The sequence below is a fragment of the Halomonas qinghailakensis genome, assembly GCF_025820815.1.
Lineage (GTDB): Bacteria > Pseudomonadota > Gammaproteobacteria > Pseudomonadales > Halomonadaceae > Vreelandella > Vreelandella qaidamensis.
Genome location: NZ_CP096973.1, coordinates 1,780,661 through 1,838,331, shown reverse-complemented (window position 1 = coordinate 1,838,331; position 57,671 = coordinate 1,780,661). Strand labels below are relative to the sequence as shown.

The 57,671-nt window shown below is 51.8% G+C and carries 53 protein-coding genes (2 of these 53 running past the window's edge); 20 read left to right on the top strand and 33 right to left on the bottom strand.

What is annotated here, in order from left to right; genetic code table 11:
• The 8 genes in view from M0220_RS08685 to M0220_RS08650 are tightly spaced (at most 54 nt apart) and all read left to right on the top strand, a layout consistent with a single transcriptional unit that may run on beyond the window.
• Positions 1-1,650: the 3' portion of a methyl-accepting chemotaxis protein gene (locus tag M0220_RS08685; RefSeq protein ID WP_264019155.1), read on the top strand. Its footprint begins 378 nt before the window's first position; only the last 1,650 of its 2,028 coding nucleotides appear in the window; the start codon falls outside the window, past its left edge; the stop codon is at positions 1,648-1,650.
• Positions 1,651-1,660: 10 nt separating this feature from the next.
• Complete coding sequence (cheB, locus tag M0220_RS08680; RefSeq protein WP_264019154.1) at positions 1,661-2,728, top strand: chemotaxis-specific protein-glutamate methyltransferase CheB; 1,068 nt, start codon at positions 1,661-1,663, stop codon at positions 2,726-2,728.
• 5 nt (positions 2,729-2,733) lie between these two features.
• Entirely contained in the window at positions 2,734-4,080 is a 1,347-nt protein-coding gene (locus M0220_RS08675; protein WP_264019208.1) for a CheR family methyltransferase, read from the top strand.
• Positions 4,080-6,206: a hybrid sensor histidine kinase/response regulator gene (locus tag M0220_RS08670; RefSeq protein ID WP_264019153.1), complete on the top strand. Its 2,127-nt coding sequence runs from the start codon at positions 4,080-4,082 to the stop codon at positions 6,204-6,206. Before M0220_RS08675 ends, M0220_RS08670 begins: the two co-directional genes overlap by 1 nt.
• 27 nt (positions 6,207-6,233) lie before the next feature.
• Positions 6,234-6,590, top strand: a complete 357-nt coding sequence (locus tag M0220_RS08665; protein ID WP_264019152.1) for a response regulator — start codon at positions 6,234-6,236, stop codon at positions 6,588-6,590.
• A gap of 54 nt (positions 6,591-6,644) precedes the next feature.
• On the top strand, positions 6,645-8,357 hold the full coding sequence (locus M0220_RS08660; RefSeq protein ID WP_051690138.1) for a diguanylate cyclase: 1,713 nt from the start codon (positions 6,645-6,647) through the stop codon (positions 8,355-8,357).
• The gene (locus tag M0220_RS08655; RefSeq protein WP_264019151.1) at positions 8,354-8,941 is read left to right on the top strand and encodes a chemotaxis protein CheW; all 588 of its coding nucleotides are present in this window, start codon (positions 8,354-8,356) and stop codon (positions 8,939-8,941) included. The genes M0220_RS08660 and M0220_RS08655 overlap by 4 nt, the downstream gene beginning before the upstream one ends.
• Positions 8,942-8,944: 3 nt before the next feature.
• Positions 8,945-9,355 carry a hypothetical protein gene (locus M0220_RS08650; protein ID WP_264019150.1) on the top strand — a complete coding sequence of 137 codons (411 nt, stop codon included), beginning with the start codon at positions 8,945-8,947 and terminating at the stop codon, positions 9,353-9,355.
• On the opposite strand, the gene M0220_RS08645 is transcribed toward M0220_RS08650, so the two are convergent.
• Positions 9,344-10,549 (bottom strand): molybdopterin molybdotransferase MoeA, encoded by a 1,206-nt coding sequence (locus M0220_RS08645; RefSeq protein WP_264019149.1) that lies wholly within the window; start codon positions 10,547-10,549, stop codon positions 9,344-9,346. The genes M0220_RS08650 and M0220_RS08645 overlap by 12 nt on opposite strands.
• 255 nt (positions 10,550-10,804) lie before the next feature.
• On the opposite strand from M0220_RS08645, the gene M0220_RS08640 reads away from it, so the two are divergent.
• Entirely contained in the window at positions 10,805-12,259 is a 1,455-nt protein-coding gene (locus M0220_RS08640; RefSeq protein WP_030071312.1) for an ATP-binding protein, read from the top strand.
• 227 nt (positions 12,260-12,486) lie between these two features.
• Here M0220_RS08640 and moaB read toward each other — a convergent pair whose 3' ends face one another.
• From moaB to M0220_RS08590, 10 genes are all read right to left on the bottom strand, one after another.
• Positions 12,487-13,005, bottom strand: coding sequence for a molybdenum cofactor biosynthesis protein B (moaB, locus tag M0220_RS08635; protein WP_030071315.1), 519 nt, complete (start codon positions 13,003-13,005; stop codon positions 12,487-12,489).
• A gap of 4 nt (positions 13,006-13,009) precedes the next feature.
• Positions 13,010-13,336, bottom strand: coding sequence for a DUF1244 domain-containing protein (locus M0220_RS08630; RefSeq protein WP_030071317.1), 327 nt, complete (start codon positions 13,334-13,336; stop codon positions 13,010-13,012).
• 87 nt (positions 13,337-13,423) lie between these two features.
• Positions 13,424-14,413, bottom strand: coding sequence for a formate dehydrogenase subunit gamma (locus tag M0220_RS08625; protein ID WP_404813856.1), 990 nt, complete (start codon positions 14,411-14,413; stop codon positions 13,424-13,426).
• Between the two features lie 137 nt (positions 14,414-14,550).
• Positions 14,551-15,165, bottom strand: coding sequence for a formate dehydrogenase FDH3 subunit beta (gene fdh3B, locus M0220_RS08620; protein WP_009722867.1), 615 nt, complete (start codon positions 15,163-15,165; stop codon positions 14,551-14,553).
• 72 nt (positions 15,166-15,237) lie between these two features.
• The gene (locus M0220_RS08615; protein ID WP_264019147.1) at positions 15,238-18,090 is read right to left on the bottom strand and encodes a molybdopterin-dependent oxidoreductase; all 2,853 of its coding nucleotides are present in this window, start codon (positions 18,088-18,090) and stop codon (positions 15,238-15,240) included.
• Between the two features lie 24 nt (positions 18,091-18,114).
• Positions 18,115-18,315, bottom strand: coding sequence for a twin-arginine translocation signal domain-containing protein (locus M0220_RS08610; RefSeq protein WP_030071324.1), 201 nt, complete (start codon positions 18,313-18,315; stop codon positions 18,115-18,117).
• A gap of 79 nt (positions 18,316-18,394) precedes the next feature.
• The gene (locus tag M0220_RS08605; RefSeq protein WP_264019146.1) at positions 18,395-19,048 is read right to left on the bottom strand and encodes a TorD/DmsD family molecular chaperone; all 654 of its coding nucleotides are present in this window, start codon (positions 19,046-19,048) and stop codon (positions 18,395-18,397) included.
• A 4-nt stretch (positions 19,049-19,052) separates the two neighbouring features.
• Positions 19,053-20,771: a 4Fe-4S binding protein gene (locus M0220_RS08600; RefSeq protein ID WP_264019145.1), complete on the bottom strand. Its 1,719-nt coding sequence runs from the start codon at positions 20,769-20,771 to the stop codon at positions 19,053-19,055.
• A 190-nt stretch (positions 20,772-20,961) separates the two neighbouring features.
• Positions 20,962-21,606 carry a DUF3306 domain-containing protein gene (locus tag M0220_RS08595; protein ID WP_264019144.1) on the bottom strand — a complete coding sequence of 215 codons (645 nt, stop codon included), beginning with the start codon at positions 21,604-21,606 and terminating at the stop codon, positions 20,962-20,964.
• Positions 21,603-22,043: a DUF3305 domain-containing protein gene (locus tag M0220_RS08590; RefSeq protein WP_030071330.1), complete on the bottom strand. Its 441-nt coding sequence runs from the start codon at positions 22,041-22,043 to the stop codon at positions 21,603-21,605. Before M0220_RS08590 ends, M0220_RS08595 begins: the two co-directional genes overlap by 4 nt.
• A 134-nt stretch (positions 22,044-22,177) precedes the next feature.
• Here M0220_RS08590 and M0220_RS08585 point away from each other — a divergent pair, with 134 nt between their 5' ends.
• Genes M0220_RS08585 through M0220_RS08565 form a run of 5 tightly spaced genes read left to right on the top strand, consistent with a single transcriptional unit; the run spans position 22,178 to position 26,941 of the window.
• A complete protein-coding gene (locus tag M0220_RS08585; protein WP_030071332.1) occupies positions 22,178-23,035 on the top strand; it encodes a formate dehydrogenase accessory sulfurtransferase FdhD in 858 nt (285 codons plus the stop codon).
• Positions 23,032-23,667: a molybdenum cofactor guanylyltransferase MobA gene (gene mobA / locus M0220_RS08580; protein ID WP_264019143.1), complete on the top strand. Its 636-nt coding sequence runs from the start codon at positions 23,032-23,034 to the stop codon at positions 23,665-23,667. The genes M0220_RS08585 and mobA overlap by 4 nt, the downstream gene beginning before the upstream one ends.
• Complete coding sequence (gene moeA, locus M0220_RS08575; RefSeq protein ID WP_264019142.1) at positions 23,664-24,917, top strand: molybdopterin molybdotransferase MoeA; 1,254 nt, start codon at positions 23,664-23,666, stop codon at positions 24,915-24,917. The genes mobA and moeA overlap by 4 nt, the downstream gene beginning before the upstream one ends.
• Positions 24,914-25,921, top strand: a complete 1,008-nt coding sequence (gene moaA, locus M0220_RS08570) for a GTP 3',8-cyclase MoaA (protein WP_030071339.1) — start codon at positions 24,914-24,916, stop codon at positions 25,919-25,921. The genes moeA and moaA overlap by 4 nt, the downstream gene beginning before the upstream one ends.
• A 3-nt stretch (positions 25,922-25,924) precedes the next feature.
• Entirely contained in the window at positions 25,925-26,941 is a 1,017-nt protein-coding gene (locus tag M0220_RS08565) for a CobW family GTP-binding protein (RefSeq protein ID WP_264019141.1), read from the top strand.
• 50 nt (positions 26,942-26,991) lie between these two features.
• Here the strand turns inward: M0220_RS08565 and M0220_RS08560 are convergent, their stop codons facing one another.
• Positions 26,992-30,102: a bifunctional diguanylate cyclase/phosphodiesterase gene (locus M0220_RS08560; protein ID WP_030071343.1), complete on the bottom strand. Its 3,111-nt coding sequence runs from the start codon at positions 30,100-30,102 to the stop codon at positions 26,992-26,994.
• A gap of 185 nt (positions 30,103-30,287) precedes the next feature.
• On the opposite strand from M0220_RS08560, the gene M0220_RS08555 reads away from it, so the two are divergent.
• Entirely contained in the window at positions 30,288-31,214 is a 927-nt protein-coding gene (locus M0220_RS08555) for a LysR family transcriptional regulator (protein ID WP_264019140.1), read from the top strand.
• A gap of 38 nt (positions 31,215-31,252) precedes the next feature.
• Here the strand turns inward: M0220_RS08555 and M0220_RS08550 are convergent, their stop codons facing one another.
• The 3 genes from M0220_RS08550 to M0220_RS08540 all read right to left on the bottom strand — a co-directional run bounded on the left by M0220_RS08550 (position 31,253) and on the right by M0220_RS08540 (position 34,582).
• Positions 31,253-31,420, bottom strand: a complete 168-nt coding sequence (locus M0220_RS08550) for an FAD-dependent oxidoreductase (RefSeq protein WP_264019139.1) — start codon at positions 31,418-31,420, stop codon at positions 31,253-31,255.
• A gap of 112 nt (positions 31,421-31,532) precedes the next feature.
• A complete protein-coding gene (gene nhaC, locus M0220_RS08545; protein WP_030071347.1) occupies positions 31,533-33,068 on the bottom strand; it encodes a Na+/H+ antiporter NhaC in 1,536 nt (511 codons plus the stop codon).
• Positions 33,069-33,640: 572 nt separating this feature from the next.
• Positions 33,641-34,582 (bottom strand): sodium-dependent bicarbonate transport family permease, encoded by a 942-nt coding sequence (locus tag M0220_RS08540; protein WP_264019138.1) that lies wholly within the window; start codon positions 34,580-34,582, stop codon positions 33,641-33,643.
• A 137-nt stretch (positions 34,583-34,719) separates the two neighbouring features.
• Here M0220_RS08540 and M0220_RS08535 point away from each other — a divergent pair, with 137 nt between their 5' ends.
• Positions 34,720-35,694 carry a LysR family transcriptional regulator gene (locus M0220_RS08535; protein WP_030071351.1) on the top strand — a complete coding sequence of 325 codons (975 nt, stop codon included), beginning with the start codon at positions 34,720-34,722 and terminating at the stop codon, positions 35,692-35,694.
• 295 nt (positions 35,695-35,989) lie between these two features.
• Positions 35,990-37,468, top strand: a complete 1,479-nt coding sequence (gene nhaD, locus M0220_RS08530; RefSeq protein WP_030071354.1) for a sodium:proton antiporter NhaD — start codon at positions 35,990-35,992, stop codon at positions 37,466-37,468.
• A gap of 58 nt (positions 37,469-37,526) precedes the next feature.
• Here the strand turns inward: nhaD and M0220_RS08525 are convergent, their stop codons facing one another.
• From M0220_RS08525 to M0220_RS08505, 5 genes are all read right to left on the bottom strand, one after another.
• The gene (locus M0220_RS08525) at positions 37,527-40,004 is read right to left on the bottom strand and encodes an EAL domain-containing protein (RefSeq protein ID WP_404813855.1); all 2,478 of its coding nucleotides are present in this window, start codon (positions 40,002-40,004) and stop codon (positions 37,527-37,529) included.
• Between the two features lie 134 nt (positions 40,005-40,138).
• Entirely contained in the window at positions 40,139-40,810 is a 672-nt protein-coding gene (locus M0220_RS08520; protein ID WP_030071358.1) for a glutathione S-transferase, read from the bottom strand.
• Between the two features lie 237 nt (positions 40,811-41,047).
• On the bottom strand, positions 41,048-41,626 hold the full coding sequence (locus M0220_RS08515; protein WP_030071360.1) for an antibiotic biosynthesis monooxygenase: 579 nt from the start codon (positions 41,624-41,626) through the stop codon (positions 41,048-41,050).
• 130 nt (positions 41,627-41,756) lie between these two features.
• Positions 41,757-42,140, bottom strand: coding sequence for a hypothetical protein (locus tag M0220_RS08510; RefSeq protein WP_264019137.1), 384 nt, complete (start codon positions 42,138-42,140; stop codon positions 41,757-41,759).
• A gap of 8 nt (positions 42,141-42,148) precedes the next feature.
• Complete coding sequence (locus M0220_RS08505; RefSeq protein WP_030071362.1) at positions 42,149-42,376, bottom strand: DUF2835 family protein; 228 nt, start codon at positions 42,374-42,376, stop codon at positions 42,149-42,151.
• Positions 42,377-42,493: 117 nt separating this feature from the next.
• On the opposite strand from M0220_RS08505, the gene M0220_RS08500 reads away from it, so the two are divergent.
• Positions 42,494-43,108 (top strand): putative metalloprotease CJM1_0395 family protein, encoded by a 615-nt coding sequence (locus M0220_RS08500; protein WP_030071363.1) that lies wholly within the window; start codon positions 42,494-42,496, stop codon positions 43,106-43,108.
• Positions 43,109-43,159: 51 nt separating this feature from the next.
• Here the strand turns inward: M0220_RS08500 and M0220_RS08495 are convergent, their stop codons facing one another.
• The 11 genes from M0220_RS08495 to M0220_RS08445 all read right to left on the bottom strand — a co-directional run bounded on the left by M0220_RS08495 (position 43,160) and on the right by M0220_RS08445 (position 54,425).
• Positions 43,160-43,639, bottom strand: a complete 480-nt coding sequence (locus M0220_RS08495; RefSeq protein ID WP_030071364.1) for a C40 family peptidase — start codon at positions 43,637-43,639, stop codon at positions 43,160-43,162.
• A 99-nt stretch (positions 43,640-43,738) separates the two neighbouring features.
• Complete coding sequence (locus M0220_RS08490; protein ID WP_030071366.1) at positions 43,739-44,368, bottom strand: histidine phosphatase family protein; 630 nt, start codon at positions 44,366-44,368, stop codon at positions 43,739-43,741.
• Between the two features lie 24 nt (positions 44,369-44,392).
• The gene (gene phnE / locus M0220_RS08485; RefSeq protein ID WP_030071368.1) at positions 44,393-45,208 is read right to left on the bottom strand and encodes a phosphonate ABC transporter, permease protein PhnE; all 816 of its coding nucleotides are present in this window, start codon (positions 45,206-45,208) and stop codon (positions 44,393-44,395) included.
• A 31-nt stretch (positions 45,209-45,239) separates the two neighbouring features.
• Complete coding sequence (gene phnE, locus M0220_RS08480) at positions 45,240-46,067, bottom strand: phosphonate ABC transporter, permease protein PhnE (RefSeq protein ID WP_030071370.1); 828 nt, start codon at positions 46,065-46,067, stop codon at positions 45,240-45,242.
• On the bottom strand, positions 46,064-46,945 hold the full coding sequence (phnC, locus tag M0220_RS08475) for a phosphonate ABC transporter ATP-binding protein (RefSeq protein WP_030071372.1): 882 nt from the start codon (positions 46,943-46,945) through the stop codon (positions 46,064-46,066). Before phnC ends, phnE (M0220_RS08480) begins: the two co-directional genes overlap by 4 nt.
• 91 nt (positions 46,946-47,036) lie before the next feature.
• Positions 47,037-48,014: a phosphate/phosphite/phosphonate ABC transporter substrate-binding protein gene (gene phnD, locus M0220_RS08470; protein WP_030071374.1), complete on the bottom strand. Its 978-nt coding sequence runs from the start codon at positions 48,012-48,014 to the stop codon at positions 47,037-47,039.
• Positions 48,015-48,146: 132 nt separating this feature from the next.
• A complete protein-coding gene (locus M0220_RS08465) occupies positions 48,147-49,901 on the bottom strand; it encodes a bifunctional diguanylate cyclase/phosphodiesterase (protein WP_264019136.1) in 1,755 nt (584 codons plus the stop codon).
• Between the two features lie 146 nt (positions 49,902-50,047).
• Positions 50,048-51,967 (bottom strand): alkaline phosphatase D family protein, encoded by a 1,920-nt coding sequence (locus M0220_RS08460; protein WP_264019135.1) that lies wholly within the window; start codon positions 51,965-51,967, stop codon positions 50,048-50,050.
• A 33-nt stretch (positions 51,968-52,000) separates the two neighbouring features.
• Complete coding sequence (locus M0220_RS08455) at positions 52,001-53,365, bottom strand: sensor histidine kinase (RefSeq protein ID WP_264019134.1); 1,365 nt, start codon at positions 53,363-53,365, stop codon at positions 52,001-52,003.
• The gene (locus tag M0220_RS08450) at positions 53,362-54,036 is read right to left on the bottom strand and encodes a winged helix-turn-helix domain-containing protein (protein ID WP_264019133.1); all 675 of its coding nucleotides are present in this window, start codon (positions 54,034-54,036) and stop codon (positions 53,362-53,364) included. Before M0220_RS08450 ends, M0220_RS08455 begins: the two co-directional genes overlap by 4 nt.
• Before the next feature lie 11 nt (positions 54,037-54,047).
• A complete protein-coding gene (locus M0220_RS08445; protein WP_030071385.1) occupies positions 54,048-54,425 on the bottom strand; it encodes a PepSY domain-containing protein in 378 nt (125 codons plus the stop codon).
• A gap of 203 nt (positions 54,426-54,628) precedes the next feature.
• Here M0220_RS08445 and M0220_RS08440 point away from each other — a divergent pair, with 203 nt between their 5' ends.
• A complete protein-coding gene (locus tag M0220_RS08440) occupies positions 54,629-55,105 on the top strand; it encodes a PepSY domain-containing protein (protein WP_030071387.1) in 477 nt (158 codons plus the stop codon).
• 193 nt (positions 55,106-55,298) lie between these two features.
• On the top strand, positions 55,299-56,288 hold the full coding sequence (locus tag M0220_RS08435; protein WP_264019132.1) for a DUF1853 family protein: 990 nt from the start codon (positions 55,299-55,301) through the stop codon (positions 56,286-56,288).
• 28 nt (positions 56,289-56,316) lie between these two features.
• On the opposite strand, the gene proB is transcribed toward M0220_RS08435, so the two are convergent.
• Both proB and cgtA read right to left on the bottom strand, forming a co-directional pair.
• On the bottom strand, positions 56,317-57,477 hold the full coding sequence (gene proB / locus M0220_RS08430) for a glutamate 5-kinase (protein WP_264019207.1): 1,161 nt from the start codon (positions 57,475-57,477) through the stop codon (positions 56,317-56,319).
• Positions 57,478-57,538: 61 nt separating this feature from the next.
• Positions 57,539-57,671, bottom strand: the end of a protein-coding gene (gene cgtA / locus M0220_RS08425; RefSeq protein ID WP_264019131.1) for an Obg family GTPase CgtA. 1,061 nt of this gene lie beyond the right edge of the window; only the last 133 of its 1,194 coding nucleotides appear in the window; the start codon falls outside the window, past its right edge; its stop codon occupies positions 57,539-57,541.

Sequence of the window (57,671 nt, the reverse complement as noted above, 5' to 3'; positions counted from 1 at the left end):
CAGTACCGCGATGGGGAGTTTTTAGAGCGAACATTACAAGCGCCTGGCGGCGATGATGATTGGTACTATCAATTTACCGACAGCGGCTCCGCTTATAACTTAAACCTAGATAGCGATACATTTTCACCTGAAGAAGCGTTTGTCTTTTTAAATTTCCGCAGCCGTGAGGAAGCGCTCAATGGTCGCCCACTGGTAGTTGCCGGTGCAGGGTTAGATCTTTCTCGGTTGGCGCAGTTAATTAACGACTTCCGATTAGGCGAAACGGGCCGCGCTGCATTACTAAACGCGGAAGGCGAACTGCTTATTCGTAGCGACGAAACATCACTCGCAGCGCTTCAAAGCCAAGACGCAGACAGCCTATTACAAGATGAACACGAACTTCGTGTGCATGAGCTGCAACGGGATGGACAAACCTTTTTAGTCACTACACGCTGGCTGCCCGAGCTGCAGCGTTATTTAATGATTGAAGTCTCCAAAGAGGAGTATTTAAGCTCCATTAGAGAGCGCTTCTTGGCGTCTACCGGTATCGGGTTGCTGATCCTCTTAGTTGGTCTAATCATTTTATACCCACTTACCGGCAGCTTAATTCGCCCTTTAATCCGCTTTCAGCGCCAGCTAAAAGAGATCACTCTTAGTTTAGATTTATCCCGCCGGGTAGAAACCGATGATCGAGCTGAACTCGGTGTCTTGGCTGACCAAACCAACGAACTGTTAGCCCGACTATCGCGAACTATCATGGCTGTTTCCAATAACGCGTTAGCCCTTACCCAGGTAGCAGATCGCTTGGCGCAAACGGCAGGGCTATCAGGCATCCAGGGCGGCGATATTCGTCATGAAGCGAATCAGACCATGGCCGCCGCCGTGGAAGAGATGGCGTCGTCAGTGGCTGAAATTACCTCGACTATGGAAGAACTTTCCACCTCATCAACGCAAATCGCTGACCACTCCCAATCCGTGGTAGAGGTGGCGAATCAAACGCTGGAACGCAGCCGTAAGGGCAGCACTGCCATGCAGCTGCTACAGTCTAAAATGCAGGATATTCGTAGCGATAGCGAACAGAGTCTGGCAGAAATCATGGCGCTGGGTGCTAAGTCGAAACAAATCAGTAAGGTGATGGAACTGATTAACACCCTTGCTGCGCAAACCAAACTAATTGCTTTCAATGCGGCATTAGAAGCCTCAAGTGCAGGCGAATCCGGCCGTCGTTTTTCCGTGGTCGCTAATGAAATACGTCGCCTGGCAGACAGCGTAACTGACTCAACCCAAGAGATTGAAGGCCACACCGAAGATATTCAAAACGCCATTAACCGGCTGGTCGTTGCCTCTGAAAAGGGTGCATCGTCGATTGAGAAAGGCGTTGAGGTCAGCATTAGTACCGCCCAGGACTTGGGTGCCCTGCTCAAAGCGGCCAGCCAAACCAGTAGTGCGGCGCAGCAGATATCGCTGTCAACACAACAGCAGAAAACCGCCAGCAGCCAGGTGGTGATTGCACTGCGGGATATTGATACCGCCAGCTCACGTAATGCGCAGTCAGTACGCAGCATAACCGACATCAGCCAGGAGATGATTAACATGTCAGCAGAGCTAAACGCTCTGGTGCAGGAGTTTACTCTGGCTCAACAGGATGCAAACCACCAACGCCCTTCGTGAGGATGCCGTGATGAGTGCAATCCGGGTAGTGATCACGGACGACAGTCAACTAGCGCGCGATGTGCTGCGTAACATCCTCACCCGCGATGGCGATATTGAGATTGTTGGTGAAGCCACTAACGGGCGTGAAGCGGTGGAACTTGCCCGTCGCTTAGCGCCGCAGTTAATCACCATGGATCTGAATATGCCGGTGATGGACGGTCTCAGCGCCATTGAAGAAATTATGCATACCAAAGGGGTGCCGATCCTGGTGGTAAGCGACCGCTCTGATGCCGAAACAGCTTATCGTGCGCTTGATGTTGGCGCGCTAGAGGTTATGCAGAAGCCGACCCTTGATGATGAAGACGCACAACGACTACTCGCGCGTGTTCGACTGCTGTCGGGAGTAGCCGTGATTACTCGCCTACGGCGCCGCCCCACCTCGGTTATGCCTGTTGTGGCGATAAACGCACCACCTGTCTGTCACCCCACTATGCCGAAAGCGTTTCAACGCATCGTCGCTATTGCTTGCTCTACCGGTGGGCCGCAGGCATTGGCCCATTTACTGAGTAAGCTGCCCGCCAACTTTCCTGCGCCAGTGGTGATTGCTCAACATATCAGCCATGGGTTTATTGAAGGCATGGCGCACTGGCTAGCATCACTATGTTCAATGCCAGTTCGCGTTGCTCAACATGGTGAACCGCTCAAACCAGGGTGTATTTATCTATCGCCGTCGGAAACTAACCTCCATGTAACGCCTAATCACCGCCTACAGTTACAACAAGGGCCTGACAATGCGCTCTACCACCCTAGCTGCGATGCGCTGTTAACGAGCGTTGCCAATGTATATGGTCCGGAGGCAATTGGTGTCATTTTAACGGGCATGGGACGCGACGGCGTTAATGGGGTGCGTGCCATACACCTAGCGGGCGGTAGCACCTTTGCTCAAAATGAAGCTAGCTCGGTCATCTATGGGATGAACCAAGAAGCGGTGAATGCCGGTGTTATTCAACACATTGTGGCGCTTGATGAGCTACCTGATAGGCTTATTCATGAATCAAGCGGTCAACGGGCATCTTCGTGGATGCAGCCGCTATGAGTTCCATACATTCGCTAACGCCGTTTAAGGATCTCGTACGCCGTCGCTGTGGTTTACACTTAGAAGGCCTTGCTGAAGCTCGTTTAGTGAAAGCCATTGATACTCTTCAAGCCGAAACCAACGTATCTGATACATCATCACTTATTGCGCAATTAGCGCAAAACGACGTGTTGTTTAATCATTTTATTAGCCAGTTAACGGTAAACGAAACCTACTTTTATCGAGAACCAGAGGCACTTGATTGGTTAGCCGATGTTCATCTTCCAAAGCGACTAGCTGAAAAAGGTAAGCCACTGGCCATTCTAAGCGCGGGCTGCTCATCGGGCGAAGAACCCTACAGTATCGCTATTGCGCTGTTTGAGCGTTACGGCGAACGTGCCAAACAACTCTTCCATATTACCGGCGGAGATGTTGATCAGCAGGTACTTAGCAAAGCCCAACAGGGCATTTACAGCGGCATGTCGTTTCGGGCACTGAGCCCTGCGCTTAAACACCGCTATTTTCGCCCAGAGGGTCGACGCTTCAAAATAGAGGAGACGCTTCGTCAGTGGATAACTTTTCGCTCGTTCAACGTGTTACAGCCAAATACTGACAAAATCGGCCTCTTCGACGTTATCTTATTTCGCAATGTATCGATCTATTTTGACGAATCGACCCGACGCGATATACAGCGCCATTTGCAACAGTTACTGGCGCCAAATGGCGTTTTGTTGTGTGGCGTCACGGAAACCTTAGGCAACGATCTGGGCGTTTTGGAACTACAGCAGGCCCAGGGGGTGTTTTTCTTCCAGGAGGCGCAGGCCAGCGCTCTACCGGCTAATGATGAGCCACACGATAACGATGATGAGTGGCTAGTCCCGCCGGTGCAGGTAGATAATTATTCACCCCCTGAGGATAACGCTGAGTTCGAGTCGCTGACGTCGTTTAACGAAGCCTTACTGCAGGCTCATCAGTTACTCAACCAGAACGCGTTTTCTGAAGCCGCCGCGCTACTTTCCAAACTGTTAGCCCAACAACCTTGGAGTGTTGATGCGCTGCTACTGGCAGGTTTAGTTGCTCGTTGGCAGCAGGGCTTTACGGATGCCTATGATTATTTCAAGCGCGCTATTTATGTGGCTCCGGAGTGCTGGCCAGCGCACTTTTTTCAAGCCGAACTTTTCCGTTTAGGCGAGCTTAACGATGCCCCAACGCAGCGTCAGCGTGGCTACGCAGCGGTTATTCGCCTATTGGATGCCTCAAAACAGGCCGATGGTGGGTTAACGATCATTGAGCCGCCTATCTCACCTGGGGATGCCTACTTTTTGGCAACTCGTCACCTTCGTGCACAAACGGCCACACAGGGAGTGGGTTAATGGCACTGGATATTAAACGCTTTATTCAGCGCTTTATTGAAGAAGCGTCGGATCACTTGCCCCGTTTAAGGGAAGGTATCGAAGCACTTGAACAAGGCGACACCCAGCAAGAGCGAATTAACGAGCTATTTCGCGCTGCTCATACGCTGAAAGGCTCTTCACGTATGCTGAAGCTGACGCCCATTACAGCGATCGCTCACAGCACTGAAGAGTTATTAAGCGCACTGCGTGACGGATCACAAACCGCCTCGCCGGATATCACATGTCTTTTAAATCAGGCGACGGATGCCCTGTCGGACCTGGTCAGTCAACTTGCCCAAAATGTGCCACCCGCAGAGCTACCCGAGGCTGATAGCCAGCTCTGCCAAGCGCTGGAAAACGCCGCTGCGGGAAAGCTAACCCCAACGTCTGAACGGCTCCCTGAAACAGCAGCACCCGTGAACAGCGAACCTAGCGTTACACCGCCTACCACAAAGAGCCCAGCACTTCCGGCTCAAGAACTGCGTTTAACAGATACGGTACGCGTGCGCCTTGACCGTTTGGATGACGTGATTCGCCTAATGGGCGAAGTATTATCAGGGCACCATCATCTGCACTCCCTGGTAGAACAAGCTCGCAGCCTCGGCGCGGCTCTTCCCAAAGATCAGCAGGCCCCCTTTAACGCCTTTAGCCGCGAGCTGAAAGACAGCGTGCTTTCCCACGACGGGCTAATGAGTGACCTTCATGATCGAGCACTGCAGATGCGTATGTTACCGTTGAGCGTGGTGTTTGACCCCTTATCCCAAATGGCCAGAGACCTTGCCCATTCGCTAGGCAAACAGGTTAATTGCCGTGTTCACGGCAGTGAAATTGAACTTGACCGACAAATGATAGATCGCCTGTCGGACCCGCTTATTCATCTGCTGCGGAATGCACTAGATCACGGTTTGGAAGCACCCGATGAACGCCAAGCAGCGGGTAAGCCTGCTCGGGGGCAGTTGTCGCTAGAGGCATGGCAAGACGGCAGCTGGGTAGTGATTGAAATGCGCGATGACGGCGCGGGTATTTCCCTAGAAGCGGTACGCCGCAAGGCGCTCTCCAAGCAGCTGCTCAGCGAAGAGCAGTTGCTTGCCCTAACCGAACAGGAAACCCTAGAGCTTATTTTCCTGCCCGGCTTTTCAACCAAACCGCTGATTACCGATTTTTCAGGCCGCGGCGTGGGCATGGATGTCGTCAAACGAACCGTTATTGATGAACTCAACGGTGATTTACATCTTTCCAGCCATTCCGGCAAAGGCACCTGCTTTACCCTGCGCCTGCCTTTATCGCTGGCCATGATGCGTGTTCTGTTGATAAAAGTGGGTGCCATCACGCTAGGTATCACGGCACCTTATGTATCAGAGCTTGTAGAGCATCTATCAACGAACTTTATCGATGCTGCTGGGCAAAAAACACTAATCTTACGTAACGAATTTGTGCCAGTCGTTTCTCTCGCAGAATTATTAGGCCTTTCCTACACGCCCTCTACTGCTGATAATTTGCTATTACTTGTCGTACATCAGCGTCATCAAAAACTCGCGTTAATTATCGATGCGTTAGTGGATGAACGCGATATGGTGATTAAGCCTTTACCCGCCCATTTACGCCATTTGCCGTTGGTATCGGGTATGGTCACTCTGGGGCGCAATACGCTGGTCAGCCTTTTACATGTACCAACATTACTGGAGCACTCACGTCGCTATGCACCACGGACGTTAGTGAAAACGGAACAACCGCTCCAGGCGCATCGTATACTGGTTGTCGATGACTCACTGAACACCCGTGAAATTGAAAAAGACGTTTTAGAGGCATGGGGCTATCAGGTCACACTGGCAGAAAATGGCCGTGATGGGCTTAATAAAGCCCTTGCTGATTCGTTTGATGCCGTGCTAACCGATGTCGAAATGCCGGTCATGGATGGTTTTGCACTGACTGCAAGTCTGCGAGAAAATGAGCTTTATCGTTATAAGCCTATTATCATTATTACATCACGAGAAAAAGAAGCGGATCGCCGACGTGGCATTGAAGTAGGCGCTGATGCCTATATTGTTAAAGGTAGTTTTGATCAAAATAATTTAGTGGACACGCTGAGAGCTTTACTCGGCTAAGCACACTTCATGGTGGGGGGGGTAATCATGCAAATTTTGGTCGTAGACGACGACCCATTAGCCTGTGAAATGACAGCAGCGTTACTTGAGTTTCAAGGCTATACAACGATCATGGCCAATGATGCCATGGAGGCTGTTCAACACTTGGACAACCTGGATACTATCGAGCTTATTGTCAGCGACATGCATATGCCGCTTATTAATGGCATCGAATTTTTGGAAATGTTGCGTGAACAAGACGTTTTTCTGCCTTTTATTTTACTCAGCGGCGACACCCCTGAGCCAGAGCTACTGCAAACACCAGGTTTGAACGCCTGCTTACAAAAAGATGCGCAGCTAACCTCTACACTCCAACATGCCGTGACCCAAGCGCTCAATGGTTAAACCTAAGCTATCTGCTTCACGACGCATCGTTTGCCCACATAAACAGGTAGTCTGATGTCATCCTCTGCTCCGACGCTGCACGAAAAGCTGAACCATTTGCGCCACCGTTTTATTGAACAGCTGCCAGCACGTTTACAGCAAACCGCCGACAAGTGGCAACAAAGCCACCTGTCGCTGGAGGCAGAGTCACGCTTAGCGCCTGAACTCCATCGCTTTTTCCACAGCTTAAAAGGTACAGGGCGCTCGTTAGGCTTTGAGCGCATCGCGATGTTAGCCAATCAAGGCGAAGAAGCGCTAAAAACAAGCCCTACTCCACCTACATTAAACAGCTTGATACCTCAGCTTTTTCAACAGCTTGCCGAGGAAATTAAGTATTTGCAGTCCCAGCAAGGCCAGCAGACGGTGCTGGCATCGCTTAACAGTATTGAGCTGTCATCGGCCATTGCACAGCCACGCAGTAAGCGTCAACGGCTAATCTATTTATGCGACGACGAACCCGACCAAGTTAGTCAGCTGCTGCATCATCTGCGCTGTTTCGGCCATGAAGTGGTTCATTTTGAAGACACCGAATCTTTCTTTAACGCGGTCATTACCCGTCGACCCGACGCTATCATCATGGATGTGCAGTTTCCTCAAGGTAACACCGCGGGTACTGAAACGCTGACCAGCCTGAACAAGCTCACCGGAGAACGGCTGCCTTCTATTGTATTGTCATCCTACGGCGATTTTTATTCACGGCTGAGCGCTGTTCGTGCTGGCTGCAATGGCTACTTTACTAAGCCCATTAAGCCACTGGATTTAATGTTAGCCATCGATGAACTCACCACTCCACTAGATGAAGAGCCTCTGCGCGTATTGGTCGTGGATGATGAGCCAGAAGCGGCGGCCTATCACTCATTGATTCTTGAAGAAGCAGGTATGATTGTTCAGCAGGTTAATCACCCTGCGGATGCGTTAGCGGCGCTGGACCGTTTTAGTCCTGACTTACTACTAATTGATGTCTATATGCCAGTGTGTTCTGGGGAAGAGCTGGCGACGATTATTCGCCAGCAATCCGCGCATATTGGCCTGCCGATTATTTATCTATCTAGCGAAACAGACAGCCAAAAGCAGCTTTCGGCCATGACCGCAGGCGTAGAGGCCTTTATTACTAAGCCTGTTACCCCCGATGAACTGGTCTCTGCGGTACAGCTGCGTGCCGAACGCTTGCATTTACTGCGCTCTCTGATGACCCAAGACAGCATGACGGGGCTTTATAACCATAGCACCACCACTGACATGATCGGTAAAGCCCTCGCCCATGCCTATCGCGAAGGCAGCCAGCACGCCATGGCCATGCTGGATATCGATCATTTTAAAACCGTCAATGATACCCATGGGCACTTAGCGGGTGATCAGGTCATTATCACACTGGCTCGGCTGCTAAAAACTCGCTTGCGCGTATCCGATATTATTGGACGCTATGGTGGGGAAGAGTTTGTTGTATTACTAAAAGGGATCACTGCAGAACGCGCAGCCGAACTTATTGATGAACTGCGCCACGATTTTGAACTAGTGGATTTTCATGCCGGTGGAGAGCGCTTTCGCTGCACCTTCAGTGCAGGCATTAGCAGTTTTCCTAACCAACCTTCCACTGAAGCGTTACGCCTTAGCGCAGACCAAGCGCTTTACCTTGCTAAGCGGCAAGGGCGTAATCAAGTAGTGATCAGTAAAGAGCATGACCCAAACCATCGTAGCGCAGCACAACGTGACACGGGAAAACAATGACCGATACTGCTCCACAACGTGATGCACAAGCTATCTCTCTTGAAGAAGCGCTAGCACGCCAGAGTAACGACGAGTCGATTATTGATGTGGACGAACCCTGCCAGCAGTTGGTGCTATTTCGTTTAGCAGGTCAACGCTTCGCCTTCCCTGGCAGTGCGGTCAATGAAATTTTGAACGGTGACCAACCCGTGTATTTTGTGCCTGGGCTGCCCGCCTCGATGGAAGGTGTGATTCACTTACGCGGCAACATTGAATCGGTGATGACGCTGCGGTCACTGCTTGAGCTTCCCCCTGCAGAACAAACGGGCATGCTGTTATTAGTTACCGCGGCAGGCATTCGTAGCGCCGTTCGTATCGACCATTTAGACGATGTTTGCGACATTCCGATAAGCACGCTGAAACCCGCCCCAGACACCCTTTCCAGCCAGTTAACGCCCTATGTAAGTGGGCTCTGGCAACCTGAAGCAACGCCGGAAGAGAGCGAGAGAGAAGCAGCTGAAGGTTATTCTGAAAAACGCAGCGCAGCCATTGTTCTACTCGACCCAGACGCGTTATTCAGTGCTTATCAGCAAGGCTTAGGGTAAGTCATGGTAAATGGTGCACCGAAGCACTCCTCAGACCCACCGTCCCATGTTGCCTTAGTGCTATTTAGTGCTGGCAAGACCCTGGCCGCCATTGAAGCACGTCATATCACTGGGTTAGCGAACATAGCCCGCTTACCACGATGCGCCAATGCTGAGCGCCTACTGCTTAATACTCAACTAATAAGCATAGCCCCTACTCACTGGCTCACCCTGCAAGATGCCGATGGCGCTTGGCAGTTAGGTGTCTCGGGAGAAGTTGTTTTAGCACATACGCCAATAGTGGAACTGTTTCCATTGCCCGCTCTAATTGCTGCACGCCACGCAAGCCCCGCTCTACGAGGCTTAGCGTTGGCCAACCAAACGGTACGCTTGTTATTTGATGGCGCAGCGCTTAAACCAGACCTAACGCTGTAACCATAAACAGCGAACCGGCGTGCCTTTCTCTATCTGCTGGTGCGGGTCAATCACCGCTAATGCGTCAGCACTAATACACGATGAAAGCACGCCTGAGTTTTGGTCTTCAAACGCATCAGCTATGACGCCCTCCTCGCTAAACCGCAGCGCAACACGCATATAGTGCTGGCGTGGGCCAGTACTCGTGTTGAAATTAGCCGTGGCCATTAGGGCAGGCAAGGCGCTCAACGCTGAGCAACCCAGTAGGCTTCCCATCAAAGGACGTAAAAACAACCACGCGCCCACAAACCCAGAAACAGGGTTACCCGGCAGCCCTACAAAACGCGCCTCGCTGCCATCTTCACGTGGCAGACGGCCTAGCGCCAACGGTTTTCCTGGGCGAATCGCCAGTTTCCACATATCTAATTGGCCTAGCGATTCCAGCGCAGCCTTAACATGATCTTCTTCTCCGACGCTAACCCCACCGGTGCTGACAACCACATCAGCGACGGAGGCGGCTTGCGTTAATAATTTGACCGTCTGGGCATAATCGTCAGGCACACTAACCCGCTGTACCACCTCCGCACCAAAGTTTTCTAGCAATCGTTTCAGCATCGGCCGATTAGAGTTATATAGCTGACCTGGCTTTAACGGCGTGCCAGGGTCAACTATTTCGTCACCCGTCGACAGTAGCGCTACTCTCGGCCGACGACGCACGCTCACCTGGGTAATTCCTTGCCCCGCCAAATGCCCCAGCGCTGCCGCCTCCAGGCGCTCGCCTGCCGCCAGCAGCAGCTCCCCCTGGTGTACATCACGCCCTTGGCGGCGCACGTTGTCGCCCACCGGCAGTGCATCCGGCATCAATACTTGGTCACCGTGCTGCGTTACCCGCTCTTGCATCACTACACAGTCGGCGCCATCAGGAATCTCACCGCCGGTAAAAATGCGCGCACAACTGCCTGGTGCCAAGGGTACAGCGGGGCTGCCCGCCGCAATACGCTGGCTGATCGGCAGCCACTTGCCCGCATCACTGGCACGAAGCGCGTAGCCATCCATTGCGCTGTTATCAAATGGCGGGACGTCTAGCTGTGCGTTAACAGCGTCGGTCAACACACGCCCAGCTGCCGCATCAAGCGGCACACGCTCAGCGCCAAGCGGAGTGACATCGGCTAGCAGCGCTTCAAGCGCGGCACTTATCGGCTGTAACTCAGCCATGCTGCCCCCGGCCTGGAATGACGAGGTTGTTAAACATAAGCTGGTTATTATGAAGTAGTGGCATAGTCGTCTCTAAAAACAGGAAAATTGAAGTAGTGAAACCCAAGAATTAGATGATCGGTATAGGTAGAATGCCACGATCAACGGATAGAAACAGCTAGCTAATGTCTTCACTAAGCGGCATTCCAAGCAGCCTAAGACAAAAAGAATCGCTGGTGCCGTTGGGCAGTCACCCAAAAAAGAGAGCCTAGCGCTATGTCCCAGCAACGCGATACTGATTTGATCAATGAGCTATTAGCTCAAGGTTCTGAAACCGATTGGTTAGAGTTCAAAAAAGATAATTTTGAACCTGAGATGATTGGGGTCCGCTGTTCAGCGTTGGCTAATGCGGCACGCCTGATTGGTAAGGATACCGCTTACATGCTTTGGGGAATTGACGATGCAACGCTTAGCGTGATCGGGTCTAAATTCAATCCACATACACAAAAGGCTAATGGGCAAGAACTGGCGTTTTGGCTGGCACGACAATTACAACCCAGCATTCCATTCCAATTTAGACGTATCGAACATCCGCATGGCAATGTGGTTATTCTAGAAATACCTGCAGCGACCGCTGCGCCCGTTGCTTTTAAAAACATCCCTTACATTCGAATTGGTAGCGCAACTCCTAAGCTAACAGACTATCCAGAGCGTTATCAGCAACTTATTGAGCGTCTGCGACCCTACACCTGGGAGCACGCAGTGGCACGGCAATACATCAGCGGTGATGATGTATTGGATCTGCTGGATTACAGTAGCTATTTCAAACTCACCAAACAACCATTGCCAGATAATCGACAGGGAATTTTCGATAAGCTAGCAGCCGAACGCCTGATTCACCAAGATGTGGGTGGACACTGGAACATCACCAACCTAGGTGCCATTCTTTTCGCTGCCGACCTCACTCAGTTTGATAGCGCTTTGGCGCGTAAAGCAGTCCGTTTCACTGCTTATCTAGGAAAAAATCGTGCAGCGCAGGTAAGCCACCGAGTAGAAGGTAAAAAAGGCTATGCCGTTGGTTTTGAAGGACTCATTGAGTTTATTAACAGCATTCTGCCGAAAAATGAACATATAGATGTAGCACTACGCACCGAAGAGCCGTTATTTCCGACCATCGCGGTTCGTGAAGTGATTGCCAATGCGCTGATCCATCAGAATATGACTATTTCTGGAGCTGGCCCGCAGATCGAAGTTTTTCAAGATCGCATAGAGATAACTAACCCTGGTAAGCCATTAGTGCCCGCAGACAGAATGATTGATCTCCCGCCCCGTTCGAGAAATGAAGCGCTAGCGTCGCTGATGCGGCGAATGGGGATGTGTGAAGAGCAAGGTAGCGGCCTGGATAAAGTGATTGCTTCCATTGAAATGTTCCAGTTGCCTCCACCGCTGTTTCGAGAAGAAGGTAACGCCATGCAGGTCGTGCTTTACGGGCCTCGCCACTTTGCCCAGATGACACCAGAAGAGCGTACCAGGGCATGCTACCAGCATGCTGTGCTTAAATTTTTAACAGGGGAGCGAATGAAGAACGCGACATTATGCGCGCGATTCGGAATTGAAAGCCGCAATGCTTCTCAAGCATCTGTGGTCATTAAAAAGGCAAAAGAAGCTGGATTAATACGCGAAGCAGATCCCGAGCACCCAAGAGCAGGTTACGTCCCGCAGTGGGCATGATTTCTTGATCGTGTTTTGATTCATTCTAGCTAACTTACGTTTTTCTTCTCTAAAAACTATGTTAATTAATGAGTTAGACTTTTAGTTTTCTTGATCCATTCTTGATCCTACGGCAGGCAGAGCGCCAAGAAAGAACACTGTCACATGGCCTTCAGGGGCAGGCCATGTGACATTAGAAAATTGTAGCCTTACTTTTCAGCTAGTAACAGCTATAAACACGAACGCTTTCAGCCATGCTGCCCCCGACCTGGAATGACGAGGTTGGCGAAGTTGCAGGGTTTGTGGCGGCTGTCGAGTTGTTCCGCCAAAATGCCGTCCCAACCAGTGCGGCAGGCGCCGGTTGAACCTGGCAGGCAAAACATGACTGTGGCATTAGCGAAGCCACCTAACGCGCGGCTTTGAATGGTTGAACTACCAATCTCATCACCACTCAGCTGGCGAAAACGTTCACCGAATCCCTCAATACGCTTATCCAGTAGCACGGACACCGCCTCAGGCGTCGAGTCACGCCCCGTAAAGCCAGTGCCGCCCGTGGTAATCACCACCTGAACGTTGGCATCGGCAATCCACTGGGCAACGACCGCGCGGATTTGGTAGACGTCATCTGGCACGATGCGCTTTTCGGCTAGGGTGTGACCTGCTTCGGTTAAACGTTGTACCAGCGCTTGTCCAGAGCGGTCGGTCTCTTCCGTGCGCGTATCCGATACCGTCAATACCGCTATTTTTAAGGGCTCCATGCTGTCCATGGGCTTACTCCTTGGCTTTTTTCTGGGCTTGGCGAGCCTCTAATGCGGCTAGCTGTTCAGGAGTTGCGGTACCTTGGTAGTGGGCTTTCCATTCGCTGTAGGGCATGCCGTAGACATACTCACGGGCAGCGTCATAGTCCAGTGCTTTACCTTGCTCATCTGCTGCCGTAACTAGCCATTTAGATAGGCAGTTACGACAGAAGTCAGCAAGAATCATTAGGTCGATATTTTGCACATCTTTATTATCGTCTAAATGTTGTAGCAAGCGGCGAAACGCGGCAGCTTCTAGTTCTGTACGCGTGGTTTGGTCTAGTTCATTGAACGATGACATTACCGATCCTCTTATCAAGTGACTGTGAAGCAGCATAACAAAAGACACCGCCCGAAGGCGGTGTCGAAAAGCGTTTCAGCAAACGGCTTAGCTAGGCTTAGTGGCGGAAACATCGCCACCACTACTGCTACCCGCTTTTTGTGCCGCGACTTCTTCTTCGCTTAGGGCTTGATCTTTGACCTCTTCGTACCACAAGTTGTGGTGCTCTTTGGCCCAGGTTTCATCGACATAGCCTGTGGTCATACCTTCCAGTGAACCTTCCGTTCCGACGGTGCCAATATAAATATGGCCTAGCGCAACCGCCGTTAAACCCAGCGCACCCACTGCGTGGATAATATTTGCCCACTGCATAGTGTCACGGCCTTGGCCATAGTTGGGGAAGTCGAGTACAAAGCCACTGGCTACCACTACCAACCCAGCAGTTGCTAACAGCCAGTACCACGCTTTCTCACCACCGTTGGCAAAGCCTGCATCTGGGTGGCCTTTACCCACCAGCCCACCACCCATTTTGAACCACTGCAAATCGTGCTTTTTCGGAATGTTGTCTTTCAGCAATTTGAGCAGCAGCACCACCAACAGGATGCCAAACACCGGGCCGAGGTAGTTATGCAGTACTTTGGAAGCGGAGATCATCCACGCCCAAACGGCATCGCCAAACAGCGTGCGAAACACAAATTTACCAAATAGCAGATTCAAACCGGTTAACGCTAAGGTGATAAACAGCGTAGCCACGGTCCAGTGAAGCGACCGCATAAGCAACGACCAGCGAAAAAGCTTTCGCCCTGTGCGCGGTTCATCGAGGTGTTTGCGCCCAACAATAAAGTAGAACAGCGCAATCACTGCAATCATCCCACCAACCGTAATCAACCCAAACGGTGACACCCAACGGTTGCGGATCTGCCGCCAAGTTTCACCACTTGAATTAATCAGGTTGTAGTTACTGTCAAAACGCGAGTCGCGATAGTTAGGCCCTGTTTCTCCACTGCGAACCTGCCGCCACTGGTCGGCACTAATACCAGGAGCAGCGGTTACCATTTCGCGGTCTGTATCAGCTTGGGCAACCGCTAGTTGAGACATGCCAAGACTTGCAACCACCAGCAGTAACAGGATGCCGACACGCCAACAGCGCTGGAAAAACGCCCTCAACCAAGGTGCCTGTGAAGGCACCTGAGAGGTCGTTGTTGTTATGGTCATTGATGTCATGACACGCCTCCTTACCCTTTACGGGCAGCATCGTAGGCAAGGTTGTCAGTACTGGCCTGGGGGTTATTCGACCAAGCACCATCTTTATGGCCACGATGGACGACACGCTGACGGAAAATATCGGCAACATCTTGAGCATCACCCGCTAGAAGGGCTTTGGTAGAGCACATTTCCGCGCATAGCGGCAGCTTGCCTTCCGCGATGCGGTTGGAGCCGTACTTCTCGTACTCTTCCTCTTTGCTCTCTGCTGGGCCGCCTGCACAGAAAGTGCACTTGTCCATTTTTCCGCGCTCACCAAATGCATTCTGCTGAGGGAACTGCGGTGCGCCAAAGGGGCACGCATAAAGACAGTAGCCACAGCCAATGCACAAGTCTTTATCGTGCAGCACGATGCCATCGTCGGTTTTATAGAAGCAGTCGGTCGGACAAACGGCCATACAGGGCGCGTCGTCACAGTGCATACAAGCAACTGAAATCGACATTTCATCCGCTTCGCCGTCATTAAGCGTCACCACGCGGCGTCGCTGAATGCCCCACTCTACATCATTGGCGTTTTTACAGGCGGTGACACAGCCGTTGCACTCGATGCAGCGCTCGGCGTCACACATAAATTTCATTTGAGCCATGGTGTTCTCCTCTCACCAGCGCGGCACTAGGCCACGCTGGGTTCTGTCAGGTCAGTCGAGACGTTTATTAGCTTAAGCGCGCTCAATTCGGCAGATGGTGCACTTGGTTTCTTGCATGAGTGTCACCGGGTCATAGCCATAGGTCGTGGCGGTGTTCGCCGCTTCACCAATAATGTACGGGTCAGACCCATCCGGATACCGATCACGCAGGCTCTCACCTTGGAACATGCCGCCAAAGTGGAACGGCATAAAGGCGACCTTACGATCCACTCGCTGCGTCACCAGCGCTTTCACTTTCACACGGCCACCTTCGGCACCTTCCACCCATACGTCGTCACCGTCGCGTACGCCAATATCGTTGGCATCGGCTGGGTTCATCTCGACAAACATCTCTTGCTGCAGCTCAGCTAGCCAAGACATGGAGCGTGTTTCTTCACCGCCCCCTTCATACTCGACCAAACGACCTGACGTGAGAATGATCGGATAATCGGCGCTGTTATCGCGATCCTGAATGGTTTTGTACAGCGTGGGCAGACGCATAATCGAGTCAAAGTCATCCCACGTGGGATAGCGTTCGACCAGATCACGACGGGTGGTGTAAAGCGGCTCACGGTGTTTTGGCACGGCATCTGGGAAAGTCCATACCACTGCGCGCGCTTTCGCGTTGCCATAAGGCGCACAGCCTCGTCCAATCGCCACCCGTTGGATACCGCCAGAAAGATCGGTTTTCCAGTTTTTGCCTTCAGCGGCCACTTTCTCAATATCGGTCAGATCATTCCACCAACCGAGGTCTTTAAGCAGCTGGTCGGTAAATTCGGGGTAGCCGTCATCAATCTCACCACCAACCGGCGCTGAGCCTTCAGCCAGCAAATTAACGCCGTCGCGCTCAATACCAAAACGGGCGCGGAAACCCATGCCGCCTTCCATGACAGGCACACTAGTGTCATACAGGTTGGGCGAGCCGGGGTGTTTAAACTCTGGTGTGCCCCAGCACGGCCATGGCAGTCCGTAGTAATCTCCGTCGGCGGGACCACCTTGGGCACGCAGGTTCTCGAAGCTAAAGGTATGCCAGTTTTTCTGGTGTTCTTTGAGACGCTCAGGGCTTTGGCCGGTATAGCCAACGGTCCACATGCCACGGTTAATTTCGCGCAGCACGTCTTCAATAAGAGGCTCGTTGCCGTTCATCTCAAAGTTCTTCACGAACTCATTACCGAAGCCAAGCTTGTTGGCAAACAGGTACATAATTTCGTGATCAGGCTTTGATTCAAATAGCGGCTCAATGACTTGGTCGCGCCACTGAATAGAGCGGTTGGTTGCCGTCACGCTGCCGGTGGTTTCAAACTGGGTCGCCGCAGGCAGTAGATAAACACCATCAGAACGGTCATGCATCACCGAGGCAACCGTGGGATAAGGGTCAACAATGACCATCATCTCAAGCTTCTGCATGGCTTTTTGCATTTCCACGCCGCGGGTTTGCGAGTTGACCGCGTGCCCCCAGTAGAACATTGCTTTTAGCGCGGTGCGCTGGGAGATATTTTCGTCTTCTTCCAGTACGCCATCTACCCAGCGGGATACGGTAATACCGCTAGAATACATCGGCTTACCATCAGCGTATTCGGTATCGTCAAAGCGGCCTTTTAGCCACTCATAATCGACATCCCACACCTGAGACCAGTGCTGCCATGCGCCTTCGGCCAAACCGTAATAACCTGGCAATGAGTCGCAGCCTAGGCCAAGGTCGGTGGCACCTTGTACGTTATCGTGGCCCCGCAAAATGTTGGCACCACCACCGGATTTACCAATATTGCCCAGCGCCAGCTCTAAAATGCAGTACGCACGAGTGTTGTTGTTACCGGTAGTGTGCTGGGTACCACCCATACACCACACCACACAGCCCGGACGATTGTCAGCAAGCCGTTTGGCCACATCAAACATCTCTGATTCCGGTACGCCAGTAATGTCTTCCACGACACTCGGCGTGAACTGTGCCACCTCTGCGCGCACTTCATCCATGCCGTAAACACGCTGGCTGATATATTCACTATCTTCCCAGCCGTTTTCAAAGATGTGCCACAGCAGACCCCAGATATAGGCAACATCCGAGCCTGGACGCAGACGTACATATTTATTGGCTTTTGCTGCGGTGCGCGTAAAGCGTGGATCCGCGACGATGATGTCGCAATTATTACGCTCTTTAGCAATCAGAATGTGCTGCATCGCTACCGGGTGAGCTTCACTCGGGTTAGAGCCGATGAACAGAATCGCCTTGCTGTTCTGCATATCATTGAGCGAATTGGTCATCGCGCCGTAACCCCAGGTGTTTGCAACACCTGCCACGGTGGTGGAGTGACAAATTCGCGCTTGGTGATCGGTGTTGTTGGTGCCCCACATGGAGGCCAGCTTGCGCATTAAGTACGCCTGCTCGTTATTGAATTTGGCTGAGCCAAGCCAGTAAACACTGTCGGGTCCGTGGGCTTCACGCAGTTCAAGCAGCTTGTCGCCAATTTCATTAACCGCGTCGTCCCAACTCAGCCGTTGCCATTCACCCGCCACTAACTTCATTGGGTACTTGAGACGACGAGTGGAGTGGCCGTGCTGGCGTAGTGAGGCCCCTTTGGCGCAATGAGCGCCACGATTAATCGGATGGTCGAAGGCAGGCTCTTGTTTTGTCCAGATACCTTCTTGAACTTCGGCATACACACCACAGCCCACCGAGCAGTGCGAGCAGATGGTGCGCTTAGTTTCGACGGGGGAATCTAATACGGGGGTTTTAGTCGCCGATTCAGCGCGCTGCATCATTGGCGCACCCATAAAGCCTGCAGCTGCTACACCACCGGTGGCGACACCACTACGCTTTAAGAATTGACGACGGGAGATTCCAAGCCCTGAAGCATTGGGAGTGTTGGTTTTGCGAGTTAGACGCATGGCAGTTCTCCTGGCAGTGTGCCGTCAATCACGCAGCGACGCATAGTAAGCGCGGATATGGTCGGTTTCGTGGTAATTCGTTGTTTTTTTAGGCTCAACCGAGGGGGTGTTATCGGCTTGAGCTAGCGTGACGTGACCTACTGCGGCGGCCGCACCAGCGGCGGCGGTACCTAGACCAACGGTTTTCATAAACCGGCGGCGCTCAGGGTTATGTGACGTGTGCATGGGTTTCTCCTCTATCATGCCCTTTTTCTTATACATGGCCCGCAGGCCTTGCTATTTGCTTACCACTGCGCACTGCCACTCACGGTGTGACGTCGCGCGCCGCGCCGGCTGCGTCTGTCGTTGGCTCCACAAACCGCACCGGTTGATAGGCCGCTCTTTCGCTCAACGTTGCCTGTTCGCTTTCCATAAACGCGCCGCCCAACTGGCCAAGCGATGCGTAAAAAACAGTGTCTACTTTAGTAAGGTCGTCAAAGCAGTGCTTCACCCAAGGAGCAATGTGCTGTTGGAAGAAGTAAGTTTGTTCGCCGCTTTGCGCCGTAATCAGCATCGCCATGACCTCGCAGACAGCCGCCAGGTGGTCTTCTGGCTCGCAGGTATGCTCGCTGCGCTCAAACCCCAGTGCCCGCAGATCCTGACGCAGGGCCACTAGTGCGGCTTCCATTAGTTCTCCGTTGCGGTACCAAGAGGCGTAAGGCACTACTTCGCCCTGAATAACGCCAACAAGAAGGCGAAAGTGCGCGCGCTGAAGACTCTCAGGACTGCTTTGGCCAGCGGCGTGAGAAAGTGCTGCCCAGCACTCAGCCAGACGGCTACCGTCTTGTTCAATGTCTAGGTTAGCGAGCCAGGTTAATAGCTCGCAGTCAGGTGCTTGGCGTAGCAGGCTGGCTAAAAGCTGATAAATATCGGCCCGCAGTGCATCGGTATCGCTTAGTGTGGGCATTGCATCACTCATTGCGTTACACCTTCAGTTGCGCATCAGGATCACGGATCATGGCTTTCCACACATCTTTGACCCGACAGTCCTCGCACATTTCTAGCCGTGCTAGCGCATCGCCCGCGAAATAGGGATGGTCAGCTAGCTTCGCTTTGATCGTCGCTACCGTACTGGCAGTAGCAAACGGCTTGCCGCAGCCAATGCACTCAAAGGCCGCCTCTTCGTGGCAAATGTGCCGAGTGTCGCGTTCCGGCGCAGCCAAAAAACCAGGCAGCAGCGTAATCGCGTTTTCAGGGCACGCCTGTTCGCACAGCCCGCACTGCACACAATCAGCTTCCAGAAAGCTCAACGCTGGTGTGTCACCCCCTGCTTTTAGCGCCGGTGTTGGGCAGTTGCTAACGCAGGCATGGCAAAGCGTGCAGGCTTCACGATCGACCTCAATGCCGCCATACGCAGCCCCTTCAGGCATGACATAACGCTCATTGCTAGGAGCCCCAAGTGCTGTGAGTGTGGCGAGCACCTGATTAAAGCGAGTGCGCTTGTGGGGTTCGGTAAAGCGTAACGCTTCGTCGGTTAGCGGCGTCAGGCTAGGTAGTGCATCGCGCTCTTCCGCCTGCTCCGGCTGCAATAACTTAACCCGCGTAGCATCATGCCCCAGTGCCTTCAGCAGCCCATGGGCTTGGGCGACTTGATGGGTGATGAACGTGGTTAAACGAGGCGGCATCTCATCGTGCAACTGAATACGCACTTCAGCCGCTCCGTTCGCGAGTGCGGTAAGCCACTGGTCGTGGCCAGCAGCACCCAGCTCTTCAAGCGGAGCATCTAGTACGTGGCCCGGCGTAACAACACCAGCTTTGCGCTCAGTATCGAGGAAGTCATGAGTGACAAAGCGCATAACAGGCGCTTGACCACCCGCTTCGCGGTAGGCAGCCAGCCACGTCGCTAACGTGTCTTGCTGACGACGGGTTTCGGGCAGGCGGAATTCAATTGCGCCGGTTGGGCAAGCGCTGGTACAGCTGCCCACCCCTTGACAAAGGAACGGGTCAATTTCAATGCGCGATTCAATGCGTCCCTGAACACTGGAAATAGCATCAGCTGGGCAAACATCCAAACAGCGCGTACAGCCAACGTTGCCACTCGATGAGTGCGCACAAAGATCGCTATTAACCTGAAAATAACGTGGCTTATCGAACTCACCAACCAGCTCGACAACGCTGTCCAGAATTTCGTTGCGTTGAGCTTCCTGGGTTAGCCAGTCTAGGCGAATGTAGCCTGGCGGGGGGATTTCCCAGGATTGATCACTGTTCGATATGTCCGCAGCCGTTACGTCGAGCACCACGTCAAACGATTCACGCTCAATCAGCGCTTGCGCCAAATTAAGTGTGTCGTTGTCAGCAACGGCTACTTCAGCGCGAAAGGCACCTAAATAGCCGGTGATGCGTAGCTGTGATCGCTGAAGGTCTGTCAGCGTGTGACAGATTAGCGGCTCGCTAGCAGCTGCTATGTCGGGGGCGATATCGGTTGTCAGAAGCGTCAATGAGGCGAGGCCACGGTTTTGTAGCACGCGGGCAGCATAGCTAACCTCGTGCGCCTTACCTAGCAACAGCGCATGGCCACGACTGTGATACGTCACGTTAGCGGGCGTTAAGTTAACCGGCCACGAGATACGCTGACGCACCGCCTCACGAGCGGTGACATTGATCTGGTCATCTATCGATGCCAGTTGAATTCGTTGGTTCATGCATTCTCACGGTCAGAAAATCGTTTTTTTTATAATTAAATGTCATCGTTTTTTACTTTGAGGGTATATCTTAGCGCTTTCTCTGCCTTGAGCGTATGGTGCCTAGGCTTTTTTTGCCACTTTAAAGCGCTTGAGCGTCTCAACGCTTCATTGCAGAACCTACGTTAAGCTATTGTTTATAAAAAAATTATTACTTCTTTATACATTCGTCTACCTCGCCATCAAATGAATCAGACTGGTCGTCTAGTCGCGAGTTTTGTACAACATTGGCGTCACTTGTACAGCTATTAACATCTTCTGCTGGGGTAGCAGCATCGTCCGCCATGCGGTTTTCATCATCGGCATCTGCTGGCCGCTCTAGCGCCTCTTCTGTTTTATTTGCCCAGCGTCGAAGCTTGCCTGCCAGTTCGCTGGCCATAGGCTTTAGCTGTTGACGGTAATCAGCATCGTAGTCATCTAACCCATCGCGTACGTTGTAGTTACCGGTGGCCCACAGCCGTTTCAGGGCACGACGGCGTAAGGCAGCGCTAACCCCAGGCGACATGAACGCGCTGAAGTCACTGCCTGCGGGCAAGTGATCGGGGTCAGGTAAGGTGTGATCCAAACTGCCAGGCGCAAGCGGCGCATCGTCAACAGGTGGCTCTGTCTGCAGCCCCCTCTCATGTAACGTCGCCTCATGTAACGACGCCTCATCCAACGTCTCATCATCGCGGGAAGTAGTAAGCGCATTGGCCTCTGACTCTGCATTGCCGATGGAACAGTTATTGAACTCGGTGTCTGCTTCGTCGCTTTCAACGCCGCGCTTTTTACGTGACCAGCGTTCAAATCTGCTCACTGGGGTTGCTCCTTGGTCGGCGTTTCTTTGCCCCGACCGGCTCCCTTATGCTTCTTTTTACGCCGTTCTGGCGGCGCTTCCCCATGGCGTGCCAAATAACTTTCCAGCCATATTTGAATCGCCATCGGCATCGGTGCTTCCAACACCTGCTGTTCGCCATCCAACCAGCCCGCCGCCACATCTTGGCTTGCGGTAATGGCATCAGGTTTGGGTGTTTGGCCGGTAAAACCAGCGCGCACAAATAACCTAGGCGTAGCCGAAGTGAGGTTAAAACGGTAGGCAGCGCGCTCGGTCATATAAAGTTGAAGGTTTAGCACATTGTCGCCTTCCCCTCCCAGGGCGAGATCAGCAATACGCCACTGCGTTAAATTAAACCCTCTGACCTGCTTGGGTTCGGCTACCAAGGTAATACTCAACGAACGCAGATTATCACTCATACGAAATAGACCACCTTAGACCTTGAACGGGTAGACAAGTAAGCCTTTTGAGCGCCATCATCGTCAACTCAGAGTGTTTTACTCAACTATTATTTCGTAGATGGTTTTTCATTAGGTTCCAACGAGGATTGCGGATGCCCGCCCTTCAGTTAAGCCAAGCCCGCTTACCGGCTACAACAACAATCAATGTGATGGATGCTTACGGCGACACTCGCCAACAAGCCATCGCGGCAGAGCGCGCACTAACGGTTTATCTTAATAAGCGCGAAATTGTCACACTCATGACCTTAGGCGATGATCCTGAAGCACTGGTGGTGGGCTACTTACGTAATCAAGGGTTATTACGCCGCGCGGAAGATCTGAAAGTTGTCCAGGTCGACTGGGAGGTTGAAGCCGCCGCGGTGGTCACCGACTATTTACCCGACGATTTAGAAAACCGGCTGAGCACTCGTACTGTTACAACCGGTTGCGGCCAAGGAACGGTATTCGGCAAATTGCTGGAACAAACATCGCTTTCTGAGTTGCCCAAGACACCGCTTAACCAATCGACGCTCTACCAGCTGCTAACCAATCTGAATACTTATAACGATACCTACCGCAGCGCTGGGGCAGTGCACGGCTGCGCGTTGTGTAATCAACATCAAGTGCTTGACTTCGTTGAAGATGTTGGGCGACACAACGCGGTAGACACGCTGGCAGGCCACCAGTGGCTCAATCAAGCGAAAAGCAGTAGTGCTGATATTTTTTATACCACCGGCCGCCTGACTTCCGAGATGGTATTAAAAGTAGCTCAGATGGGCATCAGCGTGTTGGTTTCGCGTTCAGGGGTTACCCAAAAAGGCGTCGAGCTAGCGGAGCGCTTCGGGGTGATGCTGATTGCTCGTGCTAAAGGCAAAAACTTCCAGGCTATTAATACGGCTAATCGCTTAACGCTAGATGCCATACCAGCCAAACCACCCAGCGCACGCACGTCTAAGGAGGCTGGCATATGATCACCCCGCAAACCCTCACCGGCATGATTCTCGCAGGTGGCGAAGGCCGTCGCATGGGCGGGCGCGATAAGGGGCTTGAACCCTTTGCCGGGCTACCACTTGTCGCTCATGTAGCTAAACGGTTTGATGGCCAAGTAGCCGAACTCATGATCAATGCCAATCGCAATACTGATGCCTATGCGCTGTTTGCAACACGGGTCATTGAAGATGCGGAAGGCGGCTTTAAAGGCCCGTTGATGGGCATTTACAGTGGACTGCGTGCGGCTGAAACGCCCTGGCTGCTGGTCGCTCCCTGCGATTCTCCCGCCCTACCCCATGACCTTGTGAATCGTATGGTGGCAGGCATCAGCTCAGAGAGTGGCGAGTACGATATCGCCGTTGCGTTTGACGGCGAACGCTTACACCCTGTCGTTGCGCTGCTGCGTACCTCGCTTGCCGATGACCTAGCAAACGCGCTAGCTGGGGGGGAGCGCAAAATCGATCGTTGGTACGCACGCCACTCCTGGTGCAAGGTAGATATGTCGGATTGCCCAGAAACGTTTGCCAACCTCAATACCGAGGAAGAAAAGTCGCGTTTGGAGCTAACCCTAACGACAACTTCCAAAGGTTTGCCATCGCAGGAAACACCATGAGCCTGTCGTGCTTTGAGCTTGGTGAGCAGATGCTCAGCGTTGATGACGCACGGGAAGCGCTGATGACCTTGGTGGAGCATCCCGTTGGGGTAGAGCCTATAGCACTTAGCCAAGCCTATGGCAGGCGGATAGCGAGCGACATCATCGCGCCTATCAATGTACCCCAACATACTAACGCAGCCATGGATGGCATTGCCATGGCTTGGCCGAGCGTGCAGCCTCATCAAACGCGCTGGCCAATTGTTGGCGATGCCTTTGCTGGTCAGGCATTTGAAGGTAATGTGCCTTCCGGCCAGTGTGTCCGTATTACCACTGGCGCTCCCTTACCGCCAGGTACCGACACGGTCATCATGCGCGAGCAGCTTATTGAGCAGGGTGTTAGTGTCATGATCGACGCCCCTGACCGAGTTAGCCAGGGCCAGCATGTGCGCCAAGCAGGGGAAGATATTGCAATTGGCGAGATAGCACTGGAAGCAGGCACGCGGTTAGATGCCGCCTGCTTGGGGTTAATCGCTTCATTGGGCTATGGTGAGGTTTGGGTGTTTCGGCGTCCCAAAGTGGCTATTTTTTCCACCGGAAATGAGGTCACGCCCCCAGGCGATGCGCTGCCCAGTGCCGGCATTTACGACACCAACCGTTTTACACTGATCGGCCTACTCAGCGAGCAGGGGGCCGAGGTGATGGATCTAGGCATTCTGCCCGACGACCCCACCACCATTCAAAACGCCCTGGCTAGCGCCGCCAAACAGTGCGATTTAGTGATTACCAGTGGGGGCGTTTCTGTCGGCCACGCTGATTACACAAGGGAAGCGTTGGAAGCATTAGGACAATTAGCTTTCTGGCGCGTAGCATTGCGACCCGGACGTCCTATGGCTTGTGGTTGGCTCGGTGAGGCTCGTAAACCGTTTGTCGGCTTACCCGGCAACCCCGTCGCGGTCATGGTAACCTTTAGCCAATTCGTAGTGCCGTTACTGCAACGATTACAAGGGCAAACGCCCTCTCCTCCTAGGCGCTTAACAGCCATCGCCCAAACACCGCTAAAAAGCCGTTTAAAACGCACCGACTTTATACGTGGCATTTATTCAAGCAATGCCCAAGGCGTGTTACAGGTACGTAGCACCGGAGCTCAGGGGTCAGGAATATTGACCTCGATGGTAGCTGCCAACTGCCTGATTGAACTGGGTGACCATCAAGAAAGCGCTCAACCAGGCGAGGCAGTCTGCATTCAACCACTGACGAGGTGGCAATGACTAAACAACCAATTGCCGAAAAACTCATTGATGATTTCGGCCGCCGTGTCAGTTATGTACGCATTTCCGTGACGGACCGTTGCGATTTTCGCTGCGTTTATTGCATGAGCGAAGAGATGACCTTTTTGCCACGGGCCCAAGTGCTTACGCTGGAAGAGCTTGCCATGGTGGCCCAGGCGTTTACCGAACTTGGCGTTGAGAAAATCCGCTTAACCGGGGGCGAGCCGCTAGTGCGTAAAGGTATTGAGCAGCTGGTGGATGACATTGGCGCGCTGCCAGGGCTTGACGACTTCACCATGACCACGAACGGCGCGAGCCTACGCAAACACGCTAACCGGCTCTATCAAGGCGGGCTGCGCAGGCTCAATATTAGCCTTGATTCTCTTGACCCTGAACGCTTCAAACAGCTAACCCGCACCGGTGATTTAGCCAAGGTCATTGACGGCATTCACGCCGCCCAGGAAGCTGGCTTTAAACGCATCAAACTTAACGCCGTCATCATGAAAGGCCGCAATGAAGACGAAGTGCTTAACCTCGTCACGTTTGCCCGCCATGAAGGGCTGGATATCAGCTTTATTGAAGAGATGCCGCTGGGCGACGTGTCTGATCACTCCCGAGCCGAGACATTTTACTCCAGCGACGACGTGCAAGCGCTGATCGAGACGCGTTACCCACTCACACCGACCACGGAAACTACGCCAGGGCCTTCGCGTTACTTTAAAATGGCCGACAGCAACAGTCGGGTCGGCTTTATTTCGCCCCATAGCCACAACTTTTGTGATAGCTGCAACCGCGTGCGGGTAACCGTTGAAGGCCGCCTATTGCTCTGCCTCGGCAATGAACATTCTGTCGATTTACGTGCCGTACTGCGCAGACATCCTGGCAATATGCAGGCATTGAAACTGGCCATTATTAACGCCTTACCGCTCAAGCCCGAGCGCCATCACTTCACCACCGATGGTGATGTCCAGGTGGTGCGCTTTATGAATATGACAGGGGGGTAATCGTTGTCAGCCAATCGTGTGCCAGTACATATTATTACTGGCTTTCTCGGCAGCGGTAAAACTACGCTTATCCACAGCCTGATCGAGCAAAAGCCTGTGGATGAAAAATGGGCCATTTTAGTCAATGAGTTTGGTCAGATCGGCATTGATCAAACAATGTTTGAGCAGCGCAATGATGTTGTCGTTAAAGGTCTGCCCGGTGGCTGCTTATGCTGCCAGCTGGCCTTTGTGCTGCAAGCTGCGCTGGTCAATTTACTCGCTCGCAATAAGCCCGATCGCGTCATTATTGAGCCTTCGGGGCTGGGCCATCCGGCCGGCTTATTAGATATACTGCGTGGTGAGGCTTTCCAGGACGTGGTGGTTGTGCACGATATTATTGCCACGCTGGACCCGCGTCGCTTAGATGAGCCACGGGTACGCCAACACGAGACCTTTCAAGATCAACTGGCGATGGCAGATGCTGTAGCGATCACAATGGGAGAGCAAGCCAGTGCCGAACAATACGAACAGGCGCAGCAGTTTGTGACTGAACTCTGGCCACCGCGCAAATGGGTGCATTGCATTGAGCATGGCATGTTACCACTAGCGCTGCTGCTGAACGGCGGCCAAACACGTACTCACGAGGGCTCAGCCATTCCTGATACACACCGCCAAGTGATAACTACCCCCACCGTGGAAGGCAGTTTTTTTGATATTCCCCCTCTACTTGGTCAACCTCAACAAAAAACCGCCAGCACCCTTGGGTACACCAGCACTAGCCTACGCTGGCATCCAAATGAACACTTTAACCTTGACCATTTAGCCGCTTACTTAAGCGGGCTCCCCTCTACTGCGCGCGTCAAAGGCGTATTTCATACCGAGCTGGGTTGGAAGCAACTCAATCGAGCTGACGGAACGCTAACCGTTGGGAGCAGCGCTTGGCGTCAGGATTCTCGGCTTGAAGTCATTACCCCTGACAATGACACCCATACCCACACTCGCTTACTAAGAGAACTATCATCTTCAGGAGCACTGAGCTAGGGTAAGCTCTAGAAGTACTGATCTAGAAGTACCGAACTAGAAGTACAGGGTTAGGAATGCTGAGCTAAGAGCGCTGCCTCAATATCTTCAGCGGGCATAGGGCGGCCAAACAAATAACCCTGGAAAGCACGACAGCCGTGAGCTAACAACCACGCTTGTTGAGCATCTGTTTCTACCCCTTCGGCAATCACATCTAAATTTAAGCTTTTCGCTAGGGCAATGGTGCTTTCAACAATCGCCGCATTGGCACTGCTATCCAATACTTGATGGACAAATGATTGATCAATTTTCAGCTGATCAAGCGGTAACTGAGCAAGATACGCCAGTGATGAGTAACCGGTTCCAAAATCATCCAGAGAAAAACGTACGCCCTGGGCTTTCAGACTAAGCATTTTATCGCGAGCATCATCTCGCGCTTCCACAAACAGTGACTCAGTGACCTCAAGCTTTAGGCGCTCAAGCGGCGCTTTTGTGCGAATAAAAACCTGCTGTAAGCGAGACAGAAAATCGCTATCGCGAAACTGCAGTGGGCTAATATTCACAGAAATCGTCAGTTCACGCAGATGCGGCATGGTTGCCCAGCAGGCTAACTGGCGGCACGCATCCTCGATGACCCACTCACCGACCTCATTAATTAGCCCGGTACTTTCTAATAGCGGGATAAATTCGCCCGGAGACACCATGCCACGCTCTGGGTGCTGCCAGCGCAGCAGGGCCTCAACGCCGGTAATGTGACCAGTTCGACCAACCTGGGGCTGGTAGTGCAAGCGCCACTGCTGGCTTTCCAAGGCTTGGCGCAGGTCGGCTTCAAGCTTGACTCGCGCCAGTAGCGTTGCCTGCATGACAGGATCAAAGAAGCGTATAACACGACGCCCGCTTGTTTTTGCCTGCGCTAAGGCCATATCAACCTGCTGAAGATAGTCTTCGGTACTCAGTTGGCTATCGGATAAAATAGTGATGCCAACACTCGCAGTCACCATGACATGCTCTTCAGAAAAAGTAATGGGCTCATCAAGCGCCGCCAGCAGTTTTTGGGCGATATGCTCTGCTAAGCGACGTGTTTGCCGGGGGCTTCCATCAATACCTTCGATGAGCACAGCAAATTCGTCACTACCCAAACGCGCCAACGTATCGGTATCACGTAACATTTGACCAAATCGTTGGGCTACACGCTGCAATAGCTGGTCGCCGGCGAGGTGGCCCAACGTATCGTTAATATGATTGAAACGGTCAATATCGATTACTAACAGCGCACCGCAGCGTTGGTGTCGATTGAGCTCTTTTAGGGCCACTTCCATTCTATCCATAAACAGACGCCGGTTCGCGAAGCCTGTTAATGGATCGTAAAACGCTAATTGATGGATCTCTTGCTCAGCAGCTTTACGCTCACTAATGTCACTCATGGTGGCAACGTAATTAGTGAGGTCGCCCTCTGCATCGTATACGGCACTAATTGTTAACCATTCAGGAAACAGTTCGCCATTTTTACGCTGATTCCAAATTTCCCCTTCCCAGCTCCCCGTTGCTGTTACCCGCTTCCATAAACGTCTATAAAACAACGAGCTATGATGACCAGAGCTAAACATCCGTGGGTTTTTACCAATTACCTCTTCATCGCTATAGCCCGTGATACGCTTAAACGTATCGTTGGTTTTTAAAATATTTCCCTGGGCATCCGTCACCATAATGCCCAGGTGTGCCTGGAAAGCGGCGGCGGCAATCTTCAATTCCACTTCTGCGCGCTTTGCTTCGGTAATATCACGGTTCACCGATAATACTCCCTCAAACTGACCATCACTACTCATTAGCGGGCTAACGGTGGCATGAAAATGGTGTCGCTGTGCATTTATAATCAATGGATATTCAAATCTTTCTACCCGGCGAAACTGCTGCACTCTTTCAAAAACAGCAGTAAAAGCGGCCGCTAACGCGCTAGGCAAAACATGAGCAAAGTGCTTGCCTAATGCATCCTGGCTATTAATGAGCAGTTGCTCAGGGGCAACTGCGTGGATGTAGCTAAAGCGTCCATCCCCATCAAATACAAAGATCAAATCCTGGATTGAGCTTACCAGAGCATCCATACGCGCGCCGCGTGCTTGGGCTTCCGCCCGCGCTAGCTCTCGTTCTTTTATTCGCTCATGTAACTGATAAGCTAGTGTGAGACGATTGAGGTAGTGGCGAACCCCCCATGCACCTAGCAACGTCATTAAGATCGCGACCAAGGACAATACCAATAGTCGCTGATACCATCCCGCCATCAGTGTACGTAGGTCAACCCCCACCACCACAAATACCGGATAGTCACTAATTCTTTGCATGTGTAATAAGCGTTTATGCCCATCGATAGGCGAAATAGCGGTGAGTGTTTGAGAAATATCACCACTCTCCAACCACTGCTGAGTAGAGGGTGCATTCACCTGACTACCAATGGTGATCCCCCCGTCCGGTGCTGGATGCCTAGCAATTACCCGTAAATTTTCATCTATTAACGCAATAGTCTCACCGTCGTATACCCGCATTTGCCTCAGTGTATCGACCAAAACTTGCGGCATAATACGGGACATAATCACGCCCACAAGATTGTTATTATCATTTACTAAACGCTGACCATGATAAAGGTAAAAACGCTCGCTATGCATTGACCGAAGTAGCGGCGTCATTTTTTCAGCCTGTTCACCTTGCACAAACGTACGAAAAAAAACGCTATTACCTAGCTCATCTCCAACATGCTGCTCATCACCGCTGCCCAGCCATACGCGCCCTTCGTCATCCAGAATACTTACTTCATCAATCAACGGCACATACTGAGCAAGATTTTTGAACACCTGCTGAAGAGCCCTCGAAGTTTCAGCCTCTAAATGATTCTGATCTAAGGTAGTTATTTGATAAACGTCCAACAGCTCAGCCAGGCTAAATAACCCTTGACCACTTTGACCAAACACGCCTTTTACCCATTCAGAAACCACGTTGGCGCGTGCAATGATACGGGACTCAGCCGCATGGACTTCTTGGTGGTATTGGCCTTTGAGCAACCAACCAAACAACGCCATCATCGTACATAGAGACACTATATAAATCGCAATAACACGACGTTTTTGACGGCGATAGACAGGGGTTAGCTGCCTGTTTTCAGTTATTTTACCACTGCGAGAAAGCAGCATTATAGTTAGACCTTGTTCAGGTACTTCACAGCACACCTAGTACAATATAAAAAAACAGACGACGATACACCACTACGTCTCTTTAGCAGCAGGGTTCAATAGTGGCGTGGCTTGTTTTTGTTGTATATCAATTTTCAGCAAAAATACTCACTAAACGACGTTATTTTACTTAACAAGAGGCTGCCATGGCATCGTTAGGCCAAATGGGTGACTATGAAGTGCGCTTAGTGCGTATTTTTAAAACCGTTGTCGAGTGTGGCGGCTTTACTGCTGCGGAGACCGCCTTAGGCATCAGTCGTTCGGCCATTAGCCAACACATGAACGACTTAGAAGGCAGGCTAGGGTTTTCGTTATGTCAACGTGGCAGAGGCGGGTTTAGCTTAACCGAAGAGGGCAAAGAAATTTACCAGGCGGGCTTAACCCTACTTACTGCGCTTGAAGATTTTAAAAGCGACGTCAATGCGCTGCATCATACTATTAAAGGTGAACTAAATATCGGTATTACTGATAACTTGGTCACCTTACCCGCGATGCATGTCACCAACGCGCTCGCCGAGCTGACAGCACCAAACCATGAAGTCACCATTAATATTCACATGGAGCCCTCAGATGCCATTATTCGAAGTGTTATGGACGGGCACTTACATGTCGGCGTGGTTCCCGATGTAAACCTACCCGCTAGCTTAGAAACACACCATCTATACGATGAGCCGTCCTACCTCTACTGCGCAGCAACTCATCCGCTATTTACAGATACAGATAAGACTCTAACCGCTGAAAAAATAGCATCTTATCCAGCGATAATGCCTCGTTACCCACTCCCTAACAGTGCGCGTGAGGCACATGATGCACTTAATCTACAGGCTTCCGCCTCTGATCGTGAAGGCACTGCCTTTTTGATTCTTACTGGGCGCTTCATTGGTTTTCTACCCGCGCATGTTGCTGCGCAATGGGTTAACGCAGGCAAGATGCGCGCCATTGATGCTGCCACCCTTCGCTATCAAATACCATTTGTAATGATCACTCGCAATGACCGTCGCCCTAACCGAGTCATTGATGCATTTCTCAGGTTTGTGAAACGTTCAGCGTCAGTTAATGCCCCATCAGCTTAAACCGCGACGCGCTGAAAGGACGAATCTCCAACGGACTCTTACGCCCATGCAGTAGGTCGGCTACCAAGCGTCCCGTTGTAGCACCTATGGTTAACCCTAGCTGGCTCTACCAACGTAACCTCGAGTCCCTCTCTTTGCAGATATAACGCACAGCAAATACCAACGATTCCACCTCCGATCACCACGGCTGGATGCGTTGTGGTCATTATTATTCTCCTGGAAACGCCAAGCACCCTGCCTTTAGCAGGTCAGGGTGCTGACAAATCGATAAAATGCTTACGCTAACGTTAGAACAATCGACGTCTAATTCGTTAAGAATTAGCCACTTGAGCTGGAAACCGGCGTCGCGCTAGTGACAGCAGAATCAGCGGCGGCACCGAGCGCTGATGAGGAGGCGATTGCTTCTCCCTGGCTCTCCCACAAAGCACGCTCTTCATCAGTCGCTTTTGGTGAGAACCAGCCTAACTGGGCGTAAAGAATACCGAGTACCGGGGCTAGCCAGCAGGCAAAGGCCAGCGGGATATACAGCAGGTTCTCAACGTTTCCGTCGGTGATTCCCAGTCCCAGGACACTGATGACAAAGGCGCCGCCGGCATTCCAAGGCACTAAAGGAGACATCAACGTACCGCCTTCTTCAATACCCCGTGACAGGTTAAGCGTCGAGTAGCCCAATCCCCGGTACGTGGGCGCATACATGCGACCCGGCAGTGCAATCGATAAGTAGGGGTCGCCTGCCACTAAGTTAGTTGCAAAGGACGTGGCAATCGCAGACGTTTGAACCCCTTTGAAAGAGCGCACTTTAGCCATAATGGCCGTAATGATCGTCTCGAGACAGCCGGTTTTCTCTAGCGCACCACCGAAACCCAGCGCGATTAAAATCAGCGAAATTGTCCACATCATCGACTGAATACCACCACGGTTCAGCAAGCTGTCCATGGCATCAACACCCGTCTCAATGGAGTAGCCGTAGTTGGCATACGTCACAATATCGTGCAGACCTACGCCCTGAACCACCATCGCCGTTACCGCACCGGCAAGGACCCCAGCAAATAGCGAGGGGATGGGGGGCATCTGTTTAACGGCTAAGATAATAACCAGCACGGCCGGAAGCAGTAACCATAGAGAAATCGTGAAATTTTCATCCAGAGATGCAGTAATGGCGTTGATACGTTCAAACGAGGCGGCTTGGTCATCAATCATCGTGAAACCCACCACCAGATAAATCACCAACGCAATTAGCATGGCCGGAATCGTCGTCGGCATCATGTTTTTGATGTGCGAGAAGACATTATTGCCGGTTACTGCAGAGGCTAGATTGGTAGTATCGGACAGCGGAGAGACCTTATCGCCAAAGAAAGCGCCAGACACTACCGCGCCTGCAGTCCAATAAATGGGAATATCAAATCCAGCACCGATTCCAACCAGCGCCAAACCGACGGTACCAACCGTACCCCAGGAAGTGCCCAAGGAAACGGACACCACCGCACAAATCAACATCGCTGCGGCAAGGAAAAAAGCAGGAGACAACAGTAAAAGGCCGTAATAGATCAGACTGGGCACGGTACCACTAGCGATCCAAACGCCAATAATCATGCCCACTAAGATCAACACCGAAACCGAGGGGAGTGAGACGTTAATAACGTGAAAAGCACCGTCTTCAATGCGCTTCCAGCGAAAACCTAGTTTGATTCCAACAAGCGACGTAATCGCTAAACCGATGGCTAGCGGAATATGAGGGGTAAAGTCGCCAAAATAGAAAATCTGCACACCAATGGCGATGAGCGTCAATATAACAGGCGTTAGGGCAAGCCCAAGGCTGGGTTTTTGACGAACCCTTTTTGGTTTTTCTTCCATCTTATTATCCTCGTCATTATTGAGCTTTTGATAGGTTTATCAGCAGCTATTATTCTCGTATTACTAGAGTTTCTTAGATTTATCGTTTAGATCACTGGCAGTAGACATGTTTTTTAGCATTGTACTGTCCTGCCTTTTTATCTATGTCAGCTGACTACTTACAATGCGTCACTACGCTTTCCACATACGAACGGCATTGCAATCACGTCCCTGTAACAAAAGAATACGAAGGTAACGAAGACTTAACGTGTCTATTTCTCGGGTTTTCGTGCTGCATTCAGGGGAAACACACAACGACTAAACATTCATGCTTAAAATTAACACTTTAAGACAATTAACTTATTTACCTAAAAACTAAAGCAAACACTGTATTTTTAATAAAAAAAATATCTTTTAGCAGCCTAAAAAATCTGCAGAATAGCCAAAAAGCCAAAAAATAGACCAAGCAAAAACACCCGTCTCGCTGAAAGCGAGACGGGTGTTTAACCCCACTAAAAAATAACAAACATTACTAAAGCCGATCACATTGTGGCGATAGTGTTGAGAGAGCGGCCAATAGCGCTACTCTTTTGTTAGCTAAGTAAGTACTCAATTAACCTGTGATAGAGCGGAATGCCTAACATCACATTGAGAGGGAACGTGATCCCAAGCGAAGCGAGCATGGCAAGGCCAATATTTGCCTGTGGAATAGCGGCGCGCATGGCGGCGGGAGCGGCAATATAAGACGCACTGGCAGCCAAAGAGGCAAGTATTACGATAGACCCAATCGGCAATCCAACCAGAGTTCCTACTAGAATGCCCAGTAGCGATAACAATAGCGGTGTCACCAGAGCAAAAGTGACTAAGCGCCAGTGGTGCCAAGGCATTGGACGTAACGTTTGCGCGGCGGTTAACCCCATTTCTAACAAAAACAGCGCCAGCACACCCTTAAAAGCCCCTGTAAACAGTGCGGTGACTTCTTCTCCTTGAAACGGCCCATACAGCGTGCCGATGACGACCCCGCCAGCCAATAAAATAACGCCACGGTTGGTTAGGGTTTCATGCCATAGCTTACTGGTGCTCTCTTTAACAGCAGCGCCTTGGTGGCGTCTAAATAGAGCTATTGCCACCATAATCGCAGGCAACTCCATCGCCACTAAGTAGAGCGTCACTTCACTGCCAACCACTAACTGGCGAGCTTCCACATACGCTAACGCAACCGCAAAGGTACCTGCACTGACGGAGCCATAGTGAGCAGCGATGCTAGCACTATCAGCGGGAGAAAGACGCACCCAACGGCGAAGCACCGGCATCAACAATAGCGGTATAAACGCCGATAGCAAGGCGACGCCAGCCAGCTCTGGTACTAACCCCCAATGAATATTGCCATGCAGCGCCATCCCGCCCTTCAAACCAATCGTAAGCATTAGTAGCAGGCTTAAGGTGTCGTAAGTAGCCTTGGGGACTTGCAGGTCTGACTTTACCGCTCCAGCAACGAGGCCTAGTAGGAAAAACATCACCACAATATCTGGCATCGCCATTGCTCCTTAGGATCAAAAAGAGGCTGCATTTTGCGAGCGACTACACTAGATAACTAATAATATATTGAAAGAAACCCATAGATAATTTTCTATACTTATCTTTAATACGTTTCTAGGAGTAATGAGCCACTGTGAATATTCGCCATCTGACCTTCAGGTTGTTACAGGTCTATGTCACCGTTGTTCGATGCGGCTCCATTAGCGAAGCCGCACGCCAGCTCCACCTTACCCAGCCAACGGTGTCACAACAGCTAAAAAGGCTAAGAGAGGCAGTGGGTAGCCCATTGTTAGAACAGCACTCCCAGCGACTAGCGATGACTGCAACCGGGCAAGCTCTTTATCAGGCAAGCCGCGATGTGCTGGGACGCTTTGACGATTTTGCCGACCAGCTAAGCGACTTACAACACGGCAGTAAAGGCCGTTTTAGTATTGCTCTAGTGAACACTGCTCAGTACGTGCTACCGCGCCTGCTTGGTCCCTTTAGCCAAGCGTTCCCAGAAGTGGATGTCACTGTCCATATCGGCAATCGACGCCAAGTACTTGCCCGCTTTGAGCGTCAGGAAGATGACCTTTATGTCTTCAGCCATCCCCCCGCCCTCGCGCACGCGGTCGCTTCACGCTTTATGCGTAACCCCTTAGTTGCCATCGCTAGTGTTGACCACCCGCTTGCCCAGCAGGCCAGCGTTTCTATGGAACAGCTCCTCACTGAACGCTTACTGCTGCGTGAACCTGGTTCAGCTACGCGCATGCTGTTAGACAGCTGGCTTCAGGAGCACGGGCTAACCATGCAAAAAACGTTGCAGATGGCAAGTAACGAGGCTATTCGAGTCAGTGTTGCCGCTAATATGGGCGTTGCAGTGTTATCCGAGCACGTTTTGCCCAATGAACACCCTGACCTAGTGGTTTTACCCGTTGAAGGGTTACCTATTGAAAGCCACTGGCAATTTATTGTGCGTAATGACCAACGCTTGCCACAATCAGCACAACGCTTTTTGCATTACGTTCATGAACACCTAACACAATGGATAGAACCACGCTTTATCTGTAACGAGCTGGCTAAGCTGCTGGGAGAATACCCCTCATTTCCTTTGCGAACATCGTCATGAACCTAACCGTTGCTTGAACGCAAGAGCTCACGCTCGACACTCAATCGACGCTGGGCTTTCACCTCACTGATACGGTTATTTAGTTTGGAAATGACTCTTGGATGAAAATGTCTCTTTACACCGTTTTTTTAACATTGCTATTAGCGAAACGATTAATTTATAAAAAAAGTCTCTTTTAGCTTCTTATTTAGCAGTTTCATTCGCTTTTATTACATATTGCGTTGCAATACGGGCTGCTACAATATCGCGGCTTCTACACCACTTTCATCCACTTAACCATGGGGAATAACGTCGCATGCTTACCTTGCATAATGACTCAAGTCAGCCACGATCCTATCGTCGCTGGCTTTTTTTATTAGTAGCTTTACTACCCTTGCTTGGCACACCGGCGTTCGCTGTAACAGGCGATATTGATCTCACTACGTCTGCTGTTGGTTTTTTCGCTGTTGCCATCTTCGTACTGGCCTATGGGTTGGTCATGGCAGAAGAAAAAATCCACATGCGTAAGTCTAAGCCCGTCTTGGTAGCCGCCGGTATTATTTGGGGACTCATTGGCTGGGTGTACGTCCAAAATGGCATGTCGGAAACGTCAGAGTATGCGTTTCGTGTGACACTTTTGGAGTTCACCGAGCTAATGCTGTTCCTACTCGTTGCTATGACCTATATCAACGCCATGGAAGAGCGCCGCGTCTTTGATGCCCTTCGCTCATGGATGCTGCGCAAAGGCTTTAGCTATCGTCAGTTATTCTGGCTAACGGGTGGCCTGGCCTTCGTGCTGTCTCCCATTGCTGATAACTTAACCACGGCACTGTTGATGTGCGCAGTTATCACCAAGGTGGCTGAAGGTGATAAGCGCTTTATTAATCTCGCTTGTATTAACGTTGTGGTGGCTGCTAACGCTGGTGGTGCCTTTAGCCCCTTTGGTGACATCACTACGCTGATGGTTTGGCAAGCAGGACTGATCCAATTCCAGGAATTTTTCATCCTATTCCTGCCCTCCTTGGTTAACTTCCTGATTCCTGCTGTCATTATGAGCATATTTATCAAGGATCAGAAGCCCAGCAGTGTGTATGAAGATGTCTGGCTAAAGCGCGGTGCACGGAGAATTATTGCGCTATTTTTGATCACCATTGCCACCGCTGTGATGTGCCATACACTACTGCACTTGCCGCCTGTACTCGGCATGATGACAGGCCTTGGCTATCTGCAATTTTTTGGCTATTACCTACGTCGCAGCCTTCCCCGTTCACTGGAGCGCAAGCGTGAACGCTACAGTCGCCGGGGCGACAACAAGAAGCTTGAGCAGTTAGGTGGCGTAGTACCGTTTGATGTTTTCAACCGTGTTGCTCGTGCCGAGTGGGACACCCTGTTGTTCTTCTACGGGGTGGTGATGTGTGTCGGCGGCCTAGGCTTTATGGGCTACCTTGGGCTGCTTTCCGAAGCGCTTTACACCGGTTGGAATGCCACCTGGGCCAATATTGTCTTGGGGGTTGTTTCAGCGGTTGTCGATAACATTCCGGTAATGTTTGCTGTACTTACCATGGAGCCAGAGATGTCTCACGGCCATTGGTTACTGATTACGCTGACAGCAGGTGTAGGGGGTAGCTTGCTCTCAATTGGTTCAGCAGCGGGTGTTGCTGTGATGGGCCAAGCACGAGGCGCCTACACGTTTATGGGCCACCTGCGCTGGGCACCGGTGATTTTCCTTGGCTACGTTGCCAGTATCATCGTGCATATGTGGCTTAACGCTGACAGCTTTGCCGTCTTTGGCTAGCAAGCAGCTGTCATAAAACAAGCCCGCGTCATGCGCTTACGAGCACTACGCGGGCTTTTTAGTACGCTTCAAATAAGTACTCAATAGGCGTAGGACGCCCAAACAAATAGCCCTGGTAACGGTAGCAGCCATGGCCTTTCAGCCAGTCAAGCTGCTCTTTTTTCTCAACACCTTCTGCAACCACCGTTAAGCCCAGGCTAACCGCTAGCAAAATAGTGGTATCTACTATCGCCGCATCGGTCTTGTCAGTTAATAGTTCACGAATAAACGACTGGTCAATCTTTAACTCGTCTAAAGGCAAGCGTTTTAAATAGCTCAGCGACGAGTAGCCAGTACCAAAATCATCTAATGCAAACCGAATGCCTTGGGCGCGAAGCTTCAACATCGTGCTGCGCACTCGCGCAGGCTCATTCATTAACAGACTTTCCGTGACTTCCAGCACCAAACGGCCAGGTGGGGCCTGAGTGTGTGCCAATAAACCTTCTAGATTACGCACAAACTCAGGCTGCTGAAACTGAACGGAACTTACGTTAACCGAAATGGTAAGTGACGAATACGCAGGATGCTCTGCCCACTTTGCCAATTGTTCACAGGCTGATTTCAGTACCCAGTGACCGATAGGCAAGATCAGGCCGTTTTCTTCTGCAAGCGGAATAAAAGTGGCTGGCGACACCCACCCACGCTGGGGGTGGTACCAGCGCAACAGCGCTTCGACGCCCGTGGTAGCACCGTGATGATCTACTTGTACTTGGTAATGCAACGATAGCTCATTACGCTCTAGCGCTTGATGCAGGTCACCTTCCAAGCTGGCCCGCTCAAGCACACTGATTTGCATATCCATATTAAAAAAGCGCAACGTGTTGCCGCCTGCCGCTTTCGCTTGTTGTAATGCCATATCGGCCTGCTGCAGAACGCTGTTCACACTTTGTCCAGTACCCTCAAACAACGAAATGCCGATACTGGCACTAACCGGTAGAGCACGATCATTACGCAGCTTAGTAATCGTCTCTAAGAATTGCCGTGCAAGGCGTTCAGCCCTATGGGTAGCATCCCCTTGCTGCTCGTCTAACACCTTAAGTAATACAACAAACTCATCGCTACTAAAACGTGCAACCATGGCTTCTTGTGGGAGCTGTTGCTGCAACTGATCAGCCACCTTAATTAGCAATTGATCGCCGCTCTCATGGCCTTGTATATCATTCACCAATCTAAAACTGTCTAGGTCAAGAATAAAAACAGCGCTATACCTGCTTAAATGGCTGTCTTGTTCAGTAACTTCTGCTAGCGATTCCATTAATAAACGACGATTAGGAAGTCCTGTTAACGCATCATAAAATGCCAGACGATGGGTTTTTGTTTGCATTTCCAGGTATTCGGTCAATTCTGTTGAAACGCCACATAAACAAGGTGCTTCTCCTGCCACCATAGTGAGTGGCATCTTAATTGAGAGAAAGGTACGCACATGCTCCTCTCCTTGGAGCTTATGGTGTTCTTCAACCGTCATCTTAGTGCCAGTTTCTAAAACTTTTTGATCAATTGCCTTAACGGCTGCTGTACTTACTTCATCAAAAAAGTCATCGTCGCGCTTCCCAATAATATCTTTAGCTGGGCAGTTAAAAAGTTCACTTATTTTTCGATTCACATAACGATACTTTAAAGAAGGTGATTTAATATAAATATACGCATCAACGCTATCTAAAATAGTCGACAATAGTGCTTCATTAGTATTCAACTGTTCACGATTAATTTTCATACGTCGCTTAAGCAGAAAATTAACTAAAAGTGCTAATAGAAGCAGTAAAAAAAGTAAGCTGACACTCCACCATAACCACGTAGGGATTGCTTGATGTGGCTTTGGATTAGCCCGCCATAAACTTAACGTTTCATAATAAATAGAGCCATTATCCTGCTTCCAGCGACGCAGGACATCATCGATACGGCTGAGAACTTCTTCAGAAAGCTGCGGCGATGCCGCATAAAAAAGCCTTACTGGTTGAAAAATGACGGGAGTAGCGCGCAACCCATAATCGTGTGCACGCCAGTCACCAAATAGATGATTTGCAGCCACTATGTCTGCTTCACCATCAGCCACAGCCTGAAACCCTTTTGCAAAGCTATTTACTGGTAGCCAGGTAACATTAATATCAAAACGTTCGGTTACCGATGCTAAATAGCGTTGTTGAACAGAGCCTGACACCACGGCTACTCGACGCTGCTCAAGATCAAAAATAGCCTCAATCTCAACACCTTCTCGCTGATAAAGTTGTGACCAGCTATGCAGCACAGGCTCTTCATGAAAGGCAATATCTCCAGCACGACTTTCGCTCCAGGCAACATCAGGAAGCACGTCGATATCACCCTGCTTTAACAGCGTCAGGCAATGCTGGAAGTCGCATTGATAACTTTCAAGCTGCCACTGCTCTTCCTTAGCAATCTCCTGTAATAGATCACCTAATACGCCTCTAGGCCGCCCCTCGTCGTCAGCAAAAAGTTTAGGAGGATTATGGTAAACGCCAACTGTCAGGGTCTCAGCCATTAACTGGAAGGGCGCTAAACAGCCTCCCAACAATAGCGTTCTGAGTACTAGACGGAGCAGACTACACACACCTTTCTTGTGCATAGAAGATGAGCATGTACTCAAATAGCCCAGCGTCTTCGACATAAAGAAACCTATTCACCCGGCATCGTAAGGGGGCCAGCACGCTCAACAACTCGTTGCCAGGCAGGATCGTTTTCGATACGTGATACAAACGACGCAATAGCAGGATAAGAGGTCAACGATTGTGTCGCGGCAATCGCTTGTAGAGGAAAACTCATTTGTATATCGGCACCACTTGGCCAAACACCGGCAAAATTACCGTGTTTCTCTAGGTGCGTCTCTACCAGATGCAAGTGCTGCTTTAACTGGGGGTTAATAAAACGCTGCTGTACCGTTGAGCTGATTCCTTTTGCCAAAGGCCTGATTAGCCAAGGGGATTGTTTAGGTATCTGGCTAAACACTAGCCCCATCACTAAGAGCGGCATTAACGACCCTTCTGCATAGTGAAGCCAATAGCGATAATTGACCCACTCATTGCGGCGCTCATCAATAGAGTGCTCTTTACTTTCACCATAGCAGTTGACGAGATAATCAATAATGGCCCCTGACTCTGCCACCACCAGCTCGCCATCGGTAATAATAGGCGATTTACCTAGTGGGTGAATTTTTTTAAGTGATTCCGGAGCTTGTTGGGTTTTACTATCTCGTTGATAGACCTCAATCTCATAATCAAGGCCAAGTGTTTCTAAAAGCCATAAAATGCGATGAGAGCGGGACTTTTCAAGATGATGAACGCGGATCATAACGACTCCATGGGGCGACTTGTTACGCTAGCATTGCGCTAACGCCAATTATCCTTTTTGCGATAAGCGTGTTTAGCTTAGCACTATTACGGCGTTGAACCCCATGAAGAAGCTTAGGAACTATTTACCTTAGTAATCAGCCTACTAGCAGAAAAAATGCTTAACGCAGCGATTGAACGATAACACCTTGATTTTAATTGTTTTTAACAATACACACTGCTGTTACTTATTTATCAATTACATTCTATGTTCATGGCGCCAGCGCGCCAAACTACCTAATGGAGACCATTTTCCTTCCAGCCAAGGAGCAAGTAGCCGTGTAGAAAGCGGGATGAATAAAAACACCATGACAGGCGTCAGCATCATTGTACTAACCATTACACGGGGCACCATCGGCCAGTCCGCTAAAGCACTGCCAAATACCCAATTGAATAGCAGTGAGATTGGAAAGAAAGCCAACCATACAGCGACGGCCTGTTTCCAGCGTGGCGGTGTCGAGCCAGAGCTAGACTGAAACCAAGCATCTAAGCCAGTGGCACGGTGCTCATGGGGCGCATCATATAGCCCTTTACCTCGCTGTAGCCATGCATTCCGCGAAGCCGAATGCTCCCAGGCATTTAGTGTGTCACTGCTGCTAAAGCGGAAAATGATCTGATATTCGTCATCGCTATTGGGAGGTGCCAAAACACCAGAGCCTAAATAGCCAGGAAAATCAGCCGCCAACTCGCGGCCTTCGTTTAACCAACGGTTAAAATCTTGATAACGACCGCTTGCTACTCGGCGAGCGACCATTAACGTGACAGGTGAGGCAGACATGATATATCTCCTAATGTGGTCACAGCGAATTGCCGGGTAGGCAAGCTGTTTGCTTTCAGGTGGGTAAACCCAAAGGCTACGATACACATTATACAAGCAATCATGATGCCATGTGACGATAAGGTGGTTGCTAACGGCTAGGAATTGGCTGTCGACGTTCGCCACGCTGAAAAGCTCTTACGTGCAGATAGATATCAATGGCGCTATTAATCGCTTCAGCCTCCTGGGCATCCGGCATAATCACAGGGCCGTCCATTTCTCTATCTTTGTTTAAAATAGTTTCAACATCAGTACGATAGCGTTCTAAAAGATGTTCTAGGTTGATACGGATACGGTGTATTTCTAGCGAAAAAGCATGTTTTTGTTCGTTACGTTGAAACACGTCTAACGGGTTTTCTGCCGCATCAATTAAGCTTTCCAGGGTATTCAGTACTAATTTTTCTGCACTATTTAAATTGGGTATAACGGAATAGACGAGTTCATGGAGCGTTAGTTTTGAATCACTATGGTGCATATGCCAAGTCAACTCCCTGGGAGAGATTGAATGTTGATAAAACGGCCTTGGTCAGAAAACTCAAGGCGAAAAACGCCATGAACACCTTCTTGCCCTACCACACGGCGCAGCGCTTCAGCCGGAAAAATGACCCAGCGACCATCAACACTGCGCGTACGAACATTGCTGTAACGCCCTTCGTAATGCGCTAGGCACTCACTTTTTGATAGATGAATAACAACATCAATTATGGGCATGTGAATGATTAACCAAATAATAGCTAAGCGGTCGTTTTAGACACGACGATTACGTGCTGCGATTCTTTCATAGATGCTCTATGCTAACGCAAACAGCTTATCCTTCGGTAATTGCTTATGGATCTTTCTACTCTAAACCCTTTTGTTTCTTCATATACGTTACCGCAGCCTAAGGTAAGCAGCGCGCAGGCTAATCGGATGCAGCCGGAAGAGCAGAAGGCTCACTCCTCTGAGACTGCACAAGCCAGTGAAGAGACGGACTCCTCCGCCAGTAGTGAAACGACTGGTCCTACGCGCCCCGACGGTACGCCGCTAGCACCTGAGGAGATCCAGCATTTAGAGCAGCTTAAGCAAACTGACAGGGAAGTTCGCCAACATGAAATGGCCCACCAGACAGTAGGCGGCCCCTACACTGGCGGCGCTAGCTATGAGTACGAAGTTGGGCCAGACGGCAAACGCTATGCAGTTGCGGGTGAAGTACCTATTGATTACGGCCCCGTACCAGGCAATCCCACAGCGACTATTGAAAAAATGCAAACCGTCATCGCGGCAGCGTTAGCGCCCGCAGAACCGTCTTCTAAAGATATACAGGTGGCTTCTCAGGCAAGACAGTATTTATTGGAAGCCAAGCTGGAAGCCGCTCGCGAGCAAAGCGAAATGAATGCCGCACGAAGTGCTGGGGAAGCAACGACAGAAGATGTGACAGCAACGCCTAATGAGCAAGCAGCCTGATCCATTGCTTTTCCCACATTGGAATCAGTTTATTAATCCTATTGATGCCGCTTAGGGTGCTGGTGAAGCAGCACCTAAAAAGCGCTGATTCCAGTAATCGATATCCAATGGCACACTGACCACGGCTCGGCCGCTGCCGGGTGCATGAATCATCTGACGATTACCGCCATAAATACCTACATGCGTGGCTTTAGCGCCCTCCCCAAAAAACAGTAAATCGCCTGGGCGAGGCGCATCTACCTGTGGCAGCGCGCGAAACTGATCATCAGCGGTGCGTGGCACGCGGATACCCGCAGCGCGATAAGTCATTTCTACAAGCCCCGAACAATCCAGCCCCTCCGGTGTATTGCCGCCAAAGCGATACGGAGTGCCAATCGCTTGCTGGGCATGAGAGAGAATTAGTGCGCGCTCCATTGAAATGCCCGCCTGAGCACTTGGTTCAGGAAGGGTGGTGGTCTCTTTGCTGGCACATCCTGCCAATAGAAGCAGCGTAAATAGCGTTAACAATGAAGATAGACGGATAAACGGCATACATCGCTCCGGCTCAGCACGTAAGAAGTGCTTTTATCATGGCCTATGCGCAGCTTACCCGCTACTGATTCGTAGGTTGTTATTACTAACGCACTGTAACTAACGCCCTATCCACTCTATAAAGGTGGTTTCGCCCAGCGAATGGCGCTCATGGCGCAAACGGCTCATCGCGGCGTAGGGCAAGTCCATCACTAAGCCGTTACTAAGCGGCTGCTCCAGCACTTGGCGCAGCAGCGCATTGCAGACAAACAGGTGTGCCACCACCAACACGTGTTGACCGGGCGGATTGGCTAGCAGCCGTTGCCAGGATTCGCTGACCCGCGCATCCAGCGCGGCCAGCGTTTCCCCTTCCGGCGGCGCGGCTTGGCAGGGGTTAAACCAAAACGCACTCATTTGCTCGCTGCCCTCATCGGCAAATACCTGAGCATGGGTTTTACCTTCCCAGCGCCCCAAATAAAGCTCGGCTAAGTCGTCATCGACTTGCACAGGCACATCAAACTCCTCGCCTAGCCACAGCGAAAATTCGCGACAACGCAGCAGCGGCGAACTGACAATCGCATCGTAAGGTGGCCTGCCATCTTCGCTGTGGCGCATAACGGCATCGCTCACTTGCTTCCAACCTGTTTCACTCAGTGGATGGTCGGTGCTGCCACGTAACATACGCCCGCCTACTGGTTCACCATGGCGCATAATATCGATGGTGGTGATGTCTGCATTTGGAAAGCGCATGGTTTCTGTTCCTCGACAGGCTGACTAGATGATCGCGTGGCGCACACGGGCAGAGACCCACTCGGACACCAGTACCGTGGCAAAAATCATCACAAAGATGACGCTCACCTGATTCCAGGCGAGGCTGTTAATTGAGGCATTGAGCTGCAAGCCAATACCACCAGCGCCCACTAGGCCCAGCACGGTAGACTCACGAATATTGATGTCCCAGCGATACACGCTGATACCCGCGAAAGCCGGCATAACTTGGGGCAATACACCGTAGTTCATCACCTGCAGGCGGCTGGCGCCGGTGGCGCTAATCGCTTCCACAGGCGTTGGGTGGATCTCTTCAATGGCTTCATAAAGCAGCTTGCCCACAAAACCAATGGAACGCAGCGCAATGGCGATAATGCCCGCCAAGACGCCAGGGCCAAGAATGGTGACTAGCAGCATGGCCCAAATCAGCGAGTTGATAGAGCGTGACGACACAATAATAGTGAGCGCTAGGCTACGCACCAGTGGATGTGGCGTGGTGTTACGTGCTGCTAAAAACGCCACAGGAAAGGCCATGGCAATGCCTAGCGCCGTTCCTAACGTAGCAATGTTTAAGGTATCCCACATGGGCTTCCATAGCACGTTGGCGTACTCCCAACGCGGCGGCATCATACGGCTGATTAAGTCGCTGCCCTGGCGGCCAGCATCTTCAACAAACACCCACATGGTGTTATCAGAAATCACTTTCCAGCACAGCAGAAACAGGCTGATGCCGACAAGCCAGGCGGCGAACTGCAGCCACTGAGCACGGGTAGTACGCCGCTGCCACAGCGGCGCCCCTTGGGGGGAGGTTGAAACAGGCATAACGTTTCCTCTTATGACAAGTGGCGCGCCGTTACTGTGTCCAGCGGCGAACATAGCTGGAGGCATACTCACTCATCAGTACAATAGCGATGATGATCAGCAGGATGGCAGCAGATGTGCCGTATTCGTAGCGGCTCAACGAGGTGTTCAGGGTGGCACCGATACCACCTGCACCAACAATGCCAATCACTGACGACTCGCGGAAGTTGATATCCAGACGGTACATAGAGAGGCCAATTAAGCGCGGCATCACCTGAGGTTGAATGGCATGATTCATGGTTTGCCACCAGCTCGCCCCGGTGGCACGTACGGCCTCTACCTGGCGCCAGTCGAGATCTTCAATATCTTCTGCCAGCAGCTTGGCCATAAAGCCAATGGTGGCAAACGCCAGGGTCAACATGCCCGCAAACGGTCCGAAGCCGAACATCACCACAAACAGAATGGCGATGATAATTTCCTGGAAGGTCCGTGAAACGGCAATAATCGCGCGGCACACGGCATAAATCGGTAATGGCGAGATATTGCGTGCCGCCCCCAACCCCACCGGTATGGCCAATAACACGCCAATCACTGTAGAGGTTAACGTCATGGTCAGACTTTCCAGCAGGCCAGCGATAATGTCACTCTGGCGGCTAACGAAGTCCGGCTGCAGAAATGCGCCAAGAAAATTGAGTGCGCGCCCAGCCCCTTCCGCCACACGCGCCCAGTTCACTTCCACAGAAGCGAGTGCAAGTACCAGATAAACCATGGCACCTAGCACCAACCCCCAACGCACACGTGGGTTATCAATCAGGGGCAAGCGCCGCCATTGGCCATCACGTGCGGCCTGTTGGCGCGCCAACGAACCGCTACCACTCATCGTGTGCCTCCACTCGTCAGGCTTGCGAGCGGAGGCAGCTCACGGCCAGCGTGAGGGCGATGTGCTTCGCTCTCTTTCGCTTTCACTTTTGCTTTCTCTTCCGTTTCATCATCGTCGGAGTGTTCTGGGGTGGTATCCCAATCCTCTTCACCATAGATGGTGGTGAGTATCTCGCTGGTAAGCTCGCTAGGCTGCCCGTCAAAGACGATTTCCCCAGCCCGCAACCCTACGATACGGTCAGCAAACTGCTTCGCCAACGCGACATCATGAATGTTGATAATCGCGGCCAACTCTCGCTCGGCGCATAGTTCACGAATCAGTCGCATGATCTGGCGCGACGTTTTCGGATCGAGACTGGCGGTGGGTTCATCAACTAGCAGTAGCTTTGGGCTTTGTAACAGCGCACGAGCAATACCGACCCGCTGGCGCTGCCCACCGGAAAGCGCATCAGCGCGCTTATCAATGGCGTGTGGTAAGCCAACCCGTTCCAGCAAGCGAAAGGCTTCGGCCACCGCTTCTTGTGGGTAACGGCGCAAAAAACTACGCCAAAAACCCACATAGCCTAGCTGGCCAGACAGCACGTTTTCCATCACGGTTAATCGATCAACCAGTGCATACTCCTGAAAAATCATCCCCATGGAGCGGCGTGCGTGGCGCAGACGATTGCCCGAAAGTTTGGTCAGCTCTACATCTTCCAGGCGAATGCTGCCTTGGGTGGGTTCTACCAAACGGTTCACGCAACGAATCAGCGTACTTTTCCCTGCACCGGATGGCCCAATCAGCGCCATCACTTGGCCCTTAGGTAGCGTCAGTTGTATATCGGTTAACGCACGATCCCCAGTGGGGTAACGTTTGCCAACGCCGGTAAGAGTTAACATGAGAGTGCCTCATTAACGAATAGTCAGATACATAGCAATTCGGCCAGAAAGTTGCCTTCCTGGCCGATAGGGTTTTAGAACGACTAGCGTATTAATCGCAGTCGTAGGTCACGCCATTGGCATCGGCGATGGTGCGAATGACCGACCAGTTTTCCTGGTAGGTAATCGGGATAAACTGCGCTTCACCGGAATTGGTAAACTCAGCCTCAAGAGCGGTGCCTTCCCAGTCATAACTGAAGAATGCATCTTGAATTTTCTCGGCCAGTTCAGGGTTCAAGTTGTTGGCCAGCCCATAGGCGGTGGTGGGGAACGTTTCGGAGGTGTAGATAATCTCGTAATCGCCTTCATTGACAACGCCACGAGAGATCATCCGCGTGCCAACAGAGTTAGCAATAGCGGCAGCGTCGTAGTCTTTGTTCACCACGCCTAAAATGGAGTTGTCGTGGGAACCGGAGAACGCGGTTTCAAAATCTTCACCAGCCTCTAGACCGTACTCGGAACGCAGTAGCGCAGATGGCGCGCGGAAACCAGAGTTAGACGTTTCAGAGGTAAATGCCAGCTGGCGCCCCGCCAAATCCTCAACCGACTCAATGCCGCTGCCAGGATAAGTGATGATTTCCATCTCATAACCGAAGCTGCCATCTTCAGCGGCCATCATGGCAAAGGGGCGGAATCCCCCACAGTTAACCGCAACCGGTACGCCACCTGTGTTGAAACCAGCCACATGCAAGCGGCCTGCACGCAGCGCTTCTTGTTGAGCCGCGTTGGACTGAACCGGGAAGAACTGTACCCGCTTGCCGGTGGCATCGCTTAAGTGTTCGAGAAAATCAGCCCAAACATCGGCGTATACGGCTGGATCTTCAACCGGCGTGTAGGCAAAAACCAACGTGTCCGGGTCAACCCACTGGGACTCGTCGCTGGGCACATCAGCCACCATGTCGCCGTCATTATCAACATAGCGCGAAGAGAGGTCAGCGGAGGCGCTAACGGCCGCCAGCGAAAACGCACTCACCACAGCAGCACTAATTAACGTACGAGTAAACGATTGAGACAGACAGAGGGGTTGCATACATCACCTAAGCGGGTTGTTTAACAATGCCGCTATGGTGATACCCAACCATGACAGTGAAAGGACACTAAAATGACAAGGCGATGACCTCTCAGTGACAGTCCTGTAATTGAAGACTCAACAACTGAAAACTCAGCGTTGCCTAACCACACAGCATCCTCGGCGCTCGACGAACAAACTGTTGCCCGCTATTTTTTTTGCTTGGTGCTTTAATTCGGAAAGTTGGGCGGCAATATCTAGTGCCTTGCATCTGGCGGTATCAGTAACAGGCTTAACGGCAATAGAAACGCTCACAAAGGGAATAAAAGCCACTGCTCCCTGGCGGTTTTCTATGTGGATTCCGCCCTGCTGACGGTCTGCATCTTCATAAAACCCAGGCGCCATCACTTCAAAAGAGTGCAATATTTGCTGGCAGACGCCCTCCCATTGCTCTAAGGGAAGCAGCATCATAAAGTCATCGCCGCCAATATGACCGATAAACCCGCCAGCACTCTCTACCTGCGCCTGAAGCAACCGTGACAGAGAAATAATCACGTGGTCTCCGCGGGCATAGCCATAAGCATCGTTAAATGCTTTGAAATTATCTAAATCGACGTAGGCAGCCGCGAATCCTTCGCTCTGATCGAGATAAGTGACCAGCGTTTCGTTAATTAGAATATTACCCGGCAAACCGGTAAGCGGGTTGGCATGACGAGCTTGGCGCACCTGGATGGCGGTAATCTCTCGCAACAGGTCAACAATATTGCCCATCCCCAGATAGCGGCCGTGACTATCTACAATCACGAAATCTTCCTGTTCGATATCGCGGCTATCGGTTAGTTGCTGGCTCAGCGCCTCCAGAGACAAATCTGCCTCGGCCACTAACATTTTAGGATCTGCAATCTCCAGCACACGACGCTTGGCATACAGCGCATGGCTGTAGGGGTTGGTAAATAGGGTTAAGAACGCATTGCGGCGTACCACAGCGATAGGCACGCCTTCATCTACCACTGCAACACAGCGCAGGCTTGTCATGTCACGAAATCGTTCGGCGAGCTCTGGCACAGAGCACGCCGGAGTGACAGTACTTATTGAACGTAAAATAGAGTGGGCAGTGCGCCCCGCTGGGCTTTTTAGCTGTGTCGTGGCAGGCAACAGCATATGTAACTGCAAGGGCGGATGGGGGCTTGGTCGTGCAAAATAAAACCCCTGTAATAACGCCAGCCCACGGTCTAATTCCCACAAACAAAGGTGCTCGGCGGCAGTCTCAACTCCTTCAGCAATCAGCTGGCAGTCTAAGCTGCGCGCCACATCTAGAATCGAGCGTAAAAACTCACGCTTAGCCGGCTCTTGATCAATGCCAGAAATAAAATGACGGTCGAGTTTGACGAAATCAGGACGAAGTTCAGACCAATGCCGCAAGCTGGAGTGGCCAGCCCCTAAGTCATCCAATGCCACTTGAAAGCCCATGTCTCGATAGTGGGCCACTGCTTGGCGCATTAGGTCGTAATCGTGAATAGGCACATGCTCAGTGAGTTCAATCACCACCCGTTCGGCGGGCAGGCCGCTCTCTTGGATGAAACTCAGTGTTAAGCCTTCACGAAAGTCCCGCTCAACAATCGTCAGCGGCATCACGTTCAGAAACAGCAATCCTGGCAGCTCAAGTTCTGCAAAACGCTGAATCGCTAACCGTCGACACAGTAAATCAAGATCGACTAACAACCCGGCCTGAGTGGCTACCTCAAACAGGCGTAATGGCGAATGCAGTGGCGATGTTTTAGGGCCGCGAATAAGGGCTTCATAGCCATAAATAGCCTGCTGATTGGCATCCACAATAGGCTGAAACAGCACATGGAGCTCTTCTGTTGCGATAATTTGGTTCAACCACTGCGCTTCTTGTGCGGTCATATACCTGCTGCCCTATCAAACGTCGCCTGTTCCTTTGATGTTTATAGCTCCATCTGATTTTTAAAATTCCATCAGGAAAGCATTCGGGCAGCAATCGTGCGACATTTCTGTGTCGTTTGTATGACAAGACAACCAACAGCGGCCGACTAAGAACGAGAGAGCTCGGGGGGCGGAAACACCACATCGCCGCCATCGACGTCTAGCTGGCGAATATCCGTCGGGTAGCCCTGCTCATCCAGGCTTACCAGCCCAATCCCACTAGCATTCCATAGCCGCTCTCCGGCGCTGGCCCGGTCAGGGTCGCGGGGATGAATGCTCAGCTTGCGGCGCTTGGTAAACCAGTTGAGCGGCGATAACGGCGCATAGAGCCAACGGTTCAAGCGGTCGAACGTATTCAGCAGCTGTTTGGGGAACGTATTTTTGATCCCACTGGAGGTGATTTGCCAAAGGTGTGGTGCCTGCTTTTGTCGGCGTACAACAATATCGTAGGCAAACGAATAGTGGACGTCACCAGATAAAATCACGTAGTTACCTGGCGTTTTTGAGTGTCGCCAAATATGCAGTAGCACATTGGCAGCCCCGCGATGCGCCATCCAGTTTTCAGCGTCCACCACCAACGGCTTGCCCGCTAGGGTAAATAGCTTTTGAATGATCTCTATCAGCTTGACCCCAAACATCGGGGCAGGAGAAACGATAACGGCGCTTTCAGTACCCAATAACGCCTGCTGCATTTCCATCAACGCTTCCCAGTCCATTAAACCCGAAGGGCGGTTAGGGCTATGTTCGCTGCGCCAACGGCGGGTACGCGTATCCAGCACAATTAGGGCAGGCGTGCCAGGCACCTGGTACTCCCAACCCTGAAAGCGGAGTAATCGCTCAATGAAATTATCCTGGACGCTCGCATTAAGCGGGCCATCCCCTTCAAAGAGTGTCGAGGCTTGAAGCAACAGCGGATTAAGCTTATCCGGCGCATTGCCCCATCCCTGGCACAATAAATAAGCCACTAACGCATTGCCGATAATTCGCTTTGAAAACGGATGGCCGTAGGCACAACGCTCCCAGTCAGCCGTCAAGTTCCAGTCATCGGTGACATCGTGGTCATCAAAGATCATCAGACTGGGAATGTGAGCCATTAGCCTTGCACACTGAGGCAACCCGGCAACAAAGTCATCAATCACCACCTGCTCTTGCTGGTAGGCATCAGTTTCTTTGTTGCCCAGTACAGGGGGGGCAACGGCAATGAGTCGCCATGGCGTTGGGGACCATACCAAGCAGTACATGGCGAGCATTTCCGCCAGTGTCATCAAGTGGTTTTGCGCATTGGCGGAGGTAAATACGGGCTTTTTAACACCGCCAAAGAAACGCTCCCGTAGCGCAGCATTACTGGTCACATCCGGTAACAGCGCTTCACGGTGATAATAGCTTTCGCGGGCGGAGTAAAGCGCTTGGCTATCATCTACCGTGGCTCCTTCCAACTGCTCATCTACCAACCCCAAACGCTCAATCAGTGCGTGCACGGCGCGCAGCATCGGGCCGGCAACGTCATCAACGTATACCTGGTCTCCGGTCATTAGCAGCCAAGCTGGCCACTCTTCTGGAGTTGATTGGCGTTCGGCTAACCATGTATCTGCCCGCACCAAGCCATCGGCGCTGTTGTGATGAGGCTTACGGCACGAACCGTGCATTAGCCGATGATGCCGAGAGGCCAATACAAAGCCTGGGTACATCTCGCTTTCATGACATAACCAGGGAGCCCAATCCGGCAAGCGTTGCCATTCGCCTTGCGTATTCTGCACCTGCAGGTCGTAGGCAATTCGCTCATCGGTGGGCAGCGCGGTCGGCAAACTCAGGTCAATAAAATGAATATAGGCGTGCTGACCAATCGCCACACATTGATGCGACTTATCCAATGGGTACGTCTGGGCACCCATTTGCTCAGGGTAAAGTACCAGCTGCATCGTTAGCGGACGCGAAGCGACTAGCCACAGTACTAGCCGCGAAGGCGAAAGTCGGCGCAGCAGTGGCCCCACCAGCACGTCTGGCAATGTCTTGGCGATTTGCGTCATGTCATTGTCTCTTGGTTAGGTCATGCATAGTGACTACCGAGCAACTACAGGTAACTCAATAACCACATCCAATCCACCTGCTTCGGCGCGTTGCAGGTGCATTTGCCCTTGATACAGCGCGACAAGATCCGTCACGATGGCTAAACCAAGCCCACTACCAGAACGTTGCTCATCGAGACGTTTCCCGCGCTGCACGGCAGCTTGGCACTCCTGTGCAGACATACCCGGACCGTCATCACTCACCCGCAGTAACAGCCTTTGACCATCGGCTTGCAAGCCAATGCTTACCTCGCTTGTCGCCCAGCGAAGTGCGTTGTCTAACAGGTTACCGACGATTTCCTGAAGGTCCTGCCCATCCATATGGACGCGCATGCTGCTGTCTACGTTTTGCCGCAGGCGAATATGACGTCGCTGCGCCAGACGCGTAAGTCCAGCAATCAACGCCGCCAGCGTATTCTGCACAGTAATAGGGGCGAAACGCGCACCCTCACCAGCAGCGGATGCCCGCGCTAAGTGGTGGCGCACCGCGTTGTCGATGCGCGAAAGCTCAACCTCCCAATGAGCGCGGCTTTCACTGGGTAATTGCTTGACCAGTAGCCGCATAACACTCAGCGGGGTTTTTAACGCGTGAGCAAGGTTGCCTGCGGTATGGCGGCTTCGTTCAATTAAGCGCTGATCACGTGCAAGCACGGCATTCATTGACTCCGCCAGCATGGCTAGCTCATCGGGTAAATGCGTATCAAGCCGTTCAGACGTCCCCTGCTCAACCTCACGTAAATTAACATTCATACGCCGCAGCGGCGCCAAACCCCAGCGCACCTGCAATGCCAGCACGCCTAGCAACAGCGCACCCAGGCCCCCCAGCCCTAGCCATAAAGCTTGTTGAAACTGTTGAATATCTTCTCGCAACGCGTTGTCACGGGCGGCAACGCTAACATGCAGCGGGGTTTCCAACGGGGCAAGATAAATGTCTCGCTCGACAATGCGCAACTGCTGGCCTCGCGGGCCCCTCAACGTGCGAGCCGATACGTTTTTATTATCGATAACCGGTAGGCGCTGATCCCACAGCGAGCGCGACGTTTTCGTAAGGTGGTCATGGTCGGTAATTTGCCAATACCAGCCGGAATAAACCTGTTCAAAACGCGGATCACCCAGTGATCGATCGAAACTTATCTGCTGGTCGATCGGGTCAAAGGTAACGCCCGCAATGATCACATTCAGCGTTGTCTCCAAGCGTTCATCAAAGGCATGTATGGCTGACGTACGATAATGATGGGTGAGCAACCAGCCCGCCAATGGCAACGCTAGCAACACCATTAATAGTACCGCTAGCAGAAGACGCAACGTAATCGAACGGGTCGACCAACGTTGGGCCCAGCGGGTAATTGCTGACCTCATGCGCCGGTGGGCTCTTCAGCCAGTAAGCGATATCCCTGACCACGCAACGTGGCAATCCGCCACGCACCTAATTTACGCCGCAACCGGCTCACTTGAACATCAATCACGTTGGAGTCGGGCTCATGATCACGGTCATAAACATGTTCAGAGAGCTCGCTACGGCTAACCACGCGAGGAGCAGCATGCATTAAGTAGCTGAGCAGACGCGTTTCCTGAGCAGTGATGCTAACCGGCCGGCCCGCCAACGTGACATGCTGGGTATGGGTATCTAAGCGTAATTCACCCACTTTCAGAACGGGATGGGCATGACCATGACTACGGCGCACCAGAGCACGCAGCCGAAACAGAACCTCGGCAGGTTCAAAGGGTTTCGTCACATAGTCATCGGCCCCTGCGGTAAAGCCCGCCGCTTTATCCGCCCAGCGCTCGCGTGCCGTTAAAATCAGTACTGGCAGATCAATACCATCTTCACGCCATGCAGAGAGCCAACGTGTGCCTTCACCATCGGGCAGACCCACATCGAGAATTACCGTGTCATAGGCTTCCGTGCGCACCAGAAAATCTGCTTCCTGACCATTTTCAGCATGCTCTACCAGCCAATCGCCCTCACGTAGCGCTTGAATAAGCTCGCGGGCGAGCGCCTGGTCGTCCTCTACCAGTAAACACTTCATGAATAGCTACCTTATTGGCGGCGCATCTCATTAATGCGCACACCTTCTATTTTCATTAACTGCCCGCTATGGCCATCAAACTCAAACTCAACCACTTGATTTTGAGCACCCAGCAGCTTGATCTCATACTCCACATGGCCATCCTCACGCTCTATCTCTACTTCTATTACCTCGCCGATATAATTAGCCTCCAACCAATCTAGGATGGACTCTAAGGGCACGACGTCTCCGCGCCGCACTTCACTGTGCAACGTTTCCCAGTGCTGGTCAGCAATGGCGGCACTACCGGCCAGTGCAATGGCAAACACCGTTGCAACGACGCACACAGGTACCACCTTGCACAAGCGCATGTGTGGCAGACGCTGCCAATAATGTGAAAGGGTTGGCATGAGGGGCATTTTATTCATTCTACTAGAATGCCAAAGGCAACATGAACGTTAGATGAACGGCTTTGTCAGCTTACGGAAAGAACCGCGGTGTTATAACTTCATTGTCTTACTGCGAATGCTGTCTCATTCAACAGACCAAGTCATTTAACAAACCAAGTCATTTAACAAACCAAGTCATTCAACAAACCAAGAAGGAATTTGACATGAACGCTATGAAAAAAATGTTGCTGATTCCGGCCTCCGCGTTGCTGCTCACTGCAGCTGCAGGTAGCGTGCAAGCTGACTCGTTACCCGTTGATCAGATTGATAGTGTACTAACCCATGCCACTGACTATGGATTCACCCATTACGAAGAGATCAGTATTAAAAGTCGTGGCCGCGCCGAGGTAGAAGGCTGGCTAGACGACGAATGGTACGCTGACATTGAATTTTCCATCGATAGTGGCGAAACACTAAAAGAAGAGCGTGAGCGCCTAATTACCGGTGCCTGGGGCATGAGCGAAGATGATATCCGCCAGGCATTAGAAGTAGCGAGCCAAGAAGGCATGGTCGAATTTGAAGATATCGACATTGATAAAAGCGGCATGATCGATGTTGAAGGCCGTGATGAAAATGGCCGTGAACTAGAAATCAGTCTGCGCCAAGGCTCCTTTCAAGTGAGCGAAATTGACCGCGATTAACTGAATAGCACAATCCGGCATTAACTAACGCAAAACATCATGCGGGCCTTCACGGCCCGCTTTTTTGTGTTAGCACTGTAAAGGATTTCTTGTAAAGGACGTTGTTAACGTCGCATTGTAATGTGCATAACATAGCCATTAGCCACCTAATGCGTACTCTCAGCATAGACGTATGTAACCAAGGGAGATGCCTTTGCTACCCACCACCGACGAGGGCGTAAGCGACCGTTTAGAACACGCAGTACTGCGTGACCTTGCGTGGTTGCTGGTCACGGCTGATGTAATTGAGCTATCGGGACCTATTACCTATTCAGGCAGGCCAACACGCCAGGAGCTTGGCTTAGTAGATTCAGTTGATGACTGGTTGGCGAGTCTTTCATCACTGGTGAATGCGCTAGATGGCAAGCTGGCGACGCGCATGGGGCACTACCATGAGCGACTGTGGCACCTAATGTTAGATAACGCACCTAACACTCGACTGCTCGCCAAGAACCTGCGCATTACCCAGCGGCGTAATACCCTGGGCGAGTTGGATATGCTCTATCGAACGCGGAATAACCCCAACCCTATCCATCTGGAAGTAGCGATAAAGTTCTACCTTGGACTACCAGAAGGCCCTGGAGATGCCACCAGCCAAAGCCGCTGGATTGGCCCTGGCGGGCTAGATAGCCTAGCACTGAAATGCAGCCATCTTCGCCATCATCAGTTGCCGATGTCGAGCACTGCCATCGCGCAAGCGATCATCGCCCAATGGCTATCCCCTAGAGATCTCGGCCATGCACTACCCCATTATCCGCTGACACAGCGCCTAGCCATGCCCGGCGTGTTGTTTTACCCCTGGCACACGACAATGCCACCGCCCATCGGGGCAACGGTCGATCATCGGCGTGGTAAGTGGTGTTATTTAAAAGATTGGCCAGCGCTTGCGGCCGAAAAAGGCGAGTCATTACACATGGCGTGGTTAGAAAAACCTCACTGGCTGGCGCCACCCCAACAGGCAGCTTTTCAGCCAGCCAACGAGGAAATGGCCATGGTAATGCCGCTGATTGAACGCTACGGGCCACAGCAGGTGATGCTCTACGACTCGGAGGCAGAAACAAAGAAACAGCAAATGGAGCGTCTTATCATTGTCCCCAATGACTGGCCACGCCAAGTGCCGCTACCACCCCGTGCGCGCGGTTAAACAGCCATCTCGTTAGGCAACTATCTCGTTAAACAACCACCAGATTATCGCGATGGATCAGCTCGTGAGCCTCCACATAACCCAGAATGGCTTCAATCTGGTGGCTCGGCTGGCCCGCCAGCTGACGGGCTTCATCCGCACCGTAGTTGACCAATCCTTTGGCCACGCGTGCGCCCTGCTCATCCACGCACAGCACCATATCACCGCGCTTAAAGCTGCCCTGCACGTCACGTACGCCCACCGCCAAAAGGCTAGAGCCTTTGCCACGCAGCACATTCACCGCCCCGGCATCCAGCACCAAGGTGCCACGCACCTGCAACTGACCTGCTAGCCAGCGCTTACGAGCAGCAATGGGCGCTTGGTCTGGGCGCAACAGGGTGCCCAACGCTTCACCTGCCATGATGCGGGAAATAACCTCCGGCTGACGGCCACTCGCGATCACCGTAACCGCGCCAGAGCGGGCAGCCAGCTGTGCAGCACGAATTTTGGTGCTCATGCCACCGCGCCCCAAAGCACCGCCACTGCCTGCCACAGCGGCTAAGCGCGGGTCGTCGGCACGGCCTTCAGCAATCATCTGAGCATTGGGATCGTGACGAGGGTCAGCGTCAAACAGCCCTTCCTGATCGGTGAGCAGCAGCAGCGCATCGGCTTCTAACAGGTTAGCCACCAGTGCGCCAAGCGTATCGTTATCGCCAAAGCGAATCTCGTCGGTGACCACGGTATCGTTTTCGTTAATCACCGGCACCACGCGCATCTCAACCAAGGTACGCAGCGCCGACAATGCGTTGAGATAGCGCTTTCGGTTAGAAAGGTCATCGTGAGTAAGCAGAATCTGAGCCGTTAACATACCGTGGCGAGCAAAATGCTGCTCATAGCACTGGGTAAGGCCGTTCTGGCCGACCGCCGCGGCCGCCTGAAGCTCATGAACGGCACTAGGGCGCGCCTGCCATCCTAGGCGCACCATGCCCGCCGCTACTGCGCCAGAAGAGACCAGCACGACCTCTTTGCCCTGCTGGTGCAGCGTGGCAATCTGGTCAACCCAGCCGCCAATGGCCGCCTCATCCAAACCACGGCCATCGTTGGTGAGCAGCGCGCTACCAATTTTCACCACCACCCGACGGGCTCCGCTTAACGCCTCACGGCCGGGCAACTGCTCATTGCTTTCCACGTCGCGACTCTCCCAAGCCATCCCGCTCACGCGATTAAATCCGTCAACCCTGCTGACGCTCCCCATTCGGCCGACGGATCGGTTACGGGGCGTACTCTACTTCGACATCGTAATCATCATCGTCAAAGTCGTCGTCATTTTCATCGTCGTCGTCACGCTTACGGCGACGGCCAAGACGCGCTTCGGTACGGGCCACCGACTCCTCTTCCATGCGG

Bases quoted from the DNA above. Each gene is read 5' to 3' on its own strand.
- cheB (WP_264019154.1), top strand. From the start codon at position 1,661: ATGAGTGCAATCCGGGTAGTGATCACGGACGACAGTCAACTAGCGCGC.
- M0220_RS08670 (WP_264019153.1), top strand. From the start codon at position 4,080: ATGGCACTGGATATTAAACGCTTTATTCAGCGCTTTATTGAAGAAGCG.
- M0220_RS08665 (WP_264019152.1), top strand. From the start codon at position 6,234: ATGCAAATTTTGGTCGTAGACGACGACCCATTAGCCTGTGAAATGACA.
- M0220_RS08660 (WP_051690138.1), top strand. From the start codon at position 6,645: ATGTCATCCTCTGCTCCGACGCTGCACGAAAAGCTGAACCATTTGCGC.
- M0220_RS08655 (WP_264019151.1), top strand. From the start codon at position 8,354: ATGACCGATACTGCTCCACAACGTGATGCACAAGCTATCTCTCTTGAA.
- M0220_RS08650 (WP_264019150.1), top strand. From the start codon at position 8,945: ATGGTAAATGGTGCACCGAAGCACTCCTCAGACCCACCGTCCCATGTT.
- M0220_RS08645 (WP_264019149.1), bottom strand. From the start codon at position 10,549: ATGGCTGAGTTACAGCCGATAAGTGCCGCGCTTGAAGCGCTGCTAGCC.
- M0220_RS08640 (WP_030071312.1), top strand. From the start codon at position 10,805: ATGTCCCAGCAACGCGATACTGATTTGATCAATGAGCTATTAGCTCAA.
- moaB (WP_030071315.1), bottom strand. From the start codon at position 13,005: ATGGACAGCATGGAGCCCTTAAAAATAGCGGTATTGACGGTATCGGAT.
- M0220_RS08630 (WP_030071317.1), bottom strand. From the start codon at position 13,336: ATGTCATCGTTCAATGAACTAGACCAAACCACGCGTACAGAACTAGAA.
- M0220_RS08625 (WP_404813856.1), bottom strand. From the start codon at position 14,413: ATGTCTCAACTAGCGGTTGCCCAAGCTGATACAGACCGCGAAATGGTA.
- fdh3B (WP_009722867.1), bottom strand. From the start codon at position 15,165: ATGGCTCAAATGAAATTTATGTGTGACGCCGAGCGCTGCATCGAGTGC.
- M0220_RS08615 (WP_264019147.1), bottom strand. From the start codon at position 18,090: ATGCGTCTAACTCGCAAAACCAACACTCCCAATGCTTCAGGGCTTGGA.
- M0220_RS08610 (WP_030071324.1), bottom strand. From the start codon at position 18,315: ATGCACACGTCACATAACCCTGAGCGCCGCCGGTTTATGAAAACCGTT.
- M0220_RS08605 (WP_264019146.1), bottom strand. From the start codon at position 19,048: ATGAGTGATGCAATGCCCACACTAAGCGATACCGATGCACTGCGGGCC.
- M0220_RS08600 (WP_264019145.1), bottom strand. From the start codon at position 20,771: ATGAACCAACGAATTCAACTGGCATCGATAGATGACCAGATCAATGTC.
- M0220_RS08590 (WP_030071330.1), bottom strand. From the start codon at position 22,043: ATGAGTGATAATCTGCGTTCGTTGAGTATTACCTTGGTAGCCGAACCC.
- M0220_RS08585 (WP_030071332.1), top strand. From the start codon at position 22,178: ATGCCCGCCCTTCAGTTAAGCCAAGCCCGCTTACCGGCTACAACAACA.
- mobA (WP_264019143.1), top strand. From the start codon at position 23,032: ATGATCACCCCGCAAACCCTCACCGGCATGATTCTCGCAGGTGGCGAA.
- moeA (WP_264019142.1), top strand. From the start codon at position 23,664: ATGAGCCTGTCGTGCTTTGAGCTTGGTGAGCAGATGCTCAGCGTTGAT.
- moaA (WP_030071339.1), top strand. From the start codon at position 24,914: ATGACTAAACAACCAATTGCCGAAAAACTCATTGATGATTTCGGCCGC.
- M0220_RS08560 (WP_030071343.1), bottom strand. From the start codon at position 30,102: ATGCTGCTTTCTCGCAGTGGTAAAATAACTGAAAACAGGCAGCTAACC.
- M0220_RS08555 (WP_264019140.1), top strand. From the start codon at position 30,288: ATGGCATCGTTAGGCCAAATGGGTGACTATGAAGTGCGCTTAGTGCGT.
- M0220_RS08550 (WP_264019139.1), bottom strand. From the start codon at position 31,420: ATGACCACAACGCATCCAGCCGTGGTGATCGGAGGTGGAATCGTTGGT.
- nhaC (WP_030071347.1), bottom strand. From the start codon at position 33,068: ATGGAAGAAAAACCAAAAAGGGTTCGTCAAAAACCCAGCCTTGGGCTT.
- M0220_RS08540 (WP_264019138.1), bottom strand. From the start codon at position 34,582: ATGCCAGATATTGTGGTGATGTTTTTCCTACTAGGCCTCGTTGCTGGA.
- nhaD (WP_030071354.1), top strand. From the start codon at position 35,990: ATGCTTACCTTGCATAATGACTCAAGTCAGCCACGATCCTATCGTCGC.
- M0220_RS08525 (WP_404813855.1), bottom strand. From the start codon at position 40,004: ATGGCTGAGACCCTGACAGTTGGCGTTTACCATAATCCTCCTAAACTT.
- M0220_RS08520 (WP_030071358.1), bottom strand. From the start codon at position 40,810: ATGATCCGCGTTCATCATCTTGAAAAGTCCCGCTCTCATCGCATTTTA.
- M0220_RS08515 (WP_030071360.1), bottom strand. From the start codon at position 41,626: ATGTCTGCCTCACCTGTCACGTTAATGGTCGCTCGCCGAGTAGCAAGC.
- M0220_RS08510 (WP_264019137.1), bottom strand. From the start codon at position 42,140: ATGCACCATAGTGATTCAAAACTAACGCTCCATGAACTCGTCTATTCC.
- M0220_RS08505 (WP_030071362.1), bottom strand. From the start codon at position 42,376: ATGCCCATAATTGATGTTGTTATTCATCTATCAAAAAGTGAGTGCCTA.
- M0220_RS08500 (WP_030071363.1), top strand. From the start codon at position 42,494: ATGGATCTTTCTACTCTAAACCCTTTTGTTTCTTCATATACGTTACCG.
- M0220_RS08495 (WP_030071364.1), bottom strand. From the start codon at position 43,639: ATGCCGTTTATCCGTCTATCTTCATTGTTAACGCTATTTACGCTGCTT.
- M0220_RS08490 (WP_030071366.1), bottom strand. From the start codon at position 44,368: ATGCGCTTTCCAAATGCAGACATCACCACCATCGATATTATGCGCCAT.
- phnE (WP_030071368.1), bottom strand. From the start codon at position 45,208: ATGCCTGTTTCAACCTCCCCCCAAGGGGCGCCGCTGTGGCAGCGGCGT.
- phnE (WP_030071370.1), bottom strand. From the start codon at position 46,067: ATGAGTGGTAGCGGTTCGTTGGCGCGCCAACAGGCCGCACGTGATGGC.
- phnC (WP_030071372.1), bottom strand. From the start codon at position 46,945: ATGTTAACTCTTACCGGCGTTGGCAAACGTTACCCCACTGGGGATCGT.
- phnD (WP_030071374.1), bottom strand. From the start codon at position 48,014: ATGCAACCCCTCTGTCTGTCTCAATCGTTTACTCGTACGTTAATTAGT.
- M0220_RS08465 (WP_264019136.1), bottom strand. From the start codon at position 49,901: ATGACCGCACAAGAAGCGCAGTGGTTGAACCAAATTATCGCAACAGAA.
- M0220_RS08460 (WP_264019135.1), bottom strand. From the start codon at position 51,967: ATGACGCAAATCGCCAAGACATTGCCAGACGTGCTGGTGGGGCCACTG.
- M0220_RS08455 (WP_264019134.1), bottom strand. From the start codon at position 53,365: ATGAGGTCAGCAATTACCCGCTGGGCCCAACGTTGGTCGACCCGTTCG.
- M0220_RS08450 (WP_264019133.1), bottom strand. From the start codon at position 54,036: ATGAAGTGTTTACTGGTAGAGGACGACCAGGCGCTCGCCCGCGAGCTT.
- M0220_RS08445 (WP_030071385.1), bottom strand. From the start codon at position 54,425: ATGCCAACCCTTTCACATTATTGGCAGCGTCTGCCACACATGCGCTTG.
- M0220_RS08440 (WP_030071387.1), top strand. From the start codon at position 54,629: ATGAACGCTATGAAAAAAATGTTGCTGATTCCGGCCTCCGCGTTGCTG.
- proB (WP_264019207.1), bottom strand. From the start codon at position 57,477: ATGGCTTGGGAGAGTCGCGACGTGGAAAGCAATGAGCAGTTGCCCGGC.